52 protein-coding genes (1 of these 52 running past the window's edge) are annotated in these 56,663 nt (G+C 61.4%); 29 read left to right on the top strand and 23 right to left on the bottom strand.

The window, feature by feature from the left end:
- Positions 1 to 925, top strand: the 3' portion of a protein-coding gene (locus PQU92_RS00260; protein WP_272746211.1) for a M48 family metalloprotease. The gene continues 473 nt to the left of window position 1, outside the view; the window shows 925 of its 1,398 coding nt (coding positions 474-1,398); its start codon lies off the left edge, out of view; it ends in the stop codon at positions 923 to 925.
- Between the two features lie 10 nt (positions 926 to 935).
- Positions 936 to 1,703 carry a DsbA family protein gene (locus PQU92_RS00255; protein WP_272746210.1) on the top strand — a complete coding sequence of 256 codons (768 nt, stop codon included), beginning with the start codon at positions 936 to 938 and terminating at the stop codon, positions 1,701 to 1,703.
- Here the strand turns inward: PQU92_RS00255 and PQU92_RS00250 are convergent.
- Together PQU92_RS00250 and thiS are read right to left on the bottom strand one after the other, a co-directional pair.
- The gene (locus PQU92_RS00250; RefSeq protein ID WP_272746209.1) at positions 1,696 to 2,466 is read right to left on the bottom strand and encodes a thiazole synthase; all 771 of its coding nucleotides are present in this window, start codon (positions 2,464 to 2,466) and stop codon (positions 1,696 to 1,698) included. The two genes, PQU92_RS00255 and PQU92_RS00250, sit on opposite strands and share 8 nt — an antisense overlap.
- A 14-nt stretch (positions 2,467 to 2,480) precedes the next feature.
- Positions 2,481 to 2,684, bottom strand: a complete 204-nt coding sequence (thiS, locus tag PQU92_RS00245; RefSeq protein ID WP_272746207.1) for a sulfur carrier protein ThiS — start codon at positions 2,682 to 2,684, stop codon at positions 2,481 to 2,483.
- Between the two features lie 91 nt (positions 2,685 to 2,775).
- On the opposite strand from thiS, the gene aroQ reads away from it, so the two are divergent.
- The 5 genes from aroQ (at position 2,776) to aat (ending at position 6,227) form a co-directional block, all read left to right on the top strand.
- Positions 2,776 to 3,216 (top strand): type II 3-dehydroquinate dehydratase, encoded by a 441-nt coding sequence (aroQ, locus tag PQU92_RS00240; RefSeq protein WP_272746206.1) that lies wholly within the window; start codon positions 2,776 to 2,778, stop codon positions 3,214 to 3,216.
- A gap of 96 nt (positions 3,217 to 3,312) precedes the next feature.
- Positions 3,313 to 3,798 carry an acetyl-CoA carboxylase biotin carboxyl carrier protein gene (accB, locus tag PQU92_RS00235; RefSeq protein WP_272746205.1) on the top strand — a complete coding sequence of 162 codons (486 nt, stop codon included), beginning with the start codon at positions 3,313 to 3,315 and terminating at the stop codon, positions 3,796 to 3,798.
- A gap of 12 nt (positions 3,799 to 3,810) precedes the next feature.
- Positions 3,811 to 5,157 (top strand): acetyl-CoA carboxylase biotin carboxylase subunit, encoded by a 1,347-nt coding sequence (gene accC / locus PQU92_RS00230; RefSeq protein ID WP_272746726.1) that lies wholly within the window; start codon positions 3,811 to 3,813, stop codon positions 5,155 to 5,157.
- A 17-nt stretch (positions 5,158 to 5,174) separates the two neighbouring features.
- Positions 5,175 to 5,573, top strand: a complete 399-nt coding sequence (locus PQU92_RS00225) for a hypothetical protein (RefSeq protein WP_272746203.1) — start codon at positions 5,175 to 5,177, stop codon at positions 5,571 to 5,573.
- Positions 5,574 to 5,576: 3 nt separating this feature from the next.
- Positions 5,577 to 6,227: a leucyl/phenylalanyl-tRNA--protein transferase gene (gene aat / locus PQU92_RS00220; protein WP_272746202.1), complete on the top strand. Its 651-nt coding sequence runs from the start codon at positions 5,577 to 5,579 to the stop codon at positions 6,225 to 6,227.
- On the opposite strand, the gene PQU92_RS00215 is transcribed toward aat, so the two are convergent.
- Positions 6,164 to 6,973: a DUF2155 domain-containing protein gene (locus PQU92_RS00215; protein WP_272746201.1), complete on the bottom strand. Its 810-nt coding sequence runs from the start codon at positions 6,971 to 6,973 to the stop codon at positions 6,164 to 6,166. The two genes, aat and PQU92_RS00215, sit on opposite strands and share 64 nt — an antisense overlap.
- The gene (locus PQU92_RS00210) at positions 6,973 to 7,368 is read right to left on the bottom strand and encodes an NADH:ubiquinone oxidoreductase subunit NDUFA12 (RefSeq protein ID WP_272746199.1); all 396 of its coding nucleotides are present in this window, start codon (positions 7,366 to 7,368) and stop codon (positions 6,973 to 6,975) included. The genes PQU92_RS00215 and PQU92_RS00210 overlap by 1 nt, the downstream gene beginning before the upstream one ends.
- A 268-nt stretch (positions 7,369 to 7,636) precedes the next feature.
- Here PQU92_RS00210 and PQU92_RS00205 point away from each other — a divergent pair, with 268 nt between their 5' ends.
- Positions 7,637 to 10,408, top strand: coding sequence for a TSCPD domain-containing protein (locus PQU92_RS00205; protein WP_272746198.1), 2,772 nt, complete (start codon positions 7,637 to 7,639; stop codon positions 10,406 to 10,408).
- A gap of 59 nt (positions 10,409 to 10,467) precedes the next feature.
- Complete coding sequence (locus tag PQU92_RS00200; RefSeq protein ID WP_272746196.1) at positions 10,468 to 10,953, top strand: pentapeptide repeat-containing protein; 486 nt, start codon at positions 10,468 to 10,470, stop codon at positions 10,951 to 10,953.
- 127 nt (positions 10,954 to 11,080) lie between these two features.
- Here PQU92_RS00200 and aspS read toward each other — a convergent pair whose 3' ends face one another.
- Positions 11,081 to 12,877, bottom strand: coding sequence for an aspartate--tRNA ligase (aspS, locus tag PQU92_RS00195; RefSeq protein WP_272746194.1), 1,797 nt, complete (start codon positions 12,875 to 12,877; stop codon positions 11,081 to 11,083).
- Between the two features lie 143 nt (positions 12,878 to 13,020).
- Here aspS and PQU92_RS00190 point away from each other — a divergent pair, with 143 nt between their 5' ends.
- The 4 genes from PQU92_RS00190 to PQU92_RS00175 all read left to right on the top strand — a co-directional run bounded on the left by PQU92_RS00190 (position 13,021) and on the right by PQU92_RS00175 (position 18,146).
- Positions 13,021 to 13,602, top strand: a complete 582-nt coding sequence (locus PQU92_RS00190) for a hypothetical protein (protein WP_272746193.1) — start codon at positions 13,021 to 13,023, stop codon at positions 13,600 to 13,602.
- 85 nt (positions 13,603 to 13,687) lie between these two features.
- A complete protein-coding gene (locus tag PQU92_RS00185; RefSeq protein ID WP_272746192.1) occupies positions 13,688 to 14,356 on the top strand; it encodes a P-loop NTPase family protein in 669 nt (222 codons plus the stop codon).
- A gap of 42 nt (positions 14,357 to 14,398) precedes the next feature.
- On the top strand, positions 14,399 to 16,630 hold the full coding sequence (locus tag PQU92_RS00180) for an RNA degradosome polyphosphate kinase (RefSeq protein ID WP_272746191.1): 2,232 nt from the start codon (positions 14,399 to 14,401) through the stop codon (positions 16,628 to 16,630).
- On the top strand, positions 16,611 to 18,146 hold the full coding sequence (locus PQU92_RS00175; RefSeq protein ID WP_272746190.1) for a Ppx/GppA family phosphatase: 1,536 nt from the start codon (positions 16,611 to 16,613) through the stop codon (positions 18,144 to 18,146). The genes PQU92_RS00180 and PQU92_RS00175 overlap by 20 nt, the downstream gene beginning before the upstream one ends.
- Before the next feature lie 186 nt (positions 18,147 to 18,332).
- Here PQU92_RS00175 and rnd read toward each other — a convergent pair whose 3' ends face one another.
- Positions 18,333 to 19,481, bottom strand: coding sequence for a ribonuclease D (gene rnd, locus PQU92_RS00170; protein WP_272746189.1), 1,149 nt, complete (start codon positions 19,479 to 19,481; stop codon positions 18,333 to 18,335).
- 189 nt (positions 19,482 to 19,670) lie between these two features.
- Between rnd and purM the strand changes: the two genes are divergently transcribed.
- The 3 genes from purM to PQU92_RS00155 all read left to right on the top strand — a co-directional run bounded on the left by purM (position 19,671) and on the right by PQU92_RS00155 (position 23,558).
- The gene (purM, locus tag PQU92_RS00165) at positions 19,671 to 20,699 is read left to right on the top strand and encodes a phosphoribosylformylglycinamidine cyclo-ligase (RefSeq protein ID WP_272746188.1); all 1,029 of its coding nucleotides are present in this window, start codon (positions 19,671 to 19,673) and stop codon (positions 20,697 to 20,699) included.
- 125 nt (positions 20,700 to 20,824) lie between these two features.
- Positions 20,825 to 21,409, top strand: coding sequence for a phosphoribosylglycinamide formyltransferase (purN, locus tag PQU92_RS00160; protein ID WP_272746187.1), 585 nt, complete (start codon positions 20,825 to 20,827; stop codon positions 21,407 to 21,409).
- A gap of 85 nt (positions 21,410 to 21,494) precedes the next feature.
- Positions 21,495 to 23,558 (top strand): S46 family peptidase, encoded by a 2,064-nt coding sequence (locus tag PQU92_RS00155; RefSeq protein ID WP_272746186.1) that lies wholly within the window; start codon positions 21,495 to 21,497, stop codon positions 23,556 to 23,558.
- Between the two features lie 132 nt (positions 23,559 to 23,690).
- On the opposite strand, the gene ndk is transcribed toward PQU92_RS00155, so the two are convergent.
- Entirely contained in the window at positions 23,691 to 24,107 is a 417-nt protein-coding gene (gene ndk / locus PQU92_RS00150) for a nucleoside-diphosphate kinase (protein WP_272746185.1), read from the bottom strand.
- Positions 24,108 to 24,195: 88 nt separating this feature from the next.
- Here ndk and PQU92_RS00145 point away from each other — a divergent pair, with 88 nt between their 5' ends.
- Positions 24,196 to 26,097, top strand: a complete 1,902-nt coding sequence (locus PQU92_RS00145; protein WP_272746183.1) for an ABC-F family ATP-binding cassette domain-containing protein — start codon at positions 24,196 to 24,198, stop codon at positions 26,095 to 26,097.
- 133 nt (positions 26,098 to 26,230) lie between these two features.
- On the opposite strand, the gene PQU92_RS00140 is transcribed toward PQU92_RS00145, so the two are convergent.
- From PQU92_RS00140 to PQU92_RS00125, 4 genes are all read right to left on the bottom strand, one after another.
- Positions 26,231 to 26,716: a hypothetical protein gene (locus tag PQU92_RS00140; RefSeq protein WP_272746182.1), complete on the bottom strand. Its 486-nt coding sequence runs from the start codon at positions 26,714 to 26,716 to the stop codon at positions 26,231 to 26,233.
- 39 nt (positions 26,717 to 26,755) lie between these two features.
- Positions 26,756 to 27,088: a proteinase inhibitor i78 gene (locus PQU92_RS00135; protein ID WP_272746181.1), complete on the bottom strand. Its 333-nt coding sequence runs from the start codon at positions 27,086 to 27,088 to the stop codon at positions 26,756 to 26,758.
- On the bottom strand, positions 27,088 to 27,531 hold the full coding sequence (locus tag PQU92_RS00130) for a DNA polymerase III subunit chi (protein ID WP_272746180.1): 444 nt from the start codon (positions 27,529 to 27,531) through the stop codon (positions 27,088 to 27,090). The genes PQU92_RS00135 and PQU92_RS00130 overlap by 1 nt, the downstream gene beginning before the upstream one ends.
- Before the next feature lie 189 nt (positions 27,532 to 27,720).
- On the bottom strand, positions 27,721 to 29,190 hold the full coding sequence (locus PQU92_RS00125; protein WP_272746179.1) for a leucyl aminopeptidase: 1,470 nt from the start codon (positions 29,188 to 29,190) through the stop codon (positions 27,721 to 27,723).
- Positions 29,191 to 29,499: 309 nt separating this feature from the next.
- Here PQU92_RS00125 and PQU92_RS00120 point away from each other — a divergent pair, with 309 nt between their 5' ends.
- The 6 genes from PQU92_RS00120 to rsmA all read left to right on the top strand — a co-directional run bounded on the left by PQU92_RS00120 (position 29,500) and on the right by rsmA (position 37,949).
- Complete coding sequence (locus PQU92_RS00120; RefSeq protein WP_272746178.1) at positions 29,500 to 30,651, top strand: LptF/LptG family permease; 1,152 nt, start codon at positions 29,500 to 29,502, stop codon at positions 30,649 to 30,651.
- Positions 30,648 to 31,787 (top strand): LptF/LptG family permease, encoded by a 1,140-nt coding sequence (locus PQU92_RS00115; RefSeq protein ID WP_272746177.1) that lies wholly within the window; start codon positions 30,648 to 30,650, stop codon positions 31,785 to 31,787. Before PQU92_RS00120 ends, PQU92_RS00115 begins: the two co-directional genes overlap by 4 nt.
- Positions 31,788 to 31,898: 111 nt before the next feature.
- Positions 31,899 to 34,751 (top strand): LPS-assembly protein LptD, encoded by a 2,853-nt coding sequence (locus PQU92_RS00110; RefSeq protein ID WP_272746176.1) that lies wholly within the window; start codon positions 31,899 to 31,901, stop codon positions 34,749 to 34,751.
- Between the two features lie 18 nt (positions 34,752 to 34,769).
- Positions 34,770 to 36,086 carry a peptidylprolyl isomerase gene (locus tag PQU92_RS00105; protein ID WP_272746175.1) on the top strand — a complete coding sequence of 439 codons (1,317 nt, stop codon included), beginning with the start codon at positions 34,770 to 34,772 and terminating at the stop codon, positions 36,084 to 36,086.
- Complete coding sequence (gene pdxA, locus PQU92_RS00100) at positions 36,087 to 37,091, top strand: 4-hydroxythreonine-4-phosphate dehydrogenase PdxA (protein ID WP_272746174.1); 1,005 nt, start codon at positions 36,087 to 36,089, stop codon at positions 37,089 to 37,091. It begins immediately after the preceding gene.
- Between the two features lie 33 nt (positions 37,092 to 37,124).
- Positions 37,125 to 37,949 (top strand): 16S rRNA (adenine(1518)-N(6)/adenine(1519)-N(6))-dimethyltransferase RsmA, encoded by an 825-nt coding sequence (gene rsmA, locus PQU92_RS00095; RefSeq protein ID WP_272746173.1) that lies wholly within the window; start codon positions 37,125 to 37,127, stop codon positions 37,947 to 37,949.
- 105 nt (positions 37,950 to 38,054) lie between these two features.
- Here rsmA and PQU92_RS00090 read toward each other — a convergent pair whose 3' ends face one another.
- The 5 genes from PQU92_RS00090 to PQU92_RS00070 all read right to left on the bottom strand — a co-directional run bounded on the left by PQU92_RS00090 (position 38,055) and on the right by PQU92_RS00070 (position 41,631).
- Positions 38,055 to 38,795 carry a hypothetical protein gene (locus PQU92_RS00090; protein ID WP_272746171.1) on the bottom strand — a complete coding sequence of 247 codons (741 nt, stop codon included), beginning with the start codon at positions 38,793 to 38,795 and terminating at the stop codon, positions 38,055 to 38,057.
- Between the two features lie 46 nt (positions 38,796 to 38,841).
- A complete protein-coding gene (locus PQU92_RS00085) occupies positions 38,842 to 39,615 on the bottom strand; it encodes a class II aldolase/adducin family protein (RefSeq protein ID WP_272746170.1) in 774 nt (257 codons plus the stop codon).
- A 73-nt stretch (positions 39,616 to 39,688) separates the two neighbouring features.
- Entirely contained in the window at positions 39,689 to 40,171 is a 483-nt protein-coding gene (locus PQU92_RS00080; protein WP_272746169.1) for an NfeD family protein, read from the bottom strand.
- 2 nt (positions 40,172 to 40,173) lie between these two features.
- On the bottom strand, positions 40,174 to 41,121 hold the full coding sequence (locus PQU92_RS00075; protein ID WP_272746167.1) for an SPFH domain-containing protein: 948 nt from the start codon (positions 41,119 to 41,121) through the stop codon (positions 40,174 to 40,176).
- 78 nt (positions 41,122 to 41,199) lie between these two features.
- Positions 41,200 to 41,631, bottom strand: a complete 432-nt coding sequence (locus tag PQU92_RS00070; RefSeq protein ID WP_272746166.1) for an NUDIX hydrolase — start codon at positions 41,629 to 41,631, stop codon at positions 41,200 to 41,202.
- A gap of 143 nt (positions 41,632 to 41,774) precedes the next feature.
- Here PQU92_RS00070 and PQU92_RS00065 point away from each other — a divergent pair, with 143 nt between their 5' ends.
- On the top strand, positions 41,775 to 43,199 hold the full coding sequence (locus PQU92_RS00065) for an FAD-binding oxidoreductase (protein ID WP_272746164.1): 1,425 nt from the start codon (positions 41,775 to 41,777) through the stop codon (positions 43,197 to 43,199).
- 134 nt (positions 43,200 to 43,333) lie between these two features.
- Here PQU92_RS00065 and PQU92_RS00060 read toward each other — a convergent pair whose 3' ends face one another.
- Positions 43,334 to 43,642 carry a hypothetical protein gene (locus PQU92_RS00060; RefSeq protein ID WP_272746163.1) on the bottom strand — a complete coding sequence of 103 codons (309 nt, stop codon included), beginning with the start codon at positions 43,640 to 43,642 and terminating at the stop codon, positions 43,334 to 43,336.
- Positions 43,643 to 43,824: 182 nt separating this feature from the next.
- On the opposite strand from PQU92_RS00060, the gene PQU92_RS00055 reads away from it, so the two are divergent.
- Positions 43,825 to 44,202, top strand: a complete 378-nt coding sequence (locus PQU92_RS00055) for a hypothetical protein (RefSeq protein WP_272746162.1) — start codon at positions 43,825 to 43,827, stop codon at positions 44,200 to 44,202.
- On the opposite strand, the gene PQU92_RS00050 is transcribed toward PQU92_RS00055, so the two are convergent.
- Together PQU92_RS00050 and PQU92_RS00045 are read right to left on the bottom strand one after the other, a co-directional pair.
- Entirely contained in the window at positions 44,203 to 45,036 is an 834-nt protein-coding gene (locus PQU92_RS00050; RefSeq protein ID WP_272746161.1) for a response regulator, read from the bottom strand.
- 249 nt (positions 45,037 to 45,285) lie between these two features.
- A complete protein-coding gene (locus PQU92_RS00045) occupies positions 45,286 to 46,071 on the bottom strand; it encodes a response regulator (protein ID WP_272746160.1) in 786 nt (261 codons plus the stop codon).
- 168 nt (positions 46,072 to 46,239) lie between these two features.
- Between PQU92_RS00045 and yaaA the strand changes: the two genes are divergently transcribed.
- Positions 46,240 to 47,007, top strand: a complete 768-nt coding sequence (gene yaaA / locus PQU92_RS00040) for a peroxide stress protein YaaA (protein WP_272746159.1) — start codon at positions 46,240 to 46,242, stop codon at positions 47,005 to 47,007.
- On the opposite strand, the gene PQU92_RS00035 is transcribed toward yaaA, so the two are convergent.
- The gene (locus tag PQU92_RS00035; protein ID WP_272746158.1) at positions 47,004 to 47,921 is read right to left on the bottom strand and encodes an L-threonylcarbamoyladenylate synthase; all 918 of its coding nucleotides are present in this window, start codon (positions 47,919 to 47,921) and stop codon (positions 47,004 to 47,006) included. The genes yaaA and PQU92_RS00035 overlap by 4 nt on opposite strands.
- A 40-nt stretch (positions 47,922 to 47,961) precedes the next feature.
- Positions 47,962 to 49,245: a YceI family protein gene (locus PQU92_RS00030; RefSeq protein WP_272746157.1), complete on the bottom strand. Its 1,284-nt coding sequence runs from the start codon at positions 49,243 to 49,245 to the stop codon at positions 47,962 to 47,964.
- Positions 49,246 to 49,470: 225 nt separating this feature from the next.
- On the opposite strand from PQU92_RS00030, the gene PQU92_RS00025 reads away from it, so the two are divergent.
- On the top strand, positions 49,471 to 51,231 hold the full coding sequence (locus PQU92_RS00025; RefSeq protein WP_272746156.1) for an acyl-CoA dehydrogenase family protein: 1,761 nt from the start codon (positions 49,471 to 49,473) through the stop codon (positions 51,229 to 51,231).
- On the opposite strand, the gene PQU92_RS00020 is transcribed toward PQU92_RS00025, so the two are convergent.
- Entirely contained in the window at positions 51,232 to 52,149 is a 918-nt protein-coding gene (locus PQU92_RS00020) for a trypsin-like serine peptidase (protein WP_272746155.1), read from the bottom strand. It lies immediately after the preceding gene.
- 135 nt (positions 52,150 to 52,284) lie between these two features.
- Between PQU92_RS00020 and PQU92_RS00015 the strand changes: the two genes are divergently transcribed.
- Entirely contained in the window at positions 52,285 to 54,546 is a 2,262-nt protein-coding gene (locus tag PQU92_RS00015) for a S9 family peptidase (protein ID WP_438263795.1), read from the top strand.
- 62 nt (positions 54,547 to 54,608) lie between these two features.
- Positions 54,609 to 55,142 (top strand): GNAT family N-acetyltransferase, encoded by a 534-nt coding sequence (locus PQU92_RS00010; RefSeq protein ID WP_272746152.1) that lies wholly within the window; start codon positions 54,609 to 54,611, stop codon positions 55,140 to 55,142.
- Between the two features lie 5 nt (positions 55,143 to 55,147).
- On the opposite strand, the gene PQU92_RS00005 is transcribed toward PQU92_RS00010, so the two are convergent.
- Positions 55,148 to 56,663 (bottom strand): glycoside hydrolase family 28 protein (locus PQU92_RS00005; RefSeq protein WP_272746151.1); only part of this gene is annotated, 1,516 nt, incomplete at its 5' end.

Genomic DNA, 56,663 nt, shown 5'->3' with positions numbered 1-56,663 from the left:
ATTCGGTACGCTGGGGGCCTTGCGCTATATGCAAACGCAGGAGGCCGCCGCCGATCTGGCCGGGGTCAAGGCGCTGGAGCGCGCGGGCATGTCGGGCAAGGGCATGGTCGAGTTTTTCGACAAGCTGCGCAACTACGAGACCTTCTCCAACGCCGAGCGGTATCAGTATTTCCGCACCCATCCCCTGTCGCGCGATCGCGTCGCCGTCCTGCGCAAGGTCGCCGCCGCCCAGCCACACTATAATGCCGAAGACCCGCCCGAAGTCGTCGCCCAGTTCAATATCGTCAAGGCCAAGCTCTCGGGCTTCCTCGACCCGCCGATGAAGGTGTTCCAGCGCTATCCGGAAAGCGACACCTCCTATCCGGCGCGCTATGCCCGCGTCATCGCGTGGTACAAGGAGACCGAGGTCAAGAAGGCGATGACCGAACTGGACCGGATGATCGCCGACAACCCCGACAATCCCTATTTATGGGAATTGAAAGGCCAGATCTATTTCGAAACCGGTCAGGCGGCTTTGGCCATTCCGGCGCACGAAAAATCCGTCGCCCTCATGCCCGAAGCCCCTCTGCTGCAGGTCAATCTGGGGCAGGCTCTGGTGGCCATGGGCGACGAGACCAACCTGCGCAAAGGCGTCGATCATCTCAAGCTGTCGCTGAAATACGAACCCGACAACAGCTTTGCCTGGAACCTGCTGGCTCAGGCCTATGACGGCTTGAAAATGCCCGGCGAAGCGCGACTGGCTTCGGCCGAGGAACAGTTCTACAACGGCAATATGGAACAAGCGCGCACCTTCGCCGTCTGGTCGCAGAAGAACCTGCCTCAGGACTCCATCGAATACCGCCGCGCCCGCGACATCGTCCTGATCAGCTCGTCGCTGATGGGCATCGATCCGGTCGAAAATGAAACGCGCACCAAGCGCCGCTAAATGAGTCATTATGTCTGATACTGAACCGACCACCCCGCCCGCGAAATCCGAACCGCTGCTGAGCAAGTCGAACCTGACTCTGGCTCTGGCGACCGGGGCTTTCGTACTGGCGCTGGCCCCCTATGTCCTGCCCAATATTCAGGGTCTGATCGTGCGCGGCGGCATCCTGTCGCGACCCGAAGCCCTGATGGAGGGCAGCCGCGCCCTGCAGGCCAAGCAGGATGCCGAACTGCGGCAATCGGTCGAGACCGCGATCAAGGCCAATGAAGGCGCGCTGATCGCCGTCGACGATCCTGTACTGGGCAATCCGAAAGCGGCGATCACCATCGTCGAGTTTCAGGATTATCTGTGCGGCTACTGCAAGGCTGCCGCGCCGCAGATCGAGGCCTTTCTCAAGGAAAACCCCGACGTCCGCGTGGTGGTGAAGGAGTATCCGGTCATCCGTCCGGATCAGTCGCGCTTTCTGGCCGGTCTGGCTCTGGCGGCGCGCGATACCGGCCACTATGAGGCCGTACACCACGCGCTCTATGCCGGCGATCTCAAGACCGACGCCGATGTCGATCAGGTCCTGACGGCGGCGGGCGTCAACCCGGCGGACATTCGCGCCAAAGCTCAGACCCCTGCCGTTCAGGCCAAGATCGACGAGACCCTGAAACTGGGTCAGAGTCTTGGTATTCAGGCGACGCCGAACTTCATCATTGGCGGGGTGCTGGTCAACGGCGCCGACCTGAATCAGGTCAAGACTCTGGTCGCCGCCGAACGTACGAAACTTAAATAAGCCCCGCGAGCGGCGAGGACGGATCGGCATAGAGCTTCTTCGGCATCCGTCCCGCCAGATAGGCTTCGCGACCGGCGATGACGGCATGCTTCATGGCCACCGCCATGCGCACCGGGTCTTTCGCTTCGGCGATGGCGCTGTTCATCAGGATCGCGTCGCAGCCCAGTTCCATACCCGCCGCCGCGTCCGAGGCCGTGCCGACGCCCGCATCGACCAGCACCGGCACCTTGGCGTTTTCGATGATGATGCGCAGCGTCACCTTGTTCTGGATGCCGAGGCCCGATCCGATCGGCGCGCCCAGCGGCATGATGGCGCAGGCCCCCGCCTCTTCCAGCTTCTTGGCATAAACCGGGTCATCCGAACAATAGACCATGACGTCGAAGCCGTCCTTGACCAGCAGTTTCAGCGACCGCAGCGTCTCTTCCATGTCGGGATAGAGCGTCTTGGGGTCCGACAGCACCTCCAGCTTGACGAGGTTCCAGCCGCCCGCCTCGCGCGCCAGACGCAGGGTCCGCACGGCGTCTTCGCCGGTAAAGCAGCCCGCCGTATTGGGCAGGTAGGTGAATTCGTCCTGCTTTACATAGTCCATCAGCATCGGCTGGTTCGGGTCGGTCAGGTTGACGCGGCGCACGGCCACGGTGACGATTTCCGCGCCCGACGCCCGCGCCGCGGCGGCGTTCTGTTCGTAGTCCTTGTACTTGCCCGTGCCGACGATCAGGCGGGAATTGAAGGTGCGTCCGGCAACGGTCCAACTATCAGTCATAATATTCACTCTTCTCAGTTTCCCCCGCCGACGAAATGGACGATCTCCAGACGATCGCCGTCCTCAAGCGGGGTGTTCAGATAGGCCGATTTCGGCACGATTTCGAGGTTGCGTTCGACGGCAACCTTGCGCGGATCGATTCCCAGACCTTCGACAAGGGCCAGCACATTGGCCGCCGCGACGTCGGATTCGGTGCCATTCAACAGGATTTTGGTCATTTTTCGGTCATTTCAGAGCGCGTCAGTCCGCTTTTTCTTGTGAGCCGCCGCAACAGGCGATACAAGACCGCATCCACTGGATAAGGCCTGCATGTCGAAACCCATATATGTCCTTAACGGCCCCAACCTCAACCTTCTTGGGGTGCGGGAACCGGAAATTTATGGATATACCCGCCTTGAAGACATCAAGGCGACGTGCGAGGCGCTGGCCCAGGTCAAAAACGTTGCCGTCGTCTTTCGCCAGACGAATCACGAAGGCGAACTGATCGACTGGGTGCAGGAGGCGCGCGAAGCGGCCTCGGTGCTGATCATCAATCCGGCCGGTTACGGGCATACTTCGGTGGCGTTGCTCGACGCCCTGAAAGCCCTTAAGCAGCCGATCATCGAATGCCATCTGTCGAACCCGCACGCCCGCGAACCGTTCCGCCATCACTCCTACGTGTCTCTGGCGGCCAAGGCGGTTATTGCCGGTATGGGGGCGATTGGTTATGAACTGGCTATTGACGCGGCCCTGCGCCTCATAGAGCAATAGTCCCAAGCGCATTCCGAAAAGTGTGAAGCGGTTTTCGGAATCAAATGCGCGTCGAAACAAAGGTCCAATAGACCGTACACTGAATAAGGTAAGCGCATGTCATCTCAAAAACCGGTTGATCCTATCGACCCTCGTCTGGTCCGCAAACTGGCCGATATCCTTAAGGAAACCGAACTGACCGAGATCGAGGTCGAGCAAGGTGATCTGAAAATCCGCGTCGCCCGTCAGCTGACCGCCGCGCCCGCCGTCGCCTATGCCGCCGCTCCGGCCCCCGTGGCAGTTGCCCCTGCCCCGGCACCGGTTGCTCCCGCAGCAGCCCCCGCCGCCGAAGCGCCAAAAGCCGCCGCCAAGGACGCCGTCGCCTCGCCGATGGTCGGCACGGTCTATCTGGCCCCGCAGCCGGGTGCGGCCAACTTCATCAAGGTCGGCGACAAGGTCAAGGCGGGTCAGACCCTGCTGATCATCGAAGCCATGAAGACCATGAACCCGATTCCCTCGCCCAAGGACGGCACGGTGTCGGAAGTCCTCGTCGCCGATGGCAAGCCGGTCGAATTCGGCGAAGGCCTCGTGGTGATCGACTAGGTCATGGACAAGATGTTCGACAAGATCCTGATCGCCAACCGTGGCGAAATCGCCTTGCGCGTCATTCGCGCCTGCAAGGAGATGGGAATCGCCACCGTCGCCGTCCATTCGACCGCCGACGCCAACGCCATGCACGTCCACCTGGCGGATGAAAGCGTCTGCATCGGCCCGCCCTCGGCCAGCAAGTCGTACCTGAATATCCCGTCGATCATCGCCGCGGCGGAAATTACGGGCGCTCAGGCCGTTCACCCCGGCTACGGCTTTCTGTCGGAAAACGCCCGCTTCGCCGAAATCGTCGGTGCGCACGGCATGAGCTTCATCGGCCCCAAGCCCGATCATATCCGCCTGATGGGCGACAAGATCACCGCCAAACAGGCCGCCAAGGACTCCGGCATCCCCGTCGTTCCGGGCTCGGACGGCGGCGTGGCGACCGTTGAGGATGCCATCGAAGCGGCCAAGTCCATCGGCTTCCCGCTGATCATCAAGGCCGCTGCTGGCGGTGGCGGACGCGGCATGAAGGTCGCCAAGGACGCCGAATCCCTGCCCGAACAGGTCATGGCCGCCCAGACCGAAGCCGCCGCCGCCTTCGGTGACGGCACGGTCTATATGGAGCGTTACCTCCAGCGTCCGCGCCATATCGAGATTCAGGTCATCGCCGACAACCACGGCAACGTCGTACACCTCGGTGAACGCGACTGCTCGCTGCAACGCCGCCACCAGAAAGTGCTCGAAGAAGCCCCGTCTCCGGTCATCGATGCCGCCGCCCGTGACAAGATCGGCATGATCGTCGTCAACGCCATCAAGGCCATCGGCTATCTGGGCGTCGGCACCATCGAGTTCCTGTACGAAGACGGTGAGTTCTTCTTCATCGAGATGAACACCCGCCTTCAGGTCGAACACCCGGTCACCGAATACGTCACCGGCATCGATCTGGTTCGCGAACAGATCCGCATCGCCGCCGGTTTGCCGTTGTCGTTCACTCAGGCCGATATCGACCTGAAAGGCCACTCGATCGAAGTCCGCATCAATGCCGAAAACGCGCGCACCTTCGTGCCGTCGCCCGGCACGGTGACCGACTTCCATACCCCCGGGGGTCTGGGTGTGCGCATGGATTCGGCGGTCTATAACGGCTATGCCATCCCGCCCTATTACGACTCGATGATCGGCAAGCTGATCGTCCACGGTCGCGATCGTCCGGAAGCTCTGGCGCGTCTCAAGCGCGCCCTGCAGGAAACCGTGGTGGCGGGGATCGACACGACCATTCCGCTGTTCCTCGATCTGCTGAACGAAAAGGACATCCAGTCGGGGGATTACAATATCCACTGGCTGGAAAACTGGATCAAGGCCCAGGGTGCTTAGCACCCTGGACCCGATGCTTGTCCATGAATGTCTTATCGTTTGAAGTTCAATCCGACGACAATAGTGTTTGGATAATGCCGGTTATAGATGGGGTCTGCCTCGCAGACCTCATCACTGCTTTTGAACACGCAAACAACTATACCGATCCGGCGGGGGGATATGGCCACATTAGAGAGATTGATTTCAAACCTCTCGGAAACGATATAGATATTCTGGCCTGTGAATGTGGTGAAACCGGATGCTGGCCATTAAAAGCCACTGCGTTCATAGAAAACGCAACCGTTGTTTGGTCGGCATTTCGACAGCCCTTTCGCAAAAATCGAAATTACGACGCTTTCGGCCCTTTCCGTTTTTCTCGCAGTCATTTCGATACAGCCATTTCTCATCTTAGAACTGATATCACCCCAAAGGATTGAGGTTTGGCAGATTTCACCCTTGATGACTTGATATCGTGCTACCGTTCCGGCGTGTTTCCCATGTCGGATGCGCGCGATGACGAATATCTGTTCCTCGTCGATCCACCGATGCGCGGTATCCTGCCCTTGGACGGCTTTCACCTGTCGTCGCGGCTGGCCCGAACCGTGCGCAACACCGGCTTCACCGTCCGCGTCGATACGGCCTTCAACCGCGTCATCGAACTGTGCGCCGAAAGCGCTGCCGACCGTGACAGCACGTGGATTTCCCACGCCATTCAGGACCTTTATGAGGCCCTGTTCGCGCGCGGACTGGCCCACAGTGTGGAGGTCTGGGACGGCGACCGGCTGGTCGGCGGCCTTTATGGCGTCGCTATCGGCGGGGCGTTTTTCGGCGAAAGCATGGTGTCGCGCGCCACGGACGCGTCGAAAATCGCGCTGGTCCATCTGGTGGCGCGACTAAAAGCCGGGGGATACAAACTGCTCGATTGCCAGTTCCTCACCGACCACCTGAGACAGTTCGGCGTCATCGAGATTCCGCGCGACGATTATAAGCTGAAACTGGCCGATGCCCTGACGGTCGAAGGCGACTTCTACGACTTGGCGGCGACCGCCACCGGCAAGGGCGTTCTGCAGGTCGTGACCCAGACGTCGTAAACCGGATGCTCCATCGGGTTCAGGCCCGGCGTCGAGCCATAGGTCCAGCCCTTGAAAATGTCCTTGGGCTTGGCCACCGTCCCATTGGCCGCCGGTTGCGGTGAGGTGCGCACCTCCAGATAGGCAACCGTATCCCCCATCGGCTCATCGGCCGCCGAGCTCTCGCAGGCTTTCACCGTATAAACCATGCCCTTGTAGCGCAAAGGCTTGCCGACCGGCGCTTCGAAACGGATCGTCTCGGTCGTTACCTTGTCCAGCACCGTCAGGACCGCCGCGCCGTAACGGATGCGCTTTTCCGGCGCATAGGCAGCAACGGCTTCGGAAGCGGACTGGCTCGATGACGAGGCCGAGGTGCCGCCGACCACCTTGCCCGACGCATCGACAAAGACCGTGCCGGACGAGGATGACGACGCATTATTATTGCCGGGCGCATTGACCACAGGGGTGCCAGCACCGACCGCCTGAACGGGATTTTGCGTATTGCCCGCCGGATTGGGCTTCGGCGCGGCCTGACTATTGGCCGCCTTCTGCGCCTTCGATCCGTTCGGATTGTAGGGTTTGTATTCGACCCCGTCGATATAATAGGGCTCGGGATCGTAATCGGCATTGTCCTGCGCGCGATTGCGGTCGCGACGGCTGGGGGCCTCTTCGTCCGGCGGGATATTCTGGGCATAGAGCGGCAGGCCGATGGCGGCAATCCCCGCCATGACCAGCACCGCCTTGACCATGCCACCGGGACGTTTCATTACGGCTTCCAGGCTTCGTAGTCGCCGCTGCGCGATTGCTGACGCTCGCCCTCGGCATTCAGCGAACCCTGCGGGAACTGCGCGAACGGCGTACCGGACAGGTTCGGCAGGTGCGGCTTTTCCCACGCCTTCTTCGGCAGGGGCGCGTTGGTCGGGGTTTCGTCGTAGATATAGTGCATCCAGCCGTGCCAGTCGGGCGGAATCTTCGAGGCGTCGGCATAGCCGTTATAGATCACATAGCGGCGCTTCTTGTCGCCGTAGCTTTCCTTGGTGGTGCGCGCTTCGTAATATTTGTTACCGAATTCGTCGGTCCCGACGAGCTTCGACGTGCGGCCGATGGTGAACAGCGTCCCGAGCGTCGCACCGCTCCACCACAAGAAGGCTTTATCCAGCAAGGTCTTACCCAATCCGTAAACGGCGGAAGACCGGAATCTCCCGCGATAACAATCCTCTGCTTTATACGGCTCAGGACGCATCAGGTAAAGCGGCGAGACGGGCGTTCGACAAAGAATCCGATGGATGTCGCCCTACATCAACATATTGTGGACGATTTGCGCCCGATCCCCCAGATTTATTGCCGAATGGTTAAAACTGGCCTAGACTTTATCCCCAGAACCTCGCGCCAAAAGGGCGATGAGGGCTTCCTTGTCCGAGGGTCACCTCATGCGCACCGAATCTGCCCTGCCCAGCTTGCGTTTCAGCGAATATCCGGACCACGCGGTGGTATTGGAGGTTCGCGAAGTCGAACGCGGATCACGCGTGGTGGAAACCGTGTGTCCGCGCGACTGGACCAGCGCGCAGGCCGAGGCGTGGCTTGACTGGGCCGACGCGACGCCGCACGACCTGCCGCAGATGACGCTGGCGCCGGTTCCCGCAGATGAGGCTCTGAATGGTGCGATTTCCGCCTATGCGTCGCGCCTGATGAACTGGGGCCACGCGCTCGGCTATTTCAGCGACGTCCCGCAAGCCTATGAGTTTCAGCGCGAATTGACGGTAACCCTCCTTGGCGGTCTGGCCGCTCCGGCCCTGTCGCTCAAGGACGGCCACCGCCGCCATCCGCTGGCGGGCGATCGCCTGCCGGACGCGCCGGAACCGCGCTATGCCGCGCTGGAAGACTATGCCTGTACGCGTGAGCTTCAGGACCTGCTGGTCGCCGCCCGCTCCGAAGAAATCGCCCGCTCGACCCGCGATCAGCTTCATGCCGCCCTGTCGGACATTTCCGCCGCCATCGCGCGCACCGAAGGCGAACACCGCGCCAGCCTTCAGGCCAATCCGGCTCTGGCTCGCGCCGCGCTGAAAGCGCGTCGGCTGGGCGCGTCCGATGCCCTGATCCGTCTGGCCATCCAGTCGAGCCAGAACCTGACCGAGGACAGCGCCCTGCCCGACTGGTCGCGTCAGGTGGTACACGCCGACGCCCCCTTGTCCGGTGCGAAGATCATCACCGCCGCGCGCGATCTGATCGCCGCCGGCGACCCGTCCGGACGGCTGGCGGCGCAGACCATGCTGGAAAGCGGCCGCCTGTGGATCGCCTTCGATCCGGCTGACGCCGAGGCGCTGGATAACGCCTTCATCGCGCCGCGCGCCGCGATCAATGCCTGGGCTTTTCAGACCGGCAACGGCTTCGATGTCGAAGGCTTCACCGCCTGCACCGCCCTGTGGACGGTGGCGCTCGATATCGAAACCGCCATCGCCTATGCCGCCACCCCCGAAGCCGACGAGCGTCTGCGCCGTCTGCGTCCGCTGGGCCTGACTGTGGCCGGCCTGTCGGAACTGCTGACGGCTAAGGGCTTCGTTGCCGACGAGGGCCTCGATGTCGCCGCCTCGCTCATGGCGCTGCTCGACGCCCAAAGCCGGCTGACCTCGGCGCAACTGGCACGGACGCTCGGCGCGTTCGAAGGCTTTGCCGCCGACAAAGACGCCCTCGTCTCCCACCTCAGCCAGACGCTCTACCGCCTGAGCCCGTTGAAAGCGGCCGATCTCAAGGCTCACAGCCTGACGGCGTTGCAGGATGCGCTCAGGGCCGCCAAGACGACCGGCCTGCGCAATGTGCAGACGACGGCCCTCTTCGAGGACGCCGACCTGTCGCTGCGGCTGGGTGTGACGCTCGGTGACACGCCATTGGCGCGCCTGACCGGTTATCTGGAAACCGAGGACGGCACCCCGGTGGACATTCTGCATCCGGCCGTCCATGCCTCTCTGAAAGCCGGTGAAATCGACATCGTGCGTCGCCATCTGCTGGGCGCGCGGACCTTGCACGACGCGCCGCATATCCATGCGCAGGCCTTGAAAGCCAAGGGATTGAGCGATTTCGAGGTCAGCCATCTCGAAACGGCCCTGATTACCGCCACCCGTCTGGAAGACGTTTTTTCGGCGTCCGTCCTCGATGCCGATTTCATCAAGGACGTCTGGGGCCTCAGCGACGACGACCTGAACGCGCCGACCTTCAACCTGCTGAGCGTTATGGGCTTTTCGGACGGCGATATCGCGGCGGCGCAGGCCTATGTGTTCGGCCATGCCGACCTGAGCGGTTGCGGCGACCTCGATGAGGCGACGCGTGCGCGCCTGACTTTGGCCAACCTGAAAACCCGGATGGCCCTGCGGCAGAGGCTCGAAGCCTTTGCCTCGGCGCCGTCGGTCGCCCCGGTCAGTCTCGACTGGGATCAGGCCGCCCCCGAAGCCCTGAAGATCATGGCCAAGATGGCCGGTAACGGGCTGCGCGCCATCGGTCTGAACCGCCGCGCCGCGCCTCAGAGCCTGACGCTCGACATCCCCGAATACGAAGAGGCCCGTCGTCCGGTGGAATCGCCGCGCGAGGCCCCTACGGTGCAAAAGGTCATCGAGAAGATCATCGAGCGCGAGCGCTCGCGCCAGAAGCTGCCCGATCGCCGCAAGGGCTATATCCAGAAGGCCAGCGTCGGCGGCCACAAGGTCTATATCCATACCGGCGAATACGAAGACGGCGCTCTGGGCGAAATCTTCATCGATATGCACAAGGAAGGCGCGGCCTTTCGGTCGCTGATGAACAATTTCGCCATTTCGGTGTCGATCGGCCTGCAATACGGCGTGCCTCTGGACGAGTTCGTCGACGCCTTCGTCTTCACGCGCTTCGAGCCCGCCGGTCCGGTCAGCGGCAACGATTCGATCAAGTCGGCGACCTCGATCCTCGACTACATCTTCCGCGAACTGGCCATTTCGTATCTCAACCGCGACGACCTGTCGAACGCCGATCCGGACGCGCTGAATGCCGACGGTCTGGGTCAGGGCCACGGACTTGGTCAGAATCTGGGTCAGCTTCAGAGCGAAAACGAAGGCATTGCGGCTTCGCACCTGATCTCGAAAGGGTTCATGCGCGGTCAGCCGGACAATCTGGTGGTCGTACCCTTTGCCAAGAAAAAGACCGACGACACGTCCGGGCCGTCTTCAGAAGCGCAGTGATTAAGGGTTTAGGCACCGATCTTGCTTAGGTTCGGTCAAACAATCTGAGGTGTCCCATCATGAAACGCATCGCTTTCGCCCTTGTCGCGGCCTCGCTGATCGCCCTGCCCGCGGCGGCGCAAAACCCGGCCCAGATCAACAAGGCGGGTTCCGGCGCGTCCTGCCCCGGCTGCAACCTGTTCCAGGCCGATTTCTCGAACAAGACGCTGAAAGGCAAGAACTTCGCCGGAGCGCGTCTGCGTCAGGCCGATCTGTCGAGCGGCGTGTTCAACGGCACCAACTTTTCCGGTGGCGACCTGCGCGACCTGAACGGTTTCGGCTCGCTGTTCGGCAATGCCAATTTCGGCCGTGCCAACCTGACCAATGCGACCTTCGTCGGGGCCTATCTGGAAGGCGCCAACTTCGCCGGCGCCAATCTGAGCGGCGTCAATTTCTCGGGTGCCGAGATGCGCAGCGCGCGTGGCATCACCCAAGCCATGATGGATCAGGCCTGCGGCGATAAATCGACCGTCGCGCCGAAGGGCATCCGCATCCCGATCTGCTAGGTTATGGGGTGTGGGGTCCGTGACCCCACGAACCTTTTACTTTCAAAAGAAAAGCCTCCCGGATTTTCCGGGAGGCTTTTCTTTTGAATATAGAAGACTTGGGGCCATAGGCCCCAAACCCCATAAATTAAGAGACCTTGATCGGCAGCGCCGTGCGGATCGACAGTTCCTTCAACTGCTTGTCCGTGGCGTCCGACGGCGCGCTCATCATCACGTCCTGACCCTGCTGGTTCAGCGGGAAGGCGATGACTTCGCGGATAGCCGTCTGACCGGCCAGCAGCATGACGATGCGGTCGATACCCGGCGCCAGACCACCGTGCGGCGGCGCGCCGTATTTGAACGCGTTGAGCATACCGCCGAACTGATCCTCGACCACGTCCTGACCGTACCCGGCGATTTCGAACGCCTTGAGCATGATCTCCTGCTTGTGGTTCCGGATCGCGCCGGAGCACAGCTCGTAGCCGTTGCAGACGATGTCGTACTGATAGGCCAGAATGTCACGCGGGTCCTTGGTGAGCAGCGCGTCCATCTCGCCCTGCGGCATCGAGAACGGGTTGTGCGAGAAGTCGATCTTCTTCTCGTCGTCGTTCCATTCGAACATCGGGAAATCGACGATCCAGCAGAAGCGGAACTGATCTTCGTCGACCAGACCGAGGTCGGTCCCGACCTTGGTGCGCGCCAGTCCGGCGAACTTCACGAAGTCGTCGACCTTGCCGGCCACGAAGAAGGCCGCGTCGCCCGCTTCGAGACCCAGTTGCTGACGCAGGGCTTCGGTGCGTTCGTCGCCGATGTTCTTGGCGATCGGACCGGCGGCCTCAAGACCTTCCGTGGCCCCTTCCGGCGTGCGCCAGAAGATATAGCCGAGGCCTTTTTGGCCTTCGCCCTGCGCCCAGGAATTCATCTTGTCGCAGAAGGCGCGCGAGCCGCCGGTCTTGGCCGGAATGGCCCATACGGCGGTGCCGTCATTCTCAAGGATCGAGGCGAAAACTTTAAAGCCCGAACCGGCGAAGTGCGTGGACACGTCCTGCATCTCGATCGGGTTGCGCAGGTCCGGCTTGTCCGAGCCGTATTTGGCGATCGATTCCTTGTACGGAATACGCTGGAACGGATAGTTGGAGACGCGCTTGCCTTCGCCGAATTCGGTGAACAGGCCGTGCATGACCGGCTCGATGGCCGCGAACACGTCTTCCTGCGTCACGAAGCTCATCTCGATATCGAGCTGGTAGAACTCCAGCGAGCGGTCGGCGCGCAGGTCTTCGTCACGGAAACACGGCGCGATCTGGAAGTAACGGTCGAAGCCCGACACCATCAGCAATTGCTTGAACTGCTGCGGCGCTTGCGGAAGTGCATAGAACTTGCCGGGGTGCATGCGCGACGGCACAAGGAAGTCGCGCGCGCCTTCCGGCGACGAGGCCGTCAGGATCGGCGTCTGATACTCAAGGAAACCTTGAGCCACCATGCGGTTGCGGATCGACTGAATGACGCGCGAGCGCAGCACGATGTTCTTGTGCAGGGTTTCGCGGCGCAGGTCGAGGAAGCGGTTCTTCAGACGGATTTCTTCGGGATATTCCGGCTCACCGAACACCGGCAGCGGCAGTTCGGCGGCTTCCGACAGAACCTCGACATCGGCCACGACGACTTCGACATCGCCGGTCGGCAGGTTGGCGTTGACGGTCGCCGCATCGCGCGCCACGACCTTACCATCGACGCAGATGACGCTCTCGGCGCGCAGGCGCTCGACCTTGGCAAAGCCCGCGCTGTCCGGATTGAACACCAGCTGCGTCAGGCCGTAATGGTCGCGCAGGTCGATGAACAACAGGCCGCCGTGGTCGCGCTTGCGGTGAATCCAGCCCGACAGGCGAACGCTCGTACCGGCATCGGTCGAACGGAGGGCGCCACAGGTATGGGAACGATAGATATGCATAAAGAGTCTCTGAATCCGGCTCGAAAAACGTTTGGCCCGTAGGGCGCATGACCCGTCCCGAATGTCAAGATTTAAGACGCTTTGCGTGGCCGGAAAACGGGATTAAGCTGGTGTTCTGACCTGAGTTTTTCCCAGAGTTTATAATGCCGACGCGCCGCCTGATGCTCGCCCTGCCCCTGCTGTTGCCTGTCGTCGCGAACGCCGCTGTGCCGGACTATCGCGGCTGGCGCATCGACGACAGTTTACTGAAAGACGCGCTTGGCGGGGATATCCTGATCAGTCTGCGCGCCCAGATCGACCTTGTCGAAAGCCTCAACATCACGCCCGCGATCAAGACCTTCTTCCGCGATCAGGCCCTCATCCTCGATCCGTCGCTGAACCAGCCCGGCCGCGCCGGACCGCGCAAGCTGTTCCTCAAGCCGGAGATCATGCCTGCGGAAAATCCGGTACTGCTGCATGAGTTGCTGCACGTCTATCACTTCACGCGCCTGAAGAACGGCAAGGAAAACGCTGAGGTTAAACGCTTTTATGAGGCGGCCAAGGCGCAAAATCTCTATCCGCCCAAGGCCTATGTTCTGACGAATCCGTCCGAATTCTTCGCCATGACCGCCAGCGTCGTCCTGTGGGGACAGGCCGCGCGGCCGCCGTTTTTGCGCGCCAATGTTCGCGAAAAGCAGCCCGACCTGTACGACTGGATCGTCACGGAATTCGGGTTGAAGGTTTAGTCCCCAGAACCATCCCCCGAAGCGCCCCAAGCTGTCTGTGGGCCGCGCATTGATCTCTTAGACCACGCCGCCTAGATTATGGTGAATGTCGCATCAGCTTCACCTCGACCTGTCCTTGCCCGATCGCCTCAAAGCGAAAGACTTCGTCGTGTCGGAAGCCAATGACGACCTGCACAGCCTTTTGATGACGCCGCAAGCCTGGCTCAATCCGTGTCTGGTCCTGACCGGCCCCGAAGGCTCCGGCAAGACCCACGCCGGGCATCTGTTCGCGGAAACCCACGCGGCGGTCTGGCTTGAACACGGTCAGACGCTACCACCTTCCGGTGCGTTCGTCGTGGTCGATGACGCCGACGCCTTCGATCAGGAAACGCTCTTTCACCTGTTCAACCTGACCACCTCAGCTAATGGCCGTCTGCTACTGTTGTCGCGTCGACACCCCGCCCAATGGCGCATCAGCGTTCCCGATTTCGAGTCGCGACTCAAAGCCATGCGCGTCGTTGACATGCCCGAACCCGACGACGCGCTCCTCAAACAGGTGCTGAAAAAGCTGTTCGAAACGCGCGTCATCACCCCGTCCGACGACGTGCTGGAATATCTCAGCCGACGGATGGAACGTTCTTTTGCCCATGCGCAAAAAATTGTCACGGGAATCGAGGACTATGCCAATGGCCGTGCCTTCACCCGCGTTCTGGCCCGTGATTTTATAGACAAATACGAAAATTTGTCTTGGTTGAGCGATGAGGATGGGATTTAGTAACCGCTTCAGATGCTTAAACTGAAAGGATTCTGACCCGCGATGCCCGCCTCCGAGACCGTCAACGACATCATCCGCCCTCTGGACACGCTGCCGGAGGCCGTTGATGGCGAGCAACAGGGCGTGGACCTGAATTCCGACGAGCCCCTGGGCGATGCGCTCTATATCAATCGCGAACTGTCATGGCTTGCGTTTAACAAGCGAGTGATCGAAGAGGCTGAAAACCCGCGCCATCCCCTGCTGGAACGCCTGCGCTTCCTGTCGATCTCGGCCAACAATCTCGATGAATTCTACATGGTCCGCGTCGCGGGCTTACAGGGGCAGGTCCGCGAAGGCGTCCGCGTCCTGTCTGAGGACGGCCACACCCCCGCGGAGCAACTTGAGGCCGTCAACAAGGTCGCCTCGTCGTTGATGGGCAAGCAGCAGAACATCTGGTCGCGGCTCAAGGACGAACTGGCTGATAACGGACTGGTCCTGCTCGACCACAAGGAGGTCACCAAGACCGACAAGGCGTGGCTGGAAAAGCGCTTCAACGAACAGCTTTTTCCGGCCCTGACGCCGATGGCGGTCGATCCGGCCCACCCCTTTCCGTTCATCCCGAACCTCGGCTTTTCCATCGCGCTCAAGCTTCAGCGGCGCTCGGACTCCAAGGTCATGTACGCGCTGGTGCCGATCCCGACCGGTGTGCGCCGCTTCTGGGAGATCGGCACGGCCTCGCGCGGTCAGAACACCAAGCGCAAATACGTTACCCTCGAAGGCATGGTCGTCCTGTTCATCGACCAGATCTTCCCCGGCTTCGACATATTGGGTAAGGGCGTATTCCGCATCATCCGCGACTCCGACATCGAAATCGAGGAAGAGGCCGAAGACCTTGTGCGCGAGTTCGAGGCCCTGCTGAAACAACGCCGCCTGGGCTCGGTCGTGCGCGTCAAGTTCGGCGCCACCATGCCCGAAGACCTGCGCGAATTCATCACCGAACAGCTCCATGCCAAGCCGCAGGACGTCACCGTGGTCAACGGCATTCTGGGGATGTCCGAACTGTCGCAGCTGATCCCGCCCGACCGCAACGATCTGAAGTTCAAGCCTTACGAGCCACGCTTCCCCGAGCGCATCCGCGACAATGCCGGAGACATCTTCTCAGCCATCCGTGAAAAGGACATCCTCGTCCACCATCCGTTCGAGAGCTTCGACGCGGTCGTTCAGTTCCTGCGTCAGGCGGCGCGCGACCCGAACGTCATCGCCATCAAGCAGACGCTCTACCGCACCTCGAAGGACTCGCCGATCGTCGCGGCCCTGATCGAGGCCGCCGAGCAGGGTAAGAACGTCACGGCCCTGGTCGAGATCAAGGCCCGTTTCGACGAGGAAGCGAACCTCCGCTGGGCCCGCGCCATGGAACGCGCCGGGGTCCACGTCGTCTATGGCTTCGTCGAGTACAAGACTCACGCCAAGCTGTCGGTCGTGGCGCGCAAGGAAGGCGAAGCCTTGCGCACCTATTGCCACTTCGGCACCGGCAACTACCACCCGGTCACGGCCAAGGTCTATACCGACCTCTCGCTGTTCACCGCCGACCCGGCGCTGGGCCGCGACGCCATGCGCGTGTTCAACTTCATCACCGGCTATGCCCGTCCGGACGTGATGGAAAAGCTGTATTTCTCGCCGGTCACCCTGAAACAGGGCCTGCTCTACCTGATCGATCAGGAGATCAGCAATGCCCGCGCCGGCAAGCCCGCGCAGATCTGGGCCAAGATGAACTCGCTGGTCGATCCGGTCATCATCCGCAAGCTCTATCAGGCGTCTCAGGCCGGGGTGAAGATCGACATGGTCATCCGCGGCATCTGCTGCCTGCGCCCCGGCGTCCCCGGCTATTCCGACAATATCCGCGTCAAGTCGATCGTCGGCCGCTTCCTTGAACATACCCGCATCGTCTGTTTCGCCAACGGCCATCCGTTACCGTCTGATCACGCTCGCGTCTTCGTCTCGTCGGCCGATTGGATGAACCGCAATCTCGACCGCCGCGTCGAGGTCCTGATCCCGGTCGATAACCCGACCACCCACCGTCAGGTGCTGGATCAGATCATGGTCGCCAACTTCAATGACGAGGCGCAATCGTGGCATCTGGCCGCCGACGGCACCTATCAGCGCCTCGACGTCTCGGGCCTCGACAAACCGTTCTCGGCCCACCAATATTTCATGACAAACCCGTCGCTGTCGGGTAGAGGTCGCGGCGTCAAGGACCTGCCCCAAGCGTTCGATCATGTCGGTGCCCGAAAGTAACCTCTTGCCTCATACAACTCCCGCCGCCTCGCCCCTGCCGTCCAGCTACTATACGGCGGTGATCGACATCGGGTCGAACTCGGTGCGTCTGGTCATCTACCGCATCGAAGGCCGCTCGATCTGGCCGGTCTATAACGAGAAGGTGCTGGCCGGTCTCGGCAAGGACCTGTTCAATACGGGCCGCCTAAACCCGACCGGTTGCCGCGACACCCTGATCGCGTTGAAACGGTTCCGGGCCATCGTCGATTCCTACACCTTAAGCGAAATCCACGTCGTCGCCACCGCCGCCGCGCGCGAAGCCGCCGACGGCCCGGCCCTGACCGACATGATCCGTGAACAGACGGGCTTTACCGTCCGTGTACTGAGCGGTGCCGAAGAGGCCTATTTCTCGGCTCTGGGCGTCCTGTGCGGCCATGACGATGCGACCGGCGTGGTCGGCGACCTCGGCGGGTCGAGCCTGGAGCTGATCGACCTGCAAGGGGAAGATGCCTTCAAGGGCATCACCCTGCCGCTGGGGCCCTTTGCCTTGGGTGCCCCTGCCCCGCTCAATATCGAACGCACCCTGCAGCAGATCCGCGAGGTTCTGGAACCGCACAAGGATCGCTTTCATTTTAAAACCTTTCACGCCGTCGGTGGCGCGTGGCGGAATCTGGCCATCATCTGGATGCAGAAGGCCAACTACCCGCTTCAGATCGTTCAGCAATTCGAACTGCCCGCCCGCGAAGCCCTCAATATCTGCCGCCTGATCGCCACTCAGTCGACCTCATCCCTGGAGAAAATCCGCGGCGTCACCAAGCGCCGTATGGAAAACCTGTCCTATGCGGCGCTGGTCCTTCAGGCCCTGATCGAGACCTTCGGCTTCGAGACGATCAATTTCTCAGCCAATGGCCTGCGCGAAGGTCTGCTGTACGACCATCTGCCGAAGGACATTCAGACACGCGATCCGCTGATCGAAGGCTGCGCGGCCCTGGGCTGCCGTCAGGGGATCAGTCAGGACATCGGTCCGGCCCTGTCGAAATGGATTCACGACTTCTACAACTCACTCGATGCGTCGTACGACCGGCCCGATCCGCGTCTGGTCCGCGCGGCGTCGAAACTGTCCGACATGGGTGCGGTGCTGCACCCGGATCATCGCGCCGATCTGGTCTGCGATCAGGTCCTGCGCGCGCCGATCCCCGGTCAGAACCATCAGGAACGCGTCTTCCTCGCCTGTACGATGTTCACCCGCTATTCGGGCGACGCCTACACCAAGGAGCCCGTCCTGATCAGCCGCATCCTCGGCGACGAAGGCTTGCAACGCGCCACGCAACTGGGTCTGGCTCTACGTCTGGGCTGCGACCTGTCGGCCAAGTCGGCGGTGCTGCTGGAGAACGCGCACCTGTTCCAGAACGAGCGCAACCTTATCCTTGAAGCGAAAAGCGGCTGGGAAGATTTGCTGCTCGGTGAACAGACGAAAAAACGCGCCAAGGCCTTGGCGGGCGCTATGAAGCTGAACCTGAAGATGGGTAGTTATTAAGTCTCCCTCCTCCCTATCGAGCCCTTGGGCGAAGATGGGGAGGTGGCATTTGCGCAGCAAATGACGGAGGGGGATGCCCCCGAACGATTGTACGCGCCGGAACTTAGTTAGCGGCTTTGCCGCCCCCTCCGTCAGCGTCGCTACGCTCGCTGCCACCTCCCCACTGCGTAGGGAGGAGGGAGACGGTTAATCCAGTTCCACCACCTCGACCTTGGTGCCGTTGAGCACCAGCGCCAGTTCGCCCTTTTTCAGCTTCAGCGCATCGTCGCCGAAGACCTTTCTACGCCAGCCTTCGAGGGCGGGGACATCTGCGCCGTCATCCAGCGCGATCTTTTCCAGATCAGCGACCGAGGCGATCAGCTTCGGGGCGACCCCCTCGTCCTCGCATTTGACGCGCAACAGGACCTTGAGCAGTTCGACGACGGAGGCCGGCACCTGCACCGGCGGGGCCGATTTCTCGACCTTCGGCGCGTATTTCTCAGGGTCCGCCAGCGCCGTCTTAATCACGTCGCACAGTTCCAGACCGAACTTCGACGCGCCAAACCCCTTGGGCGTCGAACGCAGACGATCGAACGCCGCCGGATCGGTCGGCAGTTGCGTGGCGATCTCGTCCACGCCTTCGTCCTTCAGGATACGTCCGCGCGGTTGATCGCGCTCCTGCGCGACGCGTTCGCGCCAGGCCGCGACCTCCTTGAACACCGCCATATATTTGGCCGAGTGCTTGCGCGGGCGCAGGCGACGCCACGAATCGTCCGGATTGGTGTTGTAGAGCTTCGGATCGGTCAGGTCGGCCATTTCCGCAGCAACCCAGTCGTAGCGATGCTGCGCTTTCAGCTTTTCGACCAGCTTCGGATAGACCTTGGCCAGATAGGTCACGTCACCCAGGGCATATTGCAACTGCTGATCCGACAAAGGCCGGCGCGACCAGTCGGTGAAGCGCGACCCCTTGTCGATATCGACCTTGATCACCTGACGGACCAGCGAATCATAGGCGACCTGATCGCCGAAGCCCGCCGCCATGGCCGCGACCTGCGTATCGAACACCGGGCTGGGCATGGTCCCGAGATTGTTGAAGATTTCGACGTCCTGACGGCAGGCGTGGAACACCTTGAGGATCGCCTCGTTCGCCAGCAGGTCGAGGAACGGTTTCATATCCAGTTCCGGCGCCAGCGGATCGATGATCGCCGCGTGCTCCTCGCTGGCAGCCTGAATCAGGCACAGCTTGGGCCAGTAGGTCGTTTCGCGCATGAACTCCGTATCGACGGTGATGAAGGGCGCAGACGCGATCTTCTGGCAAAACTCGACAAGGGCGGCGGTCGTGGTGATGGTGGGCATCAAAAATACTTTGTCGTGAAAACGATTGAGGTCCGGTTCGGGCCGGGCGAGGACAACATAAAAAAGCAAATAGAATCCGCTTTTTCACGCTTCATCCCTAGCTATAGCAAGTTTTTGCGGGACGAAAAGCGTCAAGGGCGTTATAGAGCGCGCAAATCAGCCCTCACCGAACACTAAAGGTTAGTTTTTATGACCGAATCCAAAGCTCCCGGCCTTACCTATGCGCAATCGGGCGTGGATATCGACGCCGGCGAAGCCCTTGTCGACGCGATCAAGCCGCTGGCCAAGGCCACCCGCCGTCCGGGCGCGGAAGCCTCCCTTGGTGGGTTCGGTGCTTTGTTCGACCTCAAGGCCGCGGGCTATGACGATCCGCTGATCGTCACCACGACCGACGGTGTCGGCACAAAACTGCGCATCGCCATCGACACCAATCGTCACGACAGCGTCGGGATCGACCTGGTCGCCATGTGCGTCAACGACCTGCTGGCGCAGGGTGCGGAACCGCTGATGTTCCTCGACTATTATGCCACCTCGAAGCTCGATATCGACACCGCCCGCCGCGTCGTCGCCGGGATCGCCGAAGGCTGCAAGCGCGCGGGCTGCGCGCTGGTCGGCGGCGAAACGGCAGAAATGCCGGGCATGTACGAAAAGGACGACTACGACCTGGCCGGGTTCAGCGTCGGGGCCGTCAACCGCGACAAGGTCCTGCCGGTGCTGGATGCGCAGGCGGCGGGCGACGTGATCATCGCGCTCGGCTCGTCCGGTCCGCACTCCAACGGCTATTCGCTGATCCGCAAGGTGGTCGAACGCTCGGGCCTCAGCTGGGCCGACGACGCGCCCTTCGCGCCGGAAAAGTCGCTGGCTCAGGCCCTGCTGGAGCCGACCCGGATCTATATCAAGACCGTCCTGCCGCTGATGAAGGCGGGCCTCGTCACCGGTGGCGCGCACATCACCGGCGGGGGGCTGATCGAAAATCCGGGCCGCGCCATTGCCGAAGGCCTCAAGGCCGAATTCGACTTTGACGGCTGGGCCTTCCCACCGGTGTTCCAGTGGCTGATGGAAACCGGCAATATCGACAAGCACGAGATGCTGCGGACCTTCAACTGCGGCGTCGGTTTTGTGCTGTATGTGAAGCCGGACAATGCCGACGCGGTGCTGGCGGCCTTGCTGAACGCGGGCGAAGACGCCTTTATCTGCGGCCAGCTGGTCGCGGCCTGATCATCAATCCCCTCTCCCTGAGGGAGAGGGTTAGGGTGAGGGGGAACTGCTACAGCAGACTCTCCGTCACCATTCCCCCCTCACCCCAGCCCTCTCCCTCAAGGGAGAGGGGGTAAGACGCGGATATGACCTCCCCCAAAACCAAAACCGCCATCTTCATTTCCGGGCGTGGCTCCAACATGGTGGCCCTTGTCGAGGCCTCGAAAGCCGCCGATTTCCCGGCCGACTTCGCGCTCGTCGTATCCAATGATCCGACGGCTGCCGGTCTGGAATGGGCGGCGTCGCAGGGGATCGACACCCTCGCCGTCGATCACAAAACCTACGGCAAAGACCGCGAAGCGCACGAACGCGCCATCGACGCCGAACTGCGCGCGCGCGGTATCGAATTCATCTGCCTCGCCGGATATATGCGCATCCTGACGCCGTGGCTGGTCGAGCAGTGGTCGGGTAAGATGATCAACATCCACCCGTCCCTCCTGCCGAAATACAAAGGCCTGCATACGCATGAGCGCGCCATCGAGGCCGGGGATGCCGAGGGCGGTTGCAGCATCCACTGGGTCAGTCCCGGCGTCGACGACGGCGACGTCATCGCTCAGGCCCGCGTGCCGATCCTCGACGGGGATACGCCCGACGCCCTCGCCGCCCGCGTGCTGAAGGAAGAGCACAAGCTTTACGCGGCCACGGTGCGCCAAATTCTAACAAAAAAGTAATCTGCACATAGAGAACGTTTCTTGCGCAACGACGTGACCGGTGTAAGGTCCGCCCCCTGTTACAGTTTTACACACAGGGTGCCTCATGTCCTTGAAATCGTTCCTCGCTTACGGTGCCGCTTTTGCGCTGTCGGCTGTTCTCGCCCCCGCAGCCTCTGCCGACGAAGGCATGTGGACCTTCGACAACTTCCCGACCGCCAAGGTTAAGGAAACCTACGGCGTCGACCTGAACAAGGCGTGGTTCGACAAGGTGCAGATGGCCGCCGTGCGCATTTCCGGCTGCTCGGCCTCGGTCGTGTCGCCCGACGGCCTCGTCCTGACCAACGCCCACTGCGTCATTTCCTGCGCCCAGAATCTCGCCTCCGCGCAGAACGACTACGTCAATGATGGCTTCTTCACCACGACGCGCGAAGAGGAAAAGACCTGCCCGGGTCAGACCGCCGAAATCCTGCTGACCATCACCGACGTCACCGCGGATATCAATGCCGCGACCAAGGGCCTGACAGGCGCCGATTTCGTCAAGGCGCAGGAAGCCAAATCCGGCGAACTGGAAAAGGCTGGCTGCGGCGACGACAAGACGATCCGCTGTCAGGTCATCGGCTTCTATCAGGGCGGCCAGTACAAGCTCTATAAGTACCGCCGCTACACCGACGTGCGTCTGGTCTTCTATCCGGAGTTCAAGGCCGGTTTCTTCGGCGGCGATCCGGACAATTTCAACTTCCCGCGCTTCAACCTCGATTCCGGTTTCCTGCGCCTTTATGAGAACGGTAAGCCGGTCAAGACGCCGACCTATATGAAGTTCGCGACGCAGGCCCCCAAGGAAAACGAACTGGTCTTCGTTGCGGGTAATCCGGGGACGACCAACCGCCTCCTGACCGTGTCACAACTGGAGACCCTGCGCGACGTATCGACCCCGACGCAGCAACTGATGCGTTCGGAACTGCGTGGCCGCCTGATCCAGTTCAGCGAGCAATCCGCCGACAACAAGCGCATCACGACCAACCCGCTCAACAGCCTGGAGAACGGCTTCAAGGTCGGCTACGGCCAGCAACTGGCGCTGCAAGACCCCAAGGTCATGAATGCCAAGCGCGACGAAGAGGCTAAGCTTAAGGCCGGTATGTCGACCGAGGATAAGGCCGCTTACGGCGATCCGTGGGCCGATATCGCCGCCATCCAGACGACGGCGCGCGAGCTTTACCTGCCGAACTACTTCCTCGAATCGTCGCTGACCTCGTCGAACCTGTTCTCCTATGCCCGCACGCTGGTCCGCGCCGCCAAGGAACGCAGCAAGCCGTCGGCGGAGCGTCTGCCGGAATTTGCCGATAGCCGCCTGCCGCTGACGGAAAAGCGCCTGATCGACGGCTCGCAGATCCACCCGGCGCACGAACAGCTCCGTCTGGAGTTCTATATGCTGAAGACGCGGGAATATATGACCGCCGATTCCCCCATCACCAAGCTGATGCTAGGCAAGGAGTCGCCGGAGGGCCTGTCGAAGCGTCTGGTCGACGGTACCAAGCTGGCCGATCCGAAAGTGCGCAAGGCCCTGTGGGACGGCGGCTGGGCAGCTATTCAGGCGTCGGACGACCCGATGATCCAGTATGCGCTCAAGCTGGACGACGAAGCGCTCAAGCTGCGCAAGGAATACGAGACCAAAGTCACTGGCCCGACGCGTATCGCGGCGGAAAAGATCGCCAAGATCCGCTTCAAGGCCTATGGCACCTCGACCTATCCGGACGCGACCTTCAGCCTGCGCCTGTCCTACGGCAAGGTGACGGGTTGGGACTACCGCGGCGTCAAGGTGGCGCCGTTCACGACCTTTGCGGGGCTGTATGACCGTGCGACGGGCAATGATCCGTTCGAGCTGTCGCCGAAGTTCGCGGCGGCGCAGGCGAAGATCGATCCGAAGGTGGTGTACAACTTCTCCTCGACCAATGACATCATCGGCGGCAATTCCGGTTCGCCGGTGATCAATGCCAGAGGTGAAGTGGTCGGCGCGGCGTTCGACGGCAATATCCACAGCCTCGGCGGCAGCTACTACTACGATGGGACGCTGAACCGCACGGTGACGGTATCGAGCGTGGCGATCCTTGAGGCGCTGGATAAGGTCTATGGCCGGACGGCGCTGGTGAAGGAATTGACGGGTAAATAGTTATGGGGTTTGGGGCCTCTGGCCCCAAGTCTTCCCTCTTTCCACTAAAAAACCCTCCCGAATTTCGGGAGGGTTTTTTAGTGGAAGCAAGCAAGGTTTGTGGGGTCCAAGGACCCCACGCCCCATAACTCATTAGCCGACGATTTCAGCTTCCGAGAAGAACTGCGCGATTTCGATCGCGGCGTTTTCATCCGAGTCCGAACCGTGCGCGGTGTTTTCACCGATCGACAGGGCGAACAGCTTGCGGACGGTGCCTTCGGCGGCTTGTTCCGGGTTGGTGGCGCCCAGGACTTCGCGATACTTGACGACCGCGTCATCGGCTTCCAGAACCTGAACCACAACCGGGGCAGCGGTCATTTGCTCGACCAGCTCGCCGAAGAACGGACGCGCCGAGTGCACGCCGTAGAAACGCTCGGCCTGAGCCTTGGTGAAGTGAACGCGCTTCTGGGCGACGATGCGCAGACCAGCGGCTTCGATCACGGCATTGACCGCGCCGGTCAGGTTGCGGCGGGTGGCGTCGGGCTTAAGGATCGAGAAGGTACGGGACATAAGGAATTCCTGATTTGTCTTTGCGTTTAAGGTTGGGCGGCTTATAGCGAGGCCCAGCGCATCCGCCAACCTGTTTTTTACGACCGAAATGCTACAGATCACCAACCTGACCTATGACGCCTATGGCCGCCGCTTTTTCGACGGAGCCACCCTCAGCCTGCCGCCGGGGACCAAGGCCGGTCTGGTCGGTCTCAACGGCGTCGGCAAATCGACCCTGTTCGGCCTGATCCTCGGCAAATCTCAGCCCGGCGGCGGTGAAATCACCACCCCGAAATCGTGGCGCGTCGCCTCCGTTGATCAGGAAATCGCCGCTTCACCGCAGCACCTGATCGACGCCGTGCTGGAAATCGACACCCGCCGCGCCAATCTGCTCAAAGCGCTGGAGACCGCCGATCCCATGCAGCAGGCGGAAATCCATAACGACCTCTACGCTATCGGGGCCGACCGCGCCCCGTCGCGTGCCGCCGAAATCCTGAGCGGCCTCGGCTTTTCGACCGCCGACCTGACGCGACCCATTTCCGACTTCTCCGGTGGCTGGCGGATGCGCGCGGCCTTGGCCGGGGCGCTGCTGGCTGAGCCCGACCTGCTGCTGCTGGACGAACCGACCAACTATCTCGACCTCGAAGGCGCGCTGTGGCTGGAGTCCAAACTCAAGCGCTATCCCAATGCCGCCCTGATGATCTCGCACGACCGTGACCTGCTCAACGAGTCCGTCGATGCCATCGTCCACGTCGTTGGGCAAAGGCTCGACCTCTATACCGGCAACTACGACAATTTCGAGCGGATGCGCGCCGAAAAGGCCCGCCTCAATGCTGCCAATGCCGCCAAGCAGGAGGCCGAACGCGCCCACCTGCAGGCCTTCGTCGACCGCTTCCGCGCCAAGGCGTCGAAGGCCTCGCAGGCCCAGTCGCGCATGAAGAAGCTGGAAAAGCTGCCGCCCATCGCCGCCAATATTCAGGACCGCGTCGCACCGTTTCGCCTGCCGTCGCCGGAAAAAGAACTGGCCCCGCCGATCCTGCGCCTGGACGACGCCAGCGTCGGTTATGGCGACACGGTCATCCTCCGGCACATCAATATCCGCCTCGATCCCGATGATCGGATTGGGGTTTTGGGCGTCAACGGCGCCGGTAAATCAACCTTCGCCAAGCTGCTGGCCGGCGCCCTGACCGAAAGTCACGGCACCCAATGGCGCGACCGCCGGATGCAGGTCGCCTGGTTCCATCAGCATCAGATCGAGGCCATGGATCCGGAGGACACGCCGCTGGAGATGATGCGCCGCGCCCGTCCCGACGACACCGAATCCAAGCGCCGCGCCCGTCTGGGCAGCTTCGGCATGACGGTCGAAAAGGTCGAGACCAAGGTCAAGGACCTGTCGGGTGGCGAACGCGCGCGCCTGCTGCTCAACATGGTGGCGATGGACGGCCCGCACCTGCTCATCCTCGATGAGCCGACCAACCACCTCGATATCGACTCGCGCCGCGCTTTGCTCGATGCGCTGAACGATTTTGAGGGTGCGGTGCTGATCATCACCCACGACCGGTCGCTGGTCGAACTGGTGGCCGATAAGCTGTGGCTGGTCGATCAGGGTACGGTGAAGACCTTCACCGGCACGATGGACGACTACGCCAAGCTGGTCATCGAACGCGCCAAGACCGCCACGCGCGAGGAAGCGCAGGCGGCGGCGAAGGACAAGCCGGCCAGTGTCAATTCCAAGGATGCGCGTAAGGCCGCGGCGGCGGCGCGCAACGCCATCGCCCCGCTGAAGAAAAAGGCTGATGACCTTGAGCGTCAGATCGAGGCGCTCGGCAACAAGATCAAGCTGCTTGATCTGAAACTGGGCGACGCCAATATCTACGTCAAAGACCCCAATGGCGCGGTGGCACGGGGCAAGGAAAAGGCGAAGCTTGAGGCTGATCTGGTAAAGATGGAAGCCGACTGGATGGACGCCGCCGAGGTATATGAAACGGCCAAAACCGAAGCGGGTCTTTGATCTCTTCCCACTCCCTGAGGGTATAGCGCCAGCGAAAGTATAGCTTTCGCCAGCGATGGGACAGCGCGTCAGCGCAGGGTGAGGGGGAAAAGTATCACCGCGCTCGGTTGAGGCATTCCCCCCTCACCCGATCCTACGGGTCACCCTCTCCCTCAGGGAGAGGGGAAGTCAAAGGTCCATCTTCAGTCATTGAGACATTCGCCTCCGCCCGTCTCATCGCCAGATAATCCTCAAGCGGTCTGCCGGTGCGTTGCTCGATCAGCTTGCGCGCCAGTTTGGGCTCGTTGCGTAGCATCTCGTCGTCGCGCATCTTTTCGCGACGCTTGCACAGGGCAATGTGTTCGGCTTGACGCACGGCGTCGTCTTTCGCCCGTTGCAGGGCGTCGCTGTGCTGATAGACCTCAAGCTTCGCTTTCGCGGCCTTGGCCGCCGACGCATCAACACGGGCATAGAGGCGTTCGATGCGATCCCCGACGCGCACCGCTCGTTCGATGTCAAGCAAGGTGTCCGGATCGGGCAGCTTTTCCGCACAGGTCAGCATCCGGTCGGCGAAGGCGCGCAACCGCGCCCGACGCTCTTCGGGGGTGAACTGTTCCTTTGTGCGGTCGACCTGTGACATGCGCCTATGATGCGCGCACATTTCACGGACGAGGATAAGTTACCCGCAATTGACCGATTTGATGATCCCGCTATCGGTATCAAAAATGATCGTCTGGCGTTCGGGATTGAAGTCCATCGTCGCCGCACAGGTCGAGCACAGAACGCGACGCTTGGACGGTTCCAGCGGCACGGGAATTTCAGTCCGCGGCTTACCCACCAGATATTGCAGCGCCTTGGCTTCGCAACGATCCGCATCGACCGGCTTGAACTCCGGCGGCTTTTGCGGTGTCGGGCGCGCGATCGGTTGCGGCGTCGGCGCCGGTGGCGGCGGCGTTGTCGAACAGGCCGCTAAAGCCAGCAAAGACAGTAGAGCGAGCGATTTTTTCATCATTACATGCGTTCCCAGCGGCCGTTGTCGTTCTGCTTCCAGTAGGCGAGATCGGCAGAAGCCGCCTTGAGCGTTTTCCACTGCGCCCGCGCCCAGCTTAAGTGCGCCTCGTCCTGACCTTCGAACAGGATCAGGCAGCGTTGATACACCGACAGATCGGGCAAATTCATGGCGCTGACCGAGAATAGAACCTCTGCTGCATTGGCGCGCTCGCCCGAAGCGCCCAAGAGCACCGGCTGACGCTCGGCGTGGGGTTCGCTCTCCAGTCCGTGCGCCAGAAACGTCTCCTCGCGCCATGCCCACAGGTGTTGGTCGAGATCGGCCAGCGCCTCCCCTTCCCCCAGCACATAGGCGCGCCAGCCCTTTTGCAGCGTCTTGTCCAACAGGTCGGGCAAGGCGGCTTTCAGCGGCGTGCGTTCCAGATGGTAAAACCAGACTTGGGTCATTCCAAACTTTACCTCCCCAGTTCACTGGGGAGGGGGACCGCACGACGCTTGCAAAGCAAGCTAGATGCGGTGGTGGGGGCTCGTGTAGACTCCAAAATCATAACCGTTTCAACTTTCCGGGCCCCCTCCGTCACGCCTTCGCTTTCGCTTAGGCGCGCCACCTCCCCCGGCACGCCGGGGGAGTATAAATTACGCTTCGTAATAGGCCTTTACCAGGGCATCCAGCGTCCGCACCCCGAAGCCCGTGCCGCCTTCGGGTACGGTCGTGACGCGCTGCTCGTTGGTCCAGGCCGTCGGCGCGATGTCGATATGCGCCCACGGCACATTGTTGACGAAGCGTTGCAGGAACAGGGCCGCCGTGATCGAACCGCCCGGACGGCCACCGATATTGCGAATGTCGGCGATTTTCGAGTCGATCTGCTTTTCGTACTGCGGCGGCAGCGGCATGCGCCACGTATTCTCGCCCACCGACTTCGACGCGTCGGCAAGCTTGCCGGCCAGATCGTCATTGTTCGAGAACACACCCGCATAGTCGGTGCCGAGCGCGATGATCATAGCCCCGGTCAGGGTCGCCAGATCGATCATGAACTGCGGCTTGAAACGATCCTGACAGTACCACAGGGCGTCGGCCAGCACGAGGCGACCTTCGGCGTCGGTATTGATGACCTCGATCGTCGTGCCCGACATGGCGGTGACCACGTCGCCCGGACGCTGGGCGTTACCGTCCGGCATGTTTTCGACCAGACCGACGATACCCACCGCATTGACCCTGGCCTTGCGGCTGGCCAGGGCGACCATGGTGCCCGACACGGCGGCCGAACCGCCCATGTCCCACTTCATGTCTTCCATGCCCTCGGCGGGCTTAATCGAGATGCCGCCGGTGTCAAACGTCACGCCCTTACCGACAAAGGCCACAGGCTGGGCGTCGCCCGCGCCGTTCCATTGCAGAATGACCAGCTTGGATTCTTTCGACGACCCCAGACCGACGCCGAGCAGAGAGTGCATCCCCAGATCGGTCATTTCCTTTTCGCCCAGCACCTCGACCTTGAGGCCCAGCGACTCGTAGCCCTTGAGGATATCGGCATAGGATTGCGGATAGAGGACGTTGGCCGGTTCCGACACCAGATTACGCGCCAGCAGCACGCCATCGGCAATGCCTTTCAGCGGCACAAAGGCGGCTTCGGCGGCGGCGACATCGGCGGTGACGATGGTAACGGATTTCAGCGTCGGGCCCTTGTCGCGCTTGGCCTGACCGAAATATTTGTCAAAACGGAACGAGGCCAGCGTCAAGGCGAAGGCCGCCGTGGCCGCCTGCTCTGCCGAAAAACCGGTCAGGTCGAGGCTGACATCGGCAATGCCCGCCGATTTGACGGCGTGAAACAGGCTGCCCGCCACCGATTCGAGCGCCAGCCCGTTCAGCTCCGAAAACGCCGCGGCGCCGACCGCGATCAGCGATACATAGCTCTGCGACGGCAGGGCCGACAACACCTGCACCTTGCCCTTCGCGCCCGTAAACCCGGCCTTTTTCAGCGCGCCCGTCAGGTAGCCGCCGCTGGCGGCCTCCAGCGCCTTTGCACCGTCGCTTAAGACGAGGTCATCGCCGACCAGCACGGCCAGGGCCGAGTCGGCGGCAATCGTAGCGGAAAATTGAATAAGCATGGACAACTCCTAAGTTTCAAACCGCCGGTCTCGCCTTCACGGGCAGACATTATCGGGCGACCTGAGATTCCAAGCCTGCGTTAAAGCACTTTTCCGACCGCCGTGGCAAGCACATCACACATCCGAACGGCGTCACGCACAGGTTCACCCTCAGCCTCGCTTTATGGGGGATTATTTTTGCACCTGCGCACATTGGCCGCTTGCTATTGAGGACGGATAAGGCCAAAAAAGGAGGATTGTTTGCGCCCGCCCCAAACCTCGTCTTTTTGGGCGATCTACTTTTGCCCCATAGTCCGGCCTGAATATTTTATGCGCACCATAGAATCCTATATTTCAAAGCAGATGCGCGTCCCGATTATCGGCGCGATTCTCGCTCTGACGGCGATCGCCATCCTGTCGCAGTCCCTGACGCAGTTCGACATCATCGTCGAGCGTGGCCAGAGCGCCGCCACCTTTTTCAAGGTCACCTTCCTGGCCTTGCCGCAACTGGCCGGGCTTATCTTTCCGCTGGCCATCTTCATCGGCACGCTGGTCGCGCTCAACCGTCTGCATAACGATCACGAAATCGTCGCCTGCTACGCCAACGGCATGAGCCTGTGGCGCATCGCCTCGCCGGTCGTACGCTTCGGCGTCTGCATCACGCTTCTGGGGCTGGTCATGTCGCTGTTCGTGCAGCCCGCCGCCTCACGGATCATGCGGACCGAGCTGTTCAAGATCAAGACCGACGTCATTGCCGCCGCCGTGCGCGAAGGCGACTTTTCGACCACCCTGTCCGGCATGACCATCTACGTACAGCGTATCGACCAGAACGGCCTGCTGCGGCAGATATTCATCCGCACCCCGGGCCCGAACGGCCTCGACCGCACCTATTCAGCGCGCGAAGGCCGCGTGGTGAACCCCGAAAGCGGCGGTCAGGTCCTGATCCTGCGCAACGGCTCGACCCAGCAAGTGTCGCCGCAGGGCGTTCTGAACCACCTGACCTTCAACGAATATTCCTTCGATATTTCGCAATATGTCGTTTCCGACAGCTATTTGCATTTCAAGGATTCCGACCGATTCCCGCACGAGCTCTTCTTCCCCAACCGCGCCATGGGGTGGGAAAACCATAACTGGAAAAAGCTTGTGGCCGAAGGCCATGCGCGGATTTCGGGTCCGCTCTACAATCTCGGCTTTTCGCTTCTGGCGGTGGTCGGCGTATTGGGCGGCGCCTTCAGCCGTCACGGCTATACGCGCCGCATCGCCATGGTCTCGTTCATCGCGGCGGGTATCCGTATTTTAGGCTTTGCCGTCGAAGCCGCCTGCGCTGGGGCCCCGGAAGCCAATTTTCTGCAATATGTCGTTCCGCTGGGCCTGATATATGTCTGCATGCGGACCATCGGCCGTAACGACCGGTCCGCCACGCGCGGTAAGGCGCGTCACTTCGAAGCCCTTACCTCCGGTGCCGGGAGGGCCGCCGCATGAACCGCCTCCAACCCCTTCTGACCCTGCTCAGCTTCCTGAACCCCTGGCGCAACCGGCGTCTGGAAACCTATGTCCTGCTGCGCTGTCTGATGGGCACCCTGACCGGGCTGGTCGTGATCGCCAGCATCATCTTCCTGATCGACTATGTCGAAATCTCGAAGTCGCTGGGGCAACGCGCCGATCTCAACAGCTTCCAGATCATCGGCCTGCTGCTGCTGAAATCCCCCAATATCATTCTGGTTCTGCTGCCCTTCGCCTTCCTGTTCGGCACCCTGTCGGCCTTCGTCGGCCTGAACCGGCGCTCGGAGCTTATCGCCATGCGCGCGGCGGGCGTCTCGGCCTGGCGCTTCATCCTGCCCGCTACCGGCATGGCGGCGATCATCGGTGTCTTGACGATTACGGTGCTCAACCCCATCGCCACGGTCCTCTCCGACCGCTACGACCAGTTCAACAGCGGGCTGGAACAATCTGACACGCGGGTCAAGCGGACGGACATCTTCCTGCGTCAGGGCGAGGTCAGCAAGCAGACCGTCATCCATGCCCGGACGCAGGATGCGCGCGGCACGCTTCTGGACGCCACCTTCTGGACCTACACCCTGGCCAAGGACGGCACGCCGACCTTCGAGGGGCGAATCGATGCCAAGGAAGCCGTGCTCAAGACGCGTAACTGGCTGCTGAAGAACGCCCGCGAAGCCAAACCCGGTGAACCGGCGCAATATTTCAATCAGTTGTCGATCGATTCCAATCTCGATGCCCGCCGTGCCTTCGACAAGTACGCGGCACCGCAATCGACCAATTTCTGGGAACTGCCCGCCACGATCTTTCAGATCGAAACTTCAGGCTTTTCCGCCGCTTCCTATATATTGCGCCTGCATCAGCTTCTGGCCACGCCACTGATGTTCGCGGGCATGACGGCGCTGGGGGCCGCCTTCTCGCTACGCCTGATGCGCATTGGCGGCCTGGCGCGGCTGACCCTTTCCGGCGTCGGCCTTGGTTTCATCATATTTTTCCTTAACCAATTGTGCGGTTCTATGGGTAAGGCCGAGGTCATTCCGATCTTTCTGGCCGGCTGGGCCACGCCCGCCGTGTCGCTTCTGGCGGCGATGACCTTGCTTGTCTATACCGAAGACGGGTAAGGGAGCGAGCTTCGGAATCGTCCCGAATGTGTATAGCGTCCGCCGTCACGGCATAATTCCGGTCCTTCGGGGCCCTTCGTTTCAAGCGTGTCAACCAACGGGTCCGCGAAGATGAGAAAAAGTTCCCTCAAGCTGAGCGTGGGTTTCCTTAGCCTTCTGGCCGCCGGCGCCATCGGTGGCGAAGCGTCGGCGCGCGTCGTCGACCTGCACGAGGATCTGGACGATACCGGGCGCGGCATCCGCTTTTTCAGCGACTTCGACGACGGCGGGAGCGTGTCCGACGCCCTGCCCGCGCCGGAACCCGTATCCGCCACACCCGAGGCGTCGTCAGACGTAACCGCCAGGGTCATCGACACGCCGACGCCCGCCCCGCTTCGGACGCCGAAACCCAGAGCGAAGCCCGTCGCGGCGCCCGTCCCGACGGCGGCTCCCGCCCCCCTTATTGTGCCCCCCCTTGTTGAGGAAGACGCGCCGCTGACGACCCGCCGTTCACTGGCCGTGGTCAAGCCCGTTGCCGACGACCTGACGCCGCTCACCGTCGAGCAGGTCGCCCTGCCCGCCCTGGCTCAGGCAAAGGATCCCGTGGGGGACCCTGCCCCCGAATTGGACGTCAATCCGTCGCGCAACCCTGTCGTGGTCAAGACCGAAGCGCCGCTGGAAGACGACGGCCTGGGCAAGGAAGGTGCCTATATCACCGCCGACGAAGTCACCTCGCCCGAGAACAATATCGTCGTCGCCCGCGGCAATGTCGAAATGCGCTGGGAAGGCCGGCTGATCCGCGCCGATCAGGTCTGGTACGATCAGACGACCGGCAAGACCATTGCCACCGGCAATACGCGGACGATCAATCCGGATGGCTCCGTTCAGTACGCCGACCGTCTGGAAATCGATGACGGGCAGTCGTCCGGCACCGGCGACCGCATCGCCTCGATCGATACCGAAGGCACCAAACTGTTCGCCAACAAGGTCGAGCGGGTGGATGTCGATACCAATCGCCTGAGCGAAGTCATTTTCACACCGTGCGAACTGTGCGTGAAAAACAACGTCACTCAGGAGCCGACCTGGCACATTCAGGCCACCAGCATCACACAAGACCGGGCACGCCGCGTCGTGATCTATCGTAATGCGGTGTTCAAGGCGCGTGGCATCCCCATATTTTACTTGCCGATCCTTTGGCACGCCGACCCCAGCGCCAAACGCGCCTCGGGCTTCCTGATGCCAAAGGCCGGCTATTCGCAGCGACGCGGCGTGTCTCTGGAAACGCCTTATCTGTGGGCCGTGTCGCCCTATACCGACATCATTTTCAGTCCGAAACTGTCGTCCAAGGTCAATCCGCTGCTCAATTTCGAGGTCAATCGGCGCTTCTATTCCGGTGATTTCCACGCCCGCGCCGGATATACCTACGAATCGTTCTTCGATAATGAGGGGAACAAGTGGGACAGCAAGCAGGGCCGCGGATATATCCTGGCCGATGGTAACTTCGACATCAATCCGGACTGGCGCTGGAACTTCACCCTTCAGCGTGTCTTCGACAAGGCCGAGGACGGCACGCCCCTGGCCAATCTGTTCGAACGTTACAAGATCGACGACGGCTTCCCGCAAGCCGGTGAATATCATGGTGGGTCGCGTCACCTGATCAATCAGGCCAATCTGATTCGCCAGACCGACACCGCCTATTTCAATGTATCGCTGGTCGCCTTCCAGAGCCTGCAGATCGGCAGTTCGAATACACGGATCATCGATGACCAGTCCTCGATACAATATCTGGCCCCCCGTGACGAAACCCTCCCGGTCGTCGCGCCTCTGATCGAAGCCTTCTGGTCGCCCAAACAGGATATTCTGGGTGGCCGCCTGACGGTCTCGGCGTCGGGCGTTTCCGTTATCCGCAAGACCACACCGGCCAGCGATATCGCCGTTAATGCGACCGGCCCCGTCGACTCGGCGCGCGCCACGCTGGGTCTGTCGTGGCGGCGGGAGCTGTTCACACCGATCGGGCTCAGGATCGCCCCCTTCGTCGAAGGCCGCCACGATCAGTACCGGATCAAGGATTTCGACAATAATCCCGCCACGGATGATTCGCACAAGATCGCACGCAGCCTGAGCACAGCGGGAATCGATTTCAGCTATCCGCTGATCCGCAAATTTGCTGGCCTGACGACCGTCATCGAACCGATCGCCCAGATCGCGGTGTCGCCGCGCTCCGAATCTGAATTCTACCTGACTAACGAAGATTCCACGGCTTTCGAATTCGACGACTCGACCCTGTTCAAGGCTAACAAGTCACCCGGTTTCGATCTGTATGAAGGTGGCAAACGCCTGAACCTCGGCCTCAAGACGCAGTTCAATTTCGACAACGGCTTCAAGCTGTCGACTCTTGTCGGGCGCTCGTTCCGCGACGAACCGGAACTGTCCTATTACCGTACGCTTGCGGGCACGACCTACACCTATGATCCGTCGGGTTTGGCGGGCAAAAAGTCGGACTGGGTGGTTCAGGCCGAATTCGATACCGGCAAGGGCTTCCGCGGCTATACGCGTCATCGACTCGACAGCGGCGGCAATATACGCCGTGGCGAAACGGGTTTCAGCGTGATGACTGCCTCCAGTCAGGCGACGATCCGTTATCAGATTGACAATACCGAAGCCGGCCAGCGCGCGACTACGACCGGCCCCGTCTTCTACGACGACGGTAAACGTTACGAAGACCTGCAATTTTTCGGGCAGCACTTCTTCAACGCCCGCTGGGGCGTATCAGCGCAATTTGCGCGCAATATCAGGGCCCAGGCCTGGCTGCGCAGCGAAGCGGCTCTGATCTACAAGGATGATTGCGCACGCTTCGAACTGGTCTATCAACGCGATGAAACCGCCCTGCTCAGCGAGAACGGCAAAGGCAGCGAATCCATTTCAATCCGGATAAGCCTTGCCACATTAGCGCCATCGGACGATGATTTTGTTAATATACGCTAGGGCTCGCATGGGCTATAGATGTTCCCTTCCGGCGCGGCCGCCATTCACCAGACCAAAAGACTTATAAGCACCGAAATGACCGTCACGACCTCCGCTTCCCTTCGTCGCTCCGCGTTCCTGCTGGGCGCCTGTCTTTGTCTGGCCCTGCCGGTTCAGTCCCATGCCCAGACCAAGCCTTTGGGCGAAGGTGTCGTGGCCACCGTCAACGACAAGCTGATCTCGTCCTACGACCTCAAGCAGCGGATGCTGCTGCTGATCATCACGTCGGGCGTACAGATTACCCAGCAGAACTATGCCGCCTTCCAGCAACAGGCGTTGCGGACCCTGATCGACGAGAACCTGCAACTGCTCGAAGCCGATCATTACGAACTGAAGATCACGGACGCTGAAATCGACGAGGAAATCGCGTCGATGGCCCAGCAGTCGGGCCTGACGACCGAGCAATTGTTCGCCGAACTGAAGCGCGCCGGGGTCGAACCCCAGACGCTGCGCAACCAGATCAAGGCCGAAATCGCGTGGGGCAACCTGGTCAATGGCCGCTTCCGCCAGAAGGCCCGCGTCGGCAAGGAACAGGTCGATTCCTATATGGGCAAGCTGACCGAAGACAGCCAGAAGCCGCAATACCTCGTCGCCGAAATCATGATCGATCCTCAGGTCGCCGGCGGTCAGAAGGAAGCCGAGGCCGGGGCCCAGCAACTGTTCGACCAGATCGCTCAGGGCGTCGCCCCCTTCCAGTCGGTTGCCCGTCAGTTTTCCAACGCGCCTTCGGCGGCCAATGGCGGCGACGCCGGGTGGCTGGTGTCGGGCACGATCGACCCGAAGATCGAGGCGACCCTGCAAACCATGGACTCGGGCCAGATGACCCGTCCGATCGTCACCGAAAACGGCGTCTATATCTATTATCTGCGCGAAAAGACCGCTGGCAATTCCGACACTCAGATGCGTCTGAAACAGGCCGCCATCCCGCTCAACGCCGGGGCGGGCGCCACCAAGGCCCTCGCCGATTTCCGCGCCAAGTACCCGACCTGCGAGGCGCTGGGTACCGAAAAGGGCAATGGATCGGTGACCGTGACCGACCTTGGCGTCACGCCGCTCAGCGACCTGACGCCGGAATATGCCGCCGCGCTCAAGCCGCTCAAGACCGGACAGACCACGGCGCCGATGTCCAACGCCATGAACACCAATGTGCTCTATGTCTGCGACAAGACCCTGGCCGGTGACAACGCGCCGTCGCGCGATCAGATCGAAAACCGCCTGACCCAGGAAAAGGTGTCGATGCTGGGTCGCCGCTACCTGCGCGACATCCGTGCCGCAGCGACGATCGAAACGCGGTAATTGACGCCGCTTGTCATCAGTCTGGGCGATCCGTGCGGCACCGGCCCGGAACTGGTCCACAAGGCGTGGCAGGCCCTGCGGCATCGTCCGGAACTGGCCTTCGGCATGATCGGCGATGCCGCGCTTCTGGAAACTTTAGGGTCGGTCGCAAAGGTTCGTGATGCCCGTGACATTGCCGGAGCCTTCGCCGACGCCTTACCCGTGCTGGATCACCCCCTGACCGCCCCGGTGGTTACCGGGCAGCCCGACCCGGCCCATGCCCCGCATACCGTCGACTGGATCAGGACCGGCGTCGATCTGTGCCTGTCGGGACAGGCCCGCGCCCTGATCACCGCGCCCATCGCCAAGTCCGTGCTCTATGCCACCGGGTTCGGCTTTCCCGGCCATACCGAATATCTGGGCGATCTGACCGCCGCTACGCCCTATGACGGTACGCGCGGTCCGGTGATGATGCTGGCCGCCAAGGATTTGCGCGTGGTGCTGGCGACGATCCATATCCCCCTCTCCGAGGTCAAGACGCACCTGTCGGCGCAGATCATCCATGATCTGGCGCATGTCACGCACGAGGCCTTGATCCGCGACTTCGGCATTACCCACCCCCGGCTGGTTCTGGCCGGTCTCAACCCTCACGCGGGCGAAGACGGCACCATCGGACGCGAAGAAATCGAGCTTTTGCAACCACTTGTGAATAGATTGCAAAACGAAAGCGTTGACATCAAAGGGCCTTTCCCCGCCGATACCCTGTTCCACGAAGAGGCCCGCGCCACCTACGACGCCGCGCTGTGCCTCTATCACGATCAGGGGCTGATCCCGCTCAAGACGCTGGACTTCTGGGGCGGTGTCAATATAACGCTGGGCCTCCCCATCGTGCGCACCTCACCCGATCACGGCACGGGTTTCGGCATCGCCGGTCAGGGCATCGCCCGCGCCGACAGCCTGATCAACGCCATCGAGGCCGCCCACCAGATAAGTCTGAATCGCGAGCGCATTCCAAAAAGTGTGTAGCGGTTTTTGGAATCAAATGCGCGACAAAGAAAAATGAGCACTCTCCCCACCCTGCGTGAAAGCCTTGAGGCGCATGGCCTGATGGCGAAGAAAAGCTTCGGTCAGCACTTCCTGCTCGACCTCAACGTGACGCGCAAGATCGTGCGTTTGGGCGGTCCGTTCGATGGCGACACGGTGATCGAGGTCGGTCCCGGCCCCGGCGGCCTGACGCGCGCCCTGCTCGAATCCGAGGCCAAATACGTGTTGGCCGTGGAAAAAGACTCCCGGTTTATCGAGCTTCTGGCCGAATTGGACGCGGCTTATCCCGGGCGTTTCGGCGTGGTCGAAAACGATGCGCTCAAGGTCGATGAAGCCGCACTTCTGGCCGAATACGGTCTGCCGCCCGAAGCGCATCTGGTGTCGAACCTGCCCTATAATGTCGGCACGCCGCTACTGATCAAGTGGCTGACCGGGCCGTGGCAGCCGAAGTCCCTGACCCTGATGTTCCAGTTGGAAGTGGCGCTGCGCGTCGTGGCCCCCGTCGGCGACGACGATTACGGTCGTCTGAGCGTCATTTCGCAGGTCCTGTGCGACTGTGACAAGATCATGGACCTGCCCGCCCGCGCCTTTACGCCGCCGCCCAAGGTCGACAGCGCCGTGGTGCGTCTGGTGCCCAAGGCTGAGCGCCCGGACAGGAAGATCATTAAAAACCTCGAAACCATCACCGCCGCCGCCTTCGGTCAGCGCCGCAAGATGCTGCGGGCCTCGTTGAAAGGTCTGGGCGGCGAGACGCTGCTGGCTAAGGTTGGGATCGAGCCGACTTTGCGGGCGGAAAATATCAGCCCGGCGGATTTTCTCAGGTTGGCCGAAGCGCTTTAAGGTCTTGGGGCCAGTTGGCCCCAAACCCCATAACTTGGAGCAGATGACTCCGCCGGTGTCACGTTCTCCAAGTGACGGGTGAAGGGCCTATGGCCCTTCGGCCCTTCAAAACCTTTTCCACAAACCAACTGTGATGGTCTTCGTTTCCGGCACATTCTCGCCCGACAGGGTCTGCCGGTAACCGACCTGAACGCCCAGCGTCTGCTTGTCGTCGAAAAAGCGCACGGCGCTGATCTCGCCATGCGTCCATCTGGCCTGAAAACCTTGTCTCTTGTCGGTCTGACCGACATAGACCTGCCCCAGCACCAGCCATTTCGGCGACGGAGTCAGGCCTGCGGTTACATCGACGCGCCATTGGTCGGCATCCATGCCACCGCGGACCCGGCGGGCGATCTGGGCATCGATAAAGGCCGGTTTACTACCGACCGTGAACCCGTACCCGCCATAGAGGCGCGCCTCGATATCCGGGTCGTCATTGCCCGTTTCGTCGAAATCGGCACGGCGGCCTTCCCCGAAACCATCAACCGAGACACTGGCGCTGACCACGCTGTGGTCGTCGCGGTAAAGCGCCGTCTTGACGCCGATCTCGACCGAGCCCAGACCTGAGAAATCATCCGTAGCGGTTTGAATATCCTGAAGATTGAGCTTCCCGAATACGCTGAACAGGTCGTTGATCCCGTGATCCGCATAGACGGTCAGGCGCTTTTCTTCCCAACTCGCGAGCGGAATGGCCTTGTCGCCCGCCGCGTTGAACCCGCGATCCGCCGAGACCGTTTCCGCCTTGACGATCAGCTCCGTCGCGCCGGGATCGGGCAGCCAGGCGCTGGCCGAGGCCACCACGGGCATCAACCATAATCCGAGAATTAGTCCCCGCCCCCACAGCTTCATTCGCTCAGCTATCCCAGCCCGGCCATTGACGTTGCAACCTTCGTAGCAAACCCGGCCACAGAAGGCCAGAGACGAAACCGACGCCTCCACCCAGCGGCGCCACCTTGTCCTGCACGTCGGGCGTGGCAAACAGCACGCCGTCGCGGCCGGCACTGAGCGCCGCGATCTGCTGACGGCAGGCCTGTTCGAGGAAATAGATCAGGGTAAAGGCCTCACCGGCGCTCGAACCATAGGCCAGAGCGCCGTGATTGCGCAGGAGCATGATCTTTTTGTCGCCGAGGTCATCGACGATGCGCTGCCGCTCGTCGTGGTCCAGCGCCACGCCTTCGTAGTCGTGATAGGCCAGATGCGGCCCCAGCAACAGGGCATTCTGCGTCAGCGGCAGCAGCCCTTCCTTTTGCGCCGACACACCGGTCATGGCGTCGGTATGCAGATGGATGACAAAGTGTGCGTCGCGACAGGCGGCATGCAGCGCGCTGTGGATCGTGAAGCCTGCCGGATTCACGAATCCTTCGGATTGACCGACCATATTGCCGTCGAGATCGACCTTGATCAGGGCCGAAGCCGTCATTTCTTCGAAGAACACGCCATAGGGATTGATCAGAAAATGATCGACTTCGGAGGCGCCCGCCTCGGTCAGCGAGTCCTTCGCCGCTACACGGGCCGAGATGTGGGTGAAGATGGTGTCGTCCCACCCAAACAGCGCCACGAGCCTGTACAGGGCAGCAAGGTCTTTGCGGATTTGCCATTCGGCAGAACTGATCGACGGGTCGGGCATGACGTTTCCTCGGATTTATTTTCCACGATGAAACGTCAATTGACCCAGCGTAAGTCAATTCATCACAAGTGTCTTAGGCCGGTTTGACGATCAGCTTGCCTTCGGCGACCTTGAGTATCTCGACCTTTTCCGCGGGCAGGATCGGCCGTGTCGCCCCGCCCCGTTCATAGACCGCCGGCCATTCAACGCCTTCGTAAATGACGCGACCCGTGCTGAGACTGCCGTCACGATCATCGAAGGCCTCGATAACCAAAGCTTCCTTGCCGATCAGCCGCCCGTTGGGATCGTTGATATCGACCACAACCTCGACCGGTTTCATGAATTTGCGCGACAGGAGCGTCATGGCGGTCGTCAGGACGCAGAAAATCACGATCTGCACGAGCAGATTGACCGGCAGGCCGGTCAGGGTCAGGACGGCGACGATCCCTGCGCCCGTGGCTGGCCACAGCAGCCATTGCGTCCCGACCAGCGCTTCGATGCCCAAGATGACGCCGCCGATAGCCAGCCATATCCAGAAGGCCTGAAACCCGACGGTCGGGGCAAACAGCAACTCCATCCTCAGCCTTCTTTCTTACGCGCAACGGGGGCCGCGCCGTCGGTCGCGCTGACCGACTTGATCAGTTCGGCCACACCGCCGACGGTCCCGGCCAGCGACGCCAGATCGGCGGGCAGGATCAGGGTCTTGGTGTTGTTCGACTGAGCGAACTTGCCGAAGGCCTCGACATATTTCTGCGCCACGAAATAGTTGATGGCCTTGGTGTCGCCAGACGCGATGGCGTCCGACACCAGTTCCGTCGCCTTGGCTTCGGCCTCGGCGGCGCGTTCGCGCGCTTCGGCGTCCCTGAAGGCGGCTTCGCGGCGGCCCTCGGCCTCCAGCACGGTGGCCTGCTTCTGGCCCTCGGCGCGGGCAATCGCTGCCTGACGCTCGCCATCGGCCTCGATGATCAAAGCGCGGCGCTCGCGTTCAGCCTTCATCTGACGCGCCATGGCGTCGGTGATGTCGTGCGGCGGCTTGAGGTCCTTGATTTCGATGCGGGTCACCTTGACGCCCCACGGCGAGGTCGCGTGATCGATGACGGTCAACAGGCGCGTATTGATCGAATCGCGCTGCGACAGCACCTCGTCCAGTTCCATCGAACCGACCACGGTCCGCAGATTGGTCATGGCCAGCTGCGTGATGGCGCCATTGAGATTGTCGACGCGGTAAGCTGCGGCTGCCGCATCCATAACCTGAATAAAGACAATGCCATCGACGCGAACATTGACGTTGTCCTTGGTGATGACGTCCTGCTGCGGCACGTCGAACACCTGTTCCATCATGTTGACGCGCTTGCCGACCGACTCGATGAACGGCGTCAGGAACGAAATGCCGGGTTTCAGCGTCCGCGTATAACGGCCGAAATTTTCGACCGTGAACTCCCGGCCCTGCGGCACGATCTTGACGATCGACGACACCACCACAAACAGAAGCACCAGGCCGATGACCGTGAATATACCGAAAAACATAGCGTTCCCCTCAAGTTTCTACCTGAGAGATATCTTATCGGATTTATACCGTTTGGCCACAGAAACCGGACAACACTTTTATGTATAACGCAATTTGTAAGCCCGCATCAGAACTTCCTTGAGGTCCGGCTCCAGCAAACGCTCCAAAGCCTGTGCATAGGGCACGAAGACCGCCTCCTCAGCATCGTCCCCGGCCACCGGTTCCCCCGATTGCCATTCCGCCAGATAGTCGATCAGCACCAGATGAAAGCCATCGGGATAGGCCTCGGTCGGGTGTTCGATGATTTCATAGACGCCGATCAGCGGCCCCAGTTCGGCCTCTATACCGGTCTCTTCGTGCAGTTCGCGCAGAGCCGTGGCCTCCATCGGCTCGAAGCGATCGACCTTGCCGCCGGGGATCGACCAGTGGCCCTTGCGCGGTTCACGCCCGCGGCGGATTAGCAAAACTTCATTATCGCGCCAGCAAACAACGCCAATGGCAGGGATCGGGCGGTGAGTTTGCGCTTGCACTTATGGAATCTCCGGTTAAACCGCGTTTTATATAGCTCAAACGCCGCATGGCTCGCCACATAAGTGGCGGCGGGCGGTCGCCCTTGCCGAATGACAAGTGTCATTCGGAGTACACCACGGTTTACCCAACGGATACCAGCACCATGACCGCTTTTGCCGAATGCCCGCCCGTCGCGCCTGAAATCGTCGCGCAGATCAAGGCCATTGTCGGCGAGGCCGGATGGTCCGACGACGATATCCGCGTGACGGCCAAACTGACCGAGTGGCGCGGCAAATGGAAGGGCCACACCCCTCTCCTCGTCCTGCCGAAGACGACCGAAGAACTGTCGCAAGTGGTGAAGCTCTGCTACGACAACGGCGTCGCCATCACGCCTCAGGGCGGTAATACCGGCCTGGTCGGCGGGCAGATCCCGTTCGGTGAGATCCTCGTCTCATTAGAGCGCATGCGTCAGATCCGCGACGTCGCGCCCACCGACGACACCATGGTGCTTGAGGCCGGGATCACCCTGCTCGAAGCCCAGCAGATCGCCGAAAAGGCCAACCGTCACTTCCCGCTGTCGCTGGCCGCCGAAGGCACGGCGACGGTCGGCGGCGTGATCTCGACCAATGCCGGGGGCACGGCGGTCCTACGTTACGGCGTGACACGCGACCTCGTCTCGGGCCTTGAGGTCGTCCTGCCGAACGGTGAGATTTTCAATGGCCTGAAGCGCTTGCGCAAGGACAATACCGGTTACGACCTCAAGCAGATGTTCATCGGCGCCGAAGGCACGCTGGGCATCATCACCGCCGCGTCGCTCAAGCTGTTCCCTGTCATGAATTCGCGCAGCGTCGCTATCGTGGCGTTCGAGACGGCGCAGCATGCCATCGACCTGCTGGCCCGCGCCAAGCAGGAAACCGGCGGTCAGGTCGAGGCGTTCGAACTGATGGGCCGCTACGGCCTGTCGCTGGTACTGAAAAACATCCCCGATACGCGCGAACCTCTGGAGACGGAGTATCCGTGGTACGCCCTGATCGAAGTCGCTTCCGGCGATCCGGAAGGTGCGGAATCGTCGATGGAGCGTCTGCTGGGCGCGGCGTTTGAAGAGGAGCTGATCCTCGACGCGGCGATCGCGCAGAACGAAACCCAGGCCGAGGCCTTCTGGCGTCTGCGCGAAGAACACTCCGCCGCCGAAAAGGTCGAAGGCGCGGCGTGGAAGCACGACGTGTCGGTGCCGCTGTCGCAGATGGCGGATTACATCATCAAGGGCACCGAGGCCGTGCTGGCCTTCCTGCCGGGGGCACGTGTGGTGACCTTCGGCCACGTCGGCGACGGTAATGTCCACTTCAACGTCATTCTGCCCGAAGGCATGGACCCGGCTGAATTCAACGCCCTGCGCGACGACGGGGCCAAGGTCGTCCACGATCTGGTTCATCAGTACGAGGGCTCGATTTCCGCCGAGCACGGCCTGGGGCGCATGAAGACGCAGGAAGCCCTGCTCTATAAAGACCCGGTCGCGGTGGCGGCCATGCGGGCGGTGCGTCTGGCGCTCGATCCGAAGCGCATCATGAACCCGCATGTCCTGTTTTAAAATCGGATAGGCGCTTCGTTTTTATCTGCCCTACCGCTTCGCTATTTGAGGGCGGGCGCATCATGAACCCGCACCTCCTGTTTTAAAATCGGCATAAAGGTGCGCGTGTCAGGCACGCACACCCGAGACTTTGATCAGGTTTCACCGTGTATATTGATATGGGTGGAAATAACGATCATCTCTTCGTAAATGCCCCACAGTTCAGTCTGACACTGATCGTACTGCGTTGTGAGTTCCTCATAGCTGGGCCCCCAGTAATAAGGGTCTGACATGGACAGGGTGCGTTGATCGTCGATCGCTTCGCACTCGCTGTTCTTGACGAAGAATTCGGCCAGCTTGTTATCGTAGTCCTGCCACGTATAGGCATGGGCATTGGTCGCCGCCAGCAGGGCACAGAGCGACACAGCCGTCAGCGCAGCCTTTTTCAAAGCCTTGGGGATCATCAATTTTCCTCTCTGATTGAACGCGCCTGCTTTCCCGCAGATCGCGAATTTGAAGAGACAAAATTCAACCCCAAGTGTCAAATCTATTTATATCACAAATATGTGCGCGAGCACGCCTGACCATTGTAAGTTGCCGCATTAAAATAACAATGTAATCTGCGCATCAGTCAGGGAGATATCACATGCACCGCATTACCGTCCTCGCCATCGTTGCCGCCGGTCTGGCCCTGCCCGCCGCGGCTCAGACACCTAAGCCCAAACCCGCGCCTGTGGCGGCCGCCACCATGCCCAAGGGCGATTACGAATGCTGGGCCTATAGTTCGCCCCGTATGCTGCTCAACTTCACCGTCACCGCGCCGGGCAAGTACCGCGCCTCCGACGGCAGCATGGGTACGTTCAGCGTCGATCCGAAGACAAAGGCCGTGACCCTGACCGGTTATCTGAAAAACGTCATGCCGGACGGTTTCAAGACCGTTTATCGCGACACCAACAACAAACCGACCCTCAGCTTTATCGGCACCAGCGGGTCCGAAGCCTCGTTCTGCGAAAAAGCTCGTTAGTTATTTGGCCGGTTGCGGCGTCGCGGCGGCCTCGGCAGCGCGGGCCTGAATCTTGTCGCGTGACAGCCGCCCGATCAGACTCAGCAATTCCGGCATGACGAAGGGCTTGGGCAGAAGCTCTTCGGCCCCTGCTTCGCGCGCCGCCGCCAGAACGTGCATGGCGCCGATCTTGTCGTTGATGCCTTCCGACATGGCCGCCAGACGGACGTGCGGATGGTCCTTTTTTATCTGCGCGATCCCCTCGACGCCGCCGATGCCGGGGATCAGGATCGCCGTCAGCACGATGTCGATCATCCCCAGATTATGGTCGAAGAAGACGTCTTCCATATTGTCGGCGACCGACACCTTATAGCCGACCTGTTGCAGGGTCATGCCGATGAACGTGCGCAGCTGCACATCGGGATCGACGACCATCACATGGACCTCGGTCCGGCGTTCGCGGTGATAGCGATGTGTTTCCGCCAGCATGGTTTTCAAACGGTCGGGATGGATCGGCTTGGCCAGCAGAAAGTCCGCACCGGCGGCCTTGGCCTGATCGAGGATCGTCGTCCCTTTCTTGCCGCCCCAGACGTGCCCCATGACGGCCAGCGGCGTGTCCTTCATCTGCGATTTTAGGAAATCGATCTGGCTGACCATATTCTGGTTGTCGGCATAGGCATCGACCAGCAGCAGATGGAAACGATTGTGCTTGAGGCTCCGCAGCGCCATGTCCTGGCTGAAACTAAGGACGGATGTCCATTTCTGCTGGCCCAGCAGGCGGGCGACCTGACGTGCCTGATCGCGGTCACTGTCGAGGACCAGCACACTCCCCAGATTGGTTTCACCCCCGCTCATTCGCGGCTCCCAAAGACACGGTTACGCTAATATAGTCTTCTTATGTTTACCCTTACGCCTTTACCGTATAACCGCATTCAATTCCGAATATAGATACCCGGAGTACAGTATATGAATGCGCGTCACGATTCTGTTATATAACAAAATTACTTAAAGAGTCAAAAACGTGCCATGTTACCAATACCTTAACGGGAAATATTGCAGCGCAATGCAAAGACCGCGACAGGTTAAACTCAGGTTGCGAGGAATTCAGGCGGCGAGGAACTGTTCGCTGAGCACGGCCTCGACCAGCAGGGTCAGATCGCCTGCGGTAAAGGGCTTCGGTAATTGGGCGGTGGCGCCCATATATTTCGCCGCCGAAAGCACCTGGCTGAAATCGACGCCGTTATCCGTGCCGGCCGACATGGCGATGACCGCCACCTGAGGCCAGGTGGCGCGGATGATCTGGATGCCCTCGATGCCACCCATGCCGGGCATGAAGATATCGGTGATCACCACATCGACGTGGGCGATATCGACGCGATCGAAGGCCTCTTCCATGGAGCGGGCTTCGGAGAGGCGATACCCCTTTTCGATGAGCGCCCTACAGGCCAGAGTCCGCACCACCCGGCAGTCATCGACCACGAGGATATGTTTCGCCTGCACCGGCGAACGGCGCATGTTCCACGCCGCGTCGAGAATGGCCGAGATATCCTGAGGCGCAAAGGGCTTCGGCACGACGAAATCGGCCTGAGCCTGACGCGCCATGTTGAGCGTCTTGGCCAGACCGCCGCCCCCCTGACCGCCCGCCGACATGATGGCGATCGGCACACCCTTCGCCATTTCGCGAATTTCGGGCAGATGCAGGATGGTGTTGCCGCCTTCGACATAGACGTCAAGCAGCAGCAGGTCGACCTTATGGGTTCGCAGGGCCGCATAGGTCGATTTGTAATCGAAACAGATGACGGTCGACCAGTTGAGCCGCTCCAGCATCTTCGAGATCAGCTGCGCCTGAACGCGACTGTCTTCGAGCACAAGAACGGTTCCTAAGGTCATGCGTCTCCCCACATTGCAAGTGCGAAAGACTAAACCCGAATAGGTTGCGCAGACGTAAACTAAAAAATAAAAAAGACATAAAGATGGACAACGTTTTGTAAAATACGAAACCGGTTACGCCTATATTTGCCCGTGACGACTCAGGCGTTCGGCTTTAGAAGTCGGGGCATGATCATCCTGTTGTCCCCCGCCAAATCGCTCGACGAGACGCCCTTCACACCCGCGCAGGCGACCAGCGAGCCGCGCTTCACGCGCGATACGCAGTCCCTGCTCAAGGTGATGAAGAAACAGACACCCGCCGACCTTAAACGGCTGATGGACATTTCGGACAAGCTGGCCGAGATGAATCACGCGCGGTACAAGGGCTTTGCCGATCAGGCCGCCCTGCCCGCCGCCATGATGTTCGACGGCGACGTCTATACGGGGTTGCGCGCCCGTGACCTCGATGCCGACGGGCTGGCCTTCGCCCAGGATCATGTGCGCATTCTGTCGGGGCTTTATGGTCTGCTGCGGCCGCTCGACTTGATCAGGCCCTACCGACTGGAGATGGGCACCTCGCTGGAAACGAGCAAAGGCGGTACGCTTTACGCGTTTTGGGGCGACAGAATCGCCAAGGAAATCAATGCCGACGCCAAATCAGTTGAGACGACGACCGTGCTCAATCTGGCCAGTCAGGAATATGCCCGCGCGGCTCTGACCCGGGCGCTGAAACCGAAAGTGGTCAATGTGAAGTTCCTTGAAATCAAGGACGGCAAGACCTCGATGATCTCCTTCTTCGCCAAGAAGGCGCGCGGACTGATGGCGCGCTACGTCATCGACCACCGCATCACCGATCCGGAAGCGGCCAAGGGCTTCGATTACGAAGGCTATCGTTTCGTGCCGGAAGCGTCGTCGGACGTCGAATGGACGTTCTCACGACGGCACCCACTGGTTTAACCCACAAACCCCGCCGCGCGCTTAAGGCGGTCGTTGATCGCCTCGCCCAGACCGTCCGCCGGAATCGGTGCCACGCAGATGCGCGCAGGCTTTAACGCATCGGCCTTGCGCAGACAGGTGAACAGATTGGCCGCCGCCTCCGACAGATCGCGCGTCGGGCTGAGGTTCAGCACCGGACCCGTAAAATCCGTATCGCCAAACGCCAGATAAACGCAATCCATTGGCGGATTATCAATATTGATTTCAACCGGTGCGTCCGGGGCATAGTGGAGCGACAAGCGGCCCGGCGAGCGGTGACCTTCGCTGGCGTCTTCGGCCAGAGCCCCCGCAATGGCTTCGATCTGCGCGCGGGTAATAGCGCCCGGACGCAGATAACGCACATCGTTCAAAACGCTGACGACCGTCGATTCCAGTCCCACCTGACAATCCCCGCCGTCGACCGACGCCGCCACCGACGGCCCGGTTTCCGATACCGCATCCTGAAAGCGCGTCGGGCTGGGGCGGCCCGACCGATTGGCCGAGGGGGCGACCACGCCGCCGCCAAACCCTTGCAAAATCGCCAGAGCCACCGGATGTGCGGGCACGCGGATCGCCACGCTGTCGAGCCCGGCGCGCGCCAGATCGCAGACCTTCGCGGTATCCCTGACCGGCACAACGAGAGTCAGCGGCCCGGGCCAGAAGGCCCGCGCCAGCGCGCGCGCGCGGTCGTCGAATATCCCGATCAATTCGGCGGCCTCAAGCGACGCTACGTGGACGATCAACGGGTTGAACTTCGGACGGCCCTTGGCCTCGAAGACCTTGGCTACCGCTGCCGGGGCGTCCGCCCGGGCGCCCAGACCATAGACGGTCTCGGTCGGCAGGTGGATCAACTCGCCGGTTTCAAGAGCGGCAATGGCGTCGGCTATGGTCGTCATGCCGCGGCTGTAACGCCGGAATATGCGCGCGACAAGCCCTTCATTTCGCTTTGGCTGAGACCTTCAGATCGAGCGACACCTCTGCCGGGACCGCATCCGTCGCCGCCCACTCGCCCGAACCGACGCCGAAATCGAGCCGGTTCAGCCGGGCCGTCGCCGTCATCAACGCCGTATCGCCGGTGATTTTCAGCGTGAACGGCAGGTTGAACGGCTTCGTCTGACCGTGCAGGGTGAGCTTACCCTTGGCCAGATATTTATCCGGGCCGGTTTTGGTGAAGGTCGTGCTTTTGAAGGTCGCCTTCGGGTGTTGCGCCACACCGAAGAAGTCGGCACCGGTCAGGCTGTCGTCGCGCATGGCATCGCCGCTATTGACCGAGGCCAGATCGATCACGACGGTGGCCGAGGACTTATCCAGCTGCTGCGGATCGAAGACGATGTCGGCGGTGTAGGCGCCGAATCCGCCCCTGATACCTTCGCCGTTGAAGGTCGTGGCAAAGCGGATATAGGAGGCCGACTTGTTCACAACCCATGTGGGCAAGGCTGTGGATTCTTCGCTCGCGGCCTGTGACGCACTTGTGGACGCATCGTCGGCAACCACCACGGATTCAGGGGATATCTCTGCGGAGGCTTCTGTGGACGAGTCGGGTGATTGTTCGGCTTCCGCCACCACGGGAGCGGCCACCGGCTTCGCACCGCGCATCAGGAAGGTCGCACCGACAAAGGCGCCGATCACGATTACCAGAGGCAACAGCCAGCGATAGTTGAGCGCGCTTTTGAGGATCGCAGGCTTCGGGTCCAGCCCCGGCAGCATACGCGTCACCGTATCGTCCCTGTGGATGAAATGGTGCATAATCGCCGCGCCGACGTGCAGCGGGATCAAGACATAGAAGATCAGCTTGGCGAACAGACCATGCAGATTATGGAACACGTCGTTCAGATCGTGGCTCAACGGCAGGTGCGGAATGGGCACCACACCGAACCACAGGGTCGGCACCGGCACCTTGGCGGTCGAGACCAGCGCCCACCCCGTCAGCGGCAGGCCGATCATCAGGACGTAGAACCCGATATGCACCAAGCGCGCCGCGGCCATCTGCCATTTCGGTCCCTCGATTTCCGGCGGTGCCTTATAGGCCAGCCGTAACCCGATACGCACCACGGTCAGGGCCAGAATGAGGAACCCCACCGACTTGTGCATCTGATAACGCGAGAACAGGCCCCCGTCCTTGTCCTCCAGCGTCCAGCCGAGAAACACCATATAAAAGATCAGGGCGGCCATCGCCCAGTGCAGGTAGCGCGAGGCGCGATGATAGGTGGTAGGCGTCATGGTTCGACTCACGTTTCGAGATTGACCAACTATGATAACGCAGCGGCGCAAAAGCAACGCCAATATGTAACTTTATTTATTACATTTTAAATATCATCCTCACAATGGCGCGCAATCCCTTGCGCCGCCATTCATTTTCCCTTGCGGCACTTCACGGAAGTGTGAGTTTCCCTGCCGCCACGTCATGCGTCATCACAAAACCAGACCATAAGAGGAACCGCTTCGATGACTTTCCGCGCCCCGCTCAAAGACCTTGCCTTCAGCCTTTCGGCGGTGACGGGGATAGAGCGGTTGTATCAAAGCCCCGCCTTTCCCGATTTCGACGCCGATATCCTCGATGCGGTGCTGGAGGCCGCGGGCGATCTGGCGAGCGATATCCTCGCGCCGCTGAACCGCGTCGGCGACGCCGAAGGTGCGCAGCTGGAAAACGGACAGGTCATCGTCGCCAGCGGCTTCAAGGACGCGGTCGCGGCCTTTGCCGACGGCGGCTGGTCCGGGCTGGGGGCCGATCCCGCCCATGGCGGTCAGGGCCTGCCCAAGGCGCTGGAAATGGCCGCCTATGAGATGTTCCACGCCGCCAATATGGCCTTCGCGCTCTATCCCACCCTGTCGCAGGGGGCGATCGAGGCGCTGAACCACCACGGCACCGACCGGCAGAAAGCCCTGTATCTGCCCAAACTGGTCGCCGGGGAATGGTCGGGCACCATGAACCTGACCGAACCGCAGGCCGGGTCCGATCTGGCGCTGTTGACGACCCAGGCCGTGCCGGACGGCGACGGTTATCGCATCACCGGCCAGAAAATCTTCATCACCTGGGGCGATCACGAAACCCGCGACAATATCCTGCATCTGGTGCTGGCACGCCTGCCCGACGCCCCCGCAGGCACCCGCGGCATCTCCTTGTTTCTATGTCCGAAATATCTGGTTGGTGAAGACGGCACCTTAGGAGCTCGCAACAGCGCCCACTGCGTCGGTCTGGAGCACAAACTCGGCATCCACGCTTCGCCCACCTGCGTCATGGCGTTCGAGGGCGCCTATGCCGAGCTTGTCGGCGCGCCGCATCAGGGCCTGATGGCCATGTTCACCATGATGAACGCCGCGCGCCTCGCCGTCGGGATTCAGGGCGTCGGCATCGCCGAGCGCGCCTATCAGCAGGCGCTGGCCTATGCGCTGGAGCGCAAACAGGGCAAATCGATCCTGACCGGTGAAGCGAAAGCACCGATCTTCAACCACCCCGATGTGCGTCTGATGCTCGGCCTGTCCAAGGCGAAGATCGAGGCCGCACGCGGTATCTGCCTGCTGACGGCCATCGCCGCCGACGAACAAAGGCTGGGCGAAGACGACGGTCGCCTCAAACGGCGCGAGGATTTTCTGGTCCCCATCGCCAAGGCGTGGTCGACCGATATCGGGGTCGAGGTCGCCTCCAGCGGCGTGCAGGTTCACGGCGGCATGGGCTTTATCGAAGAGACCGGCGCCGCCCAGCACTATCGCGACGCCCGCATCGCCCCGATCTATGAGGGCACCAACGGTATTCAGGCCGGTGACCTTGTCGGGCGCAAGCTGGGCGACGACGGCACGGCGGCGTTCGAGCTGATCCGCGACATCGAAAGCTTTATCAAAAACAACCGCTTCCCCGAAGGTTTTTACACGTCATTGCGCGCCCTGGCGGCGGGTCTGAGCGCGTTCGAAGACGCAACGCAATGGTTGATAAAGCAAAAACCAACCGCGCCCGGCGATGTGGCCGCAGGGGCTACGGCCTATCTGAAACTGGCCGGTGATGTGATCGGTGGCTATGTCCTGCTCAAGGGCGCAATGGCGGCACAGACGCGCATCGATGCGGGCGACGGTGACGCGGCGTGGCTGAAAGGCCGTATCGGATTGTGGCAGCTCTACGCCGCGCACGTCCTGCCGCATGCCGACGCGCACCTGACCTCCATCCGATCGGGCGTCGCCGTACTGGATGGCCTGACACCCGAAGCGCTCTGATTACTGCGTCGGATTATTGGCCTTGGCGAAGCGTCCCGTCACGACGGGCGAGCGCTTTTTCTTCTCGACCGAAGCGTCCTTGGCGGGGGGTTTGGGCGTCGGTTCCGGCGGCTTGACCGGCGCGGGTGGCGTGGTCAGGGTAATGCCGATCTTGACGCCGGTCCCCTGCCCCCGAGTGGCGTAAAGCTGCTCGATCGTCTGACGCACGAAGATGGCGTGGGTGACCAGCGCCAGCTCCAGCCGCTGACCGTCAACCTCGACCTGCTTGGTGAGGATGCCCGAAATCAGGGTCACCGGCGGCATTTCGGTGTCCGGCGCGCGGCTGGCCTTTTCGGTCATGAACACCGGGCCGCCGGAATTGCCGGGGATGGCCGTCAGGTCGATCAGAAACGTCGGGAAGCTGGTCGCCGGCCCTAACGGATACGACGCCAGCCGCCCGGCGCGCAAAATGGGGAAGCCGATCGTATTGGCCGAATAGCCGTGCGGATAACCCAGCGTCATCATCTCGTCGCCCGGCCCGACATGCATTTGATCGAAGGTCTTCTCGTTGGCCAGCCACTCCAGCGGAATAGCCTTGTCCTTGTAGGACGGCGGCACGGTGACGGGGATGACCGCCACGTCCTGCTTCGGATTCTGGGTCCACAGAGGGCCCTTGTCGTTGCGGATGGCGATGCGCGAGGGGCTGTATTGCCAGCCGCCATTGGGTGCCTTGACGCGCCAGCCGATGCGCACCTCATTGGCGGGCATACGCTCGAAGACGTGGGCGGCGGTGACCAGCACCACTTCGGGCGCGGCACCTTCGCGCGGGACGGAGACGAGAAACCCCGTGCCCACCATGCGCTTCTGGTCGTTTACCGGCTGATCGATCTGCACGGTCGCCTCGATCAGGGTCAGGGTCAGGTCTGCGTCCATCGTCATCCTTTACCTGCGAAAGTGGCCGAAACTATGCCCGACATGAAGGTTTGGTCAGTTGACGATGGAACGGGGATCGTATCACTGTCAATTATCTTCATCCTTGCGTCATGTACGCAATTTGTCAAAGGTGTCGTCCCTATGAAAAGCCGCCTTAATCGCCGAAATTTTCTCAACTATAGCCTTGGCGCATCGATTGCGCTGAATGCGGGCCTAAATGCCACGATATGGGCGGCCACACCTTTTTCTGCTTTTGCCCAAGAGAGCCTGATGTCGAAGACCCCCGCGCCTACCCCCGCCAAGATCCCGCACACCGTCGAACAACTGGGCGTAACGCGCGTCGACGACTATTTCTGGATGAAGGACGACAACTGGCAGGCGGTGCTGCGTGACCCGGCGGCGATCAAGGCCGACGTCAAGGACCAGTTGATCAAGGAAAACGCCTACACGACGGCGCTGCTCAAACCGACCGAAGGCCTGCAGACGACGATCTTCGAGGAAATCAAGGGCCGCATCAAGGAAGACGACAGCTCCGTGCCCGCGCCCGACGGCGGCTGGGAATACTATGTCCGCTACAATGTCGGCGGCCAGCACCCGATCAATGCCCGCAAGCCGCGCGGCAAGGCGAAAATCAGCACCGAAACCGTGCCGTTCAAGGGCATCCCGGCGGGCGAGCAGATCCTGCTCGACGAGGACGCCGCGGCCAAGGGTCAGGAGTATTACGCGACGGCGACCACGACCCACAGCCCGGATCACAAGCTCTATGCCTGGGCCGAGGACACGCAAGGGTCAGAGGTATATAAAATCCATGTGAAGGACCTCGCTACAGGAAAAATTCTTGGCACGCCGGTCGAAAGCGCCACGGGTGATTTCCTCTTCACCCCGGATTCACAGCATATCTTCTGGACCCTGCGTGACGACAACGGCCGCCCGTCGAAACTTTTCCGCCGTCCGGCCCGGGGCGGCGAGGACGTGCTGGTCTATGAAGAAAAGGACCCGGGCTTCTTCATGGGGGTCGGCCTGACCTCGGACGAGGCCTATATCCTCATCACCAGCAACGACCACGAAACCAGCGAATATCAGCTGATCCCGGCCCATGCCCCGGCGACCGCGCCGATCATGGTCGAAACGCGAAAGACCGGCGTCCAGTACAGCCTCGACCACTGGGACGACCGCTTCGTCATCCTGACCAATGCCGATGAGGCGGTCGATTTCAAGATCATGACCTCGACCTATCCCGTGCCGTCGCGCGTAACCTGGAAGCCGTGGATCGCCCACCGTCCGGGTATCTACGTCACCGGTTTCGGCCTGTTCAAAGGCTTTATGGTGCGCACCGAACGCGAGAACGCCAATTCGCGCATCGTCATCACCAAGAAGGCCGACCTCAGCGAGCACGAAATCGCCGTGAAGGAAGAAGCCTATGCGCTCGGCCTCGGCGGCTCGCTGGAATACGACACGACGGTGATGCGTTACACCTACACCTCGCCAACGACCCCGGCCCAGACCTTCGACTACGACATGCAGACCCAGAAGCGCGTCCTGCGCAAGACTCAGGTCGTGCCGTCGGGCCACACCCCCACCGACTATGTCGCCAGGCGCCTCTATGCCAAGGCTCCGGATGGTGCCGAAGTGCCAGTGACCGTGCTGATGAAAAAGGACACCAAACTGGACGGTTCCGCGCCGCTGCTGCTCTATGGCTACGGCTCCTATGGCTATGCGATGGACCCGACCTTCTCGGTTTCGACCCTCAGCCTGGTCAATCGCGGCTGGATCTATGCCATCGCCCACATCCGCGGCGGCACCGAAAAAGGCTATGGCTGGTTCCTTGACGGGCGCAAGTTCAAGAAAAAGAACACCTTTACCGACTTCATCGCCTCGGCCGAGCATCTGATCGCCAACGGTTACGGCGCAAAGGGCCGCATCGTGGCGCAGGGCGGTTCCGCCGGCGGGATGCTGATGGGGGCCATCGCCAATCTGCGTCCGGACCTGTGGGGCGGCGTCATCGGTCAGGTGCCGTTTGTCGACGTGCTCAACACCATGAGCGATACCTCCCTGCCGCTGACCCCGCCGGAATGGCCGGAATGGGGCAACCCGATCGAGGACAAGGCGGCCTACGACTATATCGCCTCCTACTCGCCCTATGACAATGTGACGAAGCAGGCCTATCCGCCGGTGCTGGCGACGGGCGGCCTGTCTGATCCGCGCGTCACCTACTGGGAGCCGATGAAGTGGGCGTCGAAGCTGCGCGAATACACGACGTCGGGCTCGCCGATCCTGCTCAAGATCAATATGGAAGCCGGTCACGGCGGCGCCTCGGGCCGCTTCGACCGCCTGAAGGAAACCGCGCTGAACTACGCCTTCGCCATCTGGGCGCTGGACAAGGGCTGGACGAAACCGGCTTAACACCACCCCGCCTCCCCATCGCGCCGCGCCGCGATGGGGAGGCGATTTTACAGAGTTCCGATATGCTTATCCGCCCTGCCGAACCGGCCGATTTCACCGCCATTGCCGACATCTATCGCGACGGCGTGCTCCACGGCACCGGCACCTTCGACGAAGTGCCGCCGACAGCCTCCGCCTTGCAGGCCCGGTGGCAGGAAATCACCGCGATGAACCTGCCCTATCTGGTGGCGGTCGAGGGCGACAACATCATCGGCTTTGCCTATGCCTCGCCGTTCCGTCAGCGCGTCGCCTATCGCTACGGCGTCGAGGACAGCATCTACGTCCATCCCGACCACAAGGGTGCGGGCGTCGGCAAGGCGCTGCTGTCGGCCCTGATCACCGCCTGTACCGAGGGCGGTTTCTACGCCATCTATGCCGTGATCGGCGATGCCGCCAATACCGGCTCGATCCGCCTGCACGAGACGCTGGGGTTCGAACATACCGGCACCCTGCCCAGGGCCGGTTACAAGTTCGACCGGTGGATCGACGTCATTTTCATGATGAAGACCCTGCGCCCGATGGACGGCCCCGCCGAAGGCACGGGCTGGGCAATCTGAACCGCTTACCGACACATGGCCCATTTGTCGCAGGTGACGCTATCAAGGCCCGGAAGTCTGGCAACATCGGCAGCGGTCCACGCCTTGCCCGCAATCGTCACGTGGTCCAGCGCCACATCTCTGGCGTCGATGACCACGGACGGCTGTTGTTCCTCGCCGACGACAAGGTGACTAAGGGTGAGGCCCGTCACCGGACTGTCGGGTCGTCCCCGTATCACCAGCACGCGACGCGTCGACACCACCCGCGACTCGCTGAGCGTGATGCGACGTACCGATGGAACGAACGCCCCGCCCTCGCCCTCTTCGTAATAGAGCCAGATTTGCAGGAAGGTCTTGTCGACCCGTCCTACCTTGATGCGGGTCATGTGAATATCCTCGACCACGCCGCCGCGATAGCCGTTAGTCTTGATGCCCAGCGCCTGCGACAGGTGCGGACTGTCCATCGTGCAGTCCTGCACATAGACGTTGCGCACCCCGCCGGTCATCTCGCTGCCGATGGCGACGCCGACATGGCCGTCTTTCATCAGGCAGTTGCGGATGACGAGGTTTTCGCACGGTTTCGCCACGCGGCGGCCATCGGCATTTCGCCCAGCCTTGATGGCGATGCAGTCATCGCCGGTATTGAACGTGCAGTTGTCGATCAGCACATCGGTGCAGGATTCCGGGTCGCAGCCGTCATTGTTCGGTCCGTGACTGTCACAGGTCACGCCCCGGAACGTGACGCTATCGCACAGGACCGGGTGCAGCAGCCAGAAAGGTGAAGAAACGACCGTAACCCCTTCGAACAGCACGTTTTTACACAGATATGGCTGAAAGAACGGCGGGCGCAGGCGGCTGCCTTCGCCGAAAACCCGCTCGACCACGGGCACGCCGCGTTCGGCCATGTCGAACAGTCTGGTGCGATCACCCGCCTGACGCTCCGCTATCGGCGTATCGCTGAACTTGCCATCGGCCCATGGGCCTTTCCACGGCCACCAGGTCTTGTCATCCGCCGAACCGTCGAGGATGCCGCCACCTGTTACGGCGATATCGTGCTCACCATAGGCATAGACCAGGGGATGATAGCCCATCAGCTCGACGCCTTCCCAGCGCGTCGGCACCACGGGAAGATAACGCGCCGGTTCGGGGATGAATTTAAGCCGCGTCCCCTTTGGGACGTGCAGTTCGACCTTTGACCGCAGACGGATCGGCCCGGTCAGACAGACGCCGCTGGGCAGCACGACGCGACCGCCCCCCGCCTTGACCGCAACGGCAATAGCTTTGGCGATCGGCTGGCTGTTGTCGGTTTTACCGTCACCACGCCCGCCATAGTCGGCGACGCGAAAGTCCCGCTTTGGGATAGCGGGCTGTTTGATGCGCCGGACAATCTCCTCCGCTTTCGCGGTGGGATAGGGCGAAGACGGGCTGGCCGCCTGAGAGGTAGCGGCCAGCCCCGCCCCCATCACGCCCCCCATTACAGCAGCGGCTCCCCCAAGCCACTGACGGCGCGTCGATGAAGGCGAAACGGTATAGGTCATGATG

The sequence above is a fragment of the Asticcacaulis aquaticus genome (assembly GCF_028550415.1).
Lineage (GTDB): Bacteria > Pseudomonadota > Alphaproteobacteria > Caulobacterales > Caulobacteraceae > Asticcacaulis > Asticcacaulis aquaticus.
Note: the sequence above shows the minus strand (reverse complement) of the source record. Positions and strands in the feature narration are given on the sequence as shown.

What these genes read in the sequence shown, in the direction of transcription:
- PQU92_RS00255 (WP_272746210.1), top strand. Translation starts at nt 936, where the DNA reads ATGTCTGATACTGAACCGACCACCCCGCCCGCGAAATCCGAACCGCTG.
- PQU92_RS00250 (WP_272746209.1), bottom strand. Translation starts at nt 2,466, where the DNA reads ATGACTGATAGTTGGACCGTTGCCGGACGCACCTTCAATTCCCGCCTG.
- thiS (WP_272746207.1), bottom strand. Translation starts at nt 2,684, where the DNA reads ATGACCAAAATCCTGTTGAATGGCACCGAATCCGACGTCGCGGCGGCC.
- aroQ (WP_272746206.1), top strand. Translation starts at nt 2,776, where the DNA reads ATGTCGAAACCCATATATGTCCTTAACGGCCCCAACCTCAACCTTCTT.
- accB (WP_272746205.1), top strand. Translation starts at nt 3,313, where the DNA reads ATGTCATCTCAAAAACCGGTTGATCCTATCGACCCTCGTCTGGTCCGC.
- accC (WP_272746726.1), top strand. Translation starts at nt 3,811, where the DNA reads ATGTTCGACAAGATCCTGATCGCCAACCGTGGCGAAATCGCCTTGCGC.
- PQU92_RS00215 (WP_272746201.1), bottom strand. Translation starts at nt 6,973, where the DNA reads ATGAAACGTCCCGGTGGCATGGTCAAGGCGGTGCTGGTCATGGCGGGG.
- PQU92_RS00205 (WP_272746198.1), top strand. Translation starts at nt 7,637, where the DNA reads ATGCGCACCGAATCTGCCCTGCCCAGCTTGCGTTTCAGCGAATATCCG.
- PQU92_RS00200 (WP_272746196.1), top strand. Translation starts at nt 10,468, where the DNA reads ATGAAACGCATCGCTTTCGCCCTTGTCGCGGCCTCGCTGATCGCCCTG.
- aspS (WP_272746194.1), bottom strand. Translation starts at nt 12,877, where the DNA reads ATGCATATCTATCGTTCCCATACCTGTGGCGCCCTCCGTTCGACCGAT.
- PQU92_RS00190 (WP_272746193.1), top strand. Translation starts at nt 13,021, where the DNA reads ATGCCGACGCGCCGCCTGATGCTCGCCCTGCCCCTGCTGTTGCCTGTC.
- PQU92_RS00185 (WP_272746192.1), top strand. Translation starts at nt 13,688, where the DNA reads ATGTCGCATCAGCTTCACCTCGACCTGTCCTTGCCCGATCGCCTCAAA.
- PQU92_RS00180 (WP_272746191.1), top strand. Translation starts at nt 14,399, where the DNA reads ATGCCCGCCTCCGAGACCGTCAACGACATCATCCGCCCTCTGGACACG.
- PQU92_RS00175 (WP_272746190.1), top strand. Translation starts at nt 16,611, where the DNA reads ATGTCGGTGCCCGAAAGTAACCTCTTGCCTCATACAACTCCCGCCGCC.
- rnd (WP_272746189.1), bottom strand. Translation starts at nt 19,481, where the DNA reads ATGCCCACCATCACCACGACCGCCGCCCTTGTCGAGTTTTGCCAGAAG.
- purM (WP_272746188.1), top strand. Translation starts at nt 19,671, where the DNA reads ATGACCGAATCCAAAGCTCCCGGCCTTACCTATGCGCAATCGGGCGTG.
- purN (WP_272746187.1), top strand. Translation starts at nt 20,825, where the DNA reads ATGACCTCCCCCAAAACCAAAACCGCCATCTTCATTTCCGGGCGTGGC.
- PQU92_RS00155 (WP_272746186.1), top strand. Translation starts at nt 21,495, where the DNA reads ATGTCCTTGAAATCGTTCCTCGCTTACGGTGCCGCTTTTGCGCTGTCG.
- ndk (WP_272746185.1), bottom strand. Translation starts at nt 24,107, where the DNA reads ATGTCCCGTACCTTCTCGATCCTTAAGCCCGACGCCACCCGCCGCAAC.
- PQU92_RS00145 (WP_272746183.1), top strand. Translation starts at nt 24,196, where the DNA reads ATGCTACAGATCACCAACCTGACCTATGACGCCTATGGCCGCCGCTTT.
- PQU92_RS00140 (WP_272746182.1), bottom strand. Translation starts at nt 26,716, where the DNA reads ATGTCACAGGTCGACCGCACAAAGGAACAGTTCACCCCCGAAGAGCGT.
- PQU92_RS00135 (WP_272746181.1), bottom strand. Translation starts at nt 27,088, where the DNA reads ATGATGAAAAAATCGCTCGCTCTACTGTCTTTGCTGGCTTTAGCGGCC.
- PQU92_RS00130 (WP_272746180.1), bottom strand. Translation starts at nt 27,531, where the DNA reads ATGACCCAAGTCTGGTTTTACCATCTGGAACGCACGCCGCTGAAAGCC.
- PQU92_RS00125 (WP_272746179.1), bottom strand. Translation starts at nt 29,190, where the DNA reads ATGCTTATTCAATTTTCCGCTACGATTGCCGCCGACTCGGCCCTGGCC.
- PQU92_RS00120 (WP_272746178.1), top strand. Translation starts at nt 29,500, where the DNA reads ATGCGCACCATAGAATCCTATATTTCAAAGCAGATGCGCGTCCCGATT.
- PQU92_RS00115 (WP_272746177.1), top strand. Translation starts at nt 30,648, where the DNA reads ATGAACCGCCTCCAACCCCTTCTGACCCTGCTCAGCTTCCTGAACCCC.
- PQU92_RS00110 (WP_272746176.1), top strand. Translation starts at nt 31,899, where the DNA reads ATGAGAAAAAGTTCCCTCAAGCTGAGCGTGGGTTTCCTTAGCCTTCTG.
- PQU92_RS00105 (WP_272746175.1), top strand. Translation starts at nt 34,770, where the DNA reads ATGTTCCCTTCCGGCGCGGCCGCCATTCACCAGACCAAAAGACTTATA.
- rsmA (WP_272746173.1), top strand. Translation starts at nt 37,125, where the DNA reads ATGAGCACTCTCCCCACCCTGCGTGAAAGCCTTGAGGCGCATGGCCTG.
- PQU92_RS00090 (WP_272746171.1), bottom strand. Translation starts at nt 38,795, where the DNA reads ATGCCCGTGGTGGCCTCGGCCAGCGCCTGGCTGCCCGATCCCGGCGCG.
- PQU92_RS00085 (WP_272746170.1), bottom strand. Translation starts at nt 39,615, where the DNA reads ATGCCCGACCCGTCGATCAGTTCTGCCGAATGGCAAATCCGCAAAGAC.
- PQU92_RS00080 (WP_272746169.1), bottom strand. Translation starts at nt 40,171, where the DNA reads ATGGAGTTGCTGTTTGCCCCGACCGTCGGGTTTCAGGCCTTCTGGATA.
- PQU92_RS00075 (WP_272746167.1), bottom strand. Translation starts at nt 41,121, where the DNA reads ATGTTTTTCGGTATATTCACGGTCATCGGCCTGGTGCTTCTGTTTGTG.
- PQU92_RS00065 (WP_272746164.1), top strand. Translation starts at nt 41,775, where the DNA reads ATGACCGCTTTTGCCGAATGCCCGCCCGTCGCGCCTGAAATCGTCGCG.
- PQU92_RS00060 (WP_272746163.1), bottom strand. Translation starts at nt 43,642, where the DNA reads ATGATCCCCAAGGCTTTGAAAAAGGCTGCGCTGACGGCTGTGTCGCTC.
- PQU92_RS00055 (WP_272746162.1), top strand. Translation starts at nt 43,825, where the DNA reads ATGCACCGCATTACCGTCCTCGCCATCGTTGCCGCCGGTCTGGCCCTG.
- PQU92_RS00050 (WP_272746161.1), bottom strand. Translation starts at nt 45,036, where the DNA reads ATGAGCGGGGGTGAAACCAATCTGGGGAGTGTGCTGGTCCTCGACAGT.
- PQU92_RS00045 (WP_272746160.1), bottom strand. Translation starts at nt 46,071, where the DNA reads ATGACCTTAGGAACCGTTCTTGTGCTCGAAGACAGTCGCGTTCAGGCG.
- yaaA (WP_272746159.1), top strand. Translation starts at nt 46,240, where the DNA reads ATGATCATCCTGTTGTCCCCCGCCAAATCGCTCGACGAGACGCCCTTC.
- PQU92_RS00035 (WP_272746158.1), bottom strand. Translation starts at nt 47,921, where the DNA reads ATGACGACCATAGCCGACGCCATTGCCGCTCTTGAAACCGGCGAGTTG.
- PQU92_RS00030 (WP_272746157.1), bottom strand. Translation starts at nt 49,245, where the DNA reads ATGACGCCTACCACCTATCATCGCGCCTCGCGCTACCTGCACTGGGCG.
- PQU92_RS00025 (WP_272746156.1), top strand. Translation starts at nt 49,471, where the DNA reads ATGACTTTCCGCGCCCCGCTCAAAGACCTTGCCTTCAGCCTTTCGGCG.
- PQU92_RS00020 (WP_272746155.1), bottom strand. Translation starts at nt 52,149, where the DNA reads ATGACGATGGACGCAGACCTGACCCTGACCCTGATCGAGGCGACCGTG.
- PQU92_RS00015 (WP_438263795.1), top strand. Translation starts at nt 52,285, where the DNA reads ATGAAAAGCCGCCTTAATCGCCGAAATTTTCTCAACTATAGCCTTGGC.
- PQU92_RS00010 (WP_272746152.1), top strand. Translation starts at nt 54,609, where the DNA reads ATGCTTATCCGCCCTGCCGAACCGGCCGATTTCACCGCCATTGCCGAC.